The sequence below is a fragment of the Sphingomonas hylomeconis genome, from assembly GCF_025370105.1.
GTDB classification, from domain to species: domain Bacteria; phylum Pseudomonadota; class Alphaproteobacteria; order Sphingomonadales; family Sphingomonadaceae; genus Sphingomonas; species Sphingomonas hylomeconis.
Genome location: NZ_JANQBK010000001.1, coordinates 395,468 through 451,563 on the forward strand (window position 1 = coordinate 395,468; position 56,096 = coordinate 451,563).

Consider the following 56,096-nt stretch of genomic DNA (forward strand, 5'->3'; position numbering starts at 1 on the left):
GCTCGTGCTGGAGCCGGCGCGCACCGGCGGCGCGGCCGTCACCGCACGCAAGGGGGTGGGGTGGTTCGACGTTGCGATCGAGGGCATTCCGGCGCATGCCGGCACGCATCACGCCGACGGGCACAGCGCGATCCGCGAAGCATGCCGGCAGATCCCGCTGCTCGAGCAGTTGACGGACTATGCGCGCGGTACGACCGTGAGCGTGGGAGAGATTAGCGGCGGATCGGCCAAGAACGTCATTCCCGGCGAGTGCAGGTTCTCGGTCGATATCCGCGTCACGAGCGCGGCCGAGGCCATGCGTGTCGAGGAGTCGCTGGCCGCGCTTCAGGTCGTCGATCAGCGCACGACGATGCGGCGCTCGGGCGGCTTCAATCGCCCGCCATACGAGAAGACTGCCGGCACCAAGGCCCTGTTCGCTGAAGCCGTCATGCTGGCGCAGCCGCTCGGTATCGACCTGCACGACGTGCCAATGGTCGGCGGCGGCTCCGACGGCAATTTTACCGCAGCGCTCGGCATCCCGACGCTGGACGGGCTGGGCGTCGAGGGCGGGGGCGCGCATACCTGGCAAGAACACTGCCTGATTTCCTCGGTATTGCCCCGCGCAGCGCTGGTCGCGGCGCTGTGTGACTGCTGACAGCGGCATACCGGGCGCCTCGGTCGACACGACATCCATAGACATGGTCGCGTGACCAATCGCGGCTTCGGTCGCATCGCGCGGGGGGCGATGGCCCCGCCGAGCCGCGCCGGTGAATACATATTTCGATACAATAGCGACACCATTTCCGGACGTGCGGCCGCTATTCTAGGCATGGCCAGGACGGGCCGCTTACCCTCGGATCGGCGCTCGTTCGGCGGGTGCCCATGGCTGCAGCGGCGGTCCGCCGTGACGTGAATTCTGTCGGCTTTTGCAAGGAAAGAACCATGACCTATTTTGCTGATCTCGTGGAAGGGTATCATCGCTTTCGCACCTCCAACCTGCGCCGCGAGCACAGCCGGTGGCTCGAACTGCGCGAGGGGCAGAGCCCCAAGGTGATGGTGATCGCCTGCTCCGACAGCCGCGTCGAACCATCGCAGATCTTCGATACGCTTCCGGGTGAAATCTTCGTGGTGCGCAACGTCGCCGCCCTGGTCCCGCCGTTCGAGACGCGCGCTGGTTTTCACGGCGTCTCGGCCGCGCTGGAGTTTGCCGTGACCAAGCTCAAGGTCGAGGAGATCGTCGTCATGGGGCACGGCGCGTGTGGCGGGTGCAATGCGGCGCTGAGCGGCGCGTTCCGCGATGCGGCGCCGGGCGAGGGCGGTTTCATCGCCAGTTGGGTGAGCATTCTGGATGAAGCGCGCGACACGGTGAAGGCACGCTGCGGCGATGGCGACGACGCGGCCCGCGAGATGGAATATGAGGCCGTGCGCACCTCGCTCACCAACCTGCAAAGCTTTCCCTTCGTGCAGAAGGCGGTCGCAGAGGGCAATCTGACGCTGCACGGGGCGTATTTCGCGCTCGAAGACGGTCAGCTGCGCGTGATGGAAGACGATGGCGACTTCCGCTTCCAGCAGCCGCGCCCGGTCGATACCGACGCCGCGCTCACCGTCGCTCGCTGACCCCGGGGCAGCGCCGTCGGCACCGGACAGCCCAGGGGCGACGGTCACGTGCTGGCCTGGCGGCTTCGGCGATCGCCCGCTAGCAACAGGCACCGGATTCCGGGGTCGACGGGAGGTTTGTGGAGCGGGCGATCACGCCATTGCCGTCAAAGGCTTACGGTAATGGCGTGATCGGCGCGGAACGATCACTGACGGCGATGCCGTGGGGCCCTTGGCGACTAGCGTGCCGGTGTCCTTTCCATAGTGACCTCGCGGTTTAGCGCTGCTCGGGTGGGATAAGCCGCAATCGAGCGGACTGATTTCGCATGTCGGTGATGTCGTACTTCAGGAACCGGCGGTTGGCCGACGGCGGTCGCTTGACGACCGACAGCCCGGGCCGCCACTCGGTCGCGGGGCGGATCGGTCGCGGTGTGAACCCGCCGCCGCAATTCGGGCAGACGTTGTGCAATTCGATCTCGACGCAGCTTGCGCAGAAGGTGCACTCATAGGTGCAGATGCGGGCGTTGGTGGCCTCGGGTCGCAGGTCGCAGTCGCAAAATTCACAATTCGGGCGAAGCTCGAGCGCCATGATCATTCTCCAGTATATGCGCGGCAATCGGCCCGGAAAGCGGGACGATGGCCTGGCTGAACGGTGGTCCGGCAACGCAAGTCTTCTGCCTGATGCGAGACCCCATCGCTATTGGCGGAAATGACCCTTATCGAAAGGATCATGCCAATCTGCTCACCGCCCGCCAACTTGCTCGTCGCTGCGCTTGTCTATGACGGGCTCTGTATGTTCGAATTCGGGATCGTCGCCGAGGTGTTCGCGCTTCCACGCCCGGAGCTCGGCAGCGAGCGGTATCGCTTTGTGACCTGCGCCGAGCGGGCCGGGCGGCACCGGACGAATGCCGGCATCATCGTCACGCCGGAAGCCGGGATCGAGGCGCTCGAACGGGCGGGAACGATCGTCATTCCCGGCTGGCGAACGGACGGCGCTGCCCCCTCGCCCGCGTTGCGCGCCGCGTTGCGCGCAGCGCATGCGCGCGGCGCGCGGCTAGCGGCAATCTGTTCCGGGGCGTTCCTGCTGGCGTCGATCGGGCTGCTCGACGGCCGCCGCGCGACGACGCACTGGTGCCACGCCGAACGCTTAGCGTCGGCCTATCCGGCGGTCACGGTGGATGCCGCCAACCTCTATGCCGAGGACGGCACCATCTTCACTTCCGCGGGGTCTGCGGCGGGGATCGACCTGTTGCTGCATATGGTCCGCGCCGATTTCGGTCCCGACGCGGCCAACAGCGTGGCACGACGGATGGTGGTTGCTGCGCACCGCGGCGGCGGTCAGGCGCAGTTTATTGAGCGTGCAGTACCGGCCCGTGCGGCAAACCCGCTTTCTGACGTGCTTGATCGCGTGCGCGCTGTGCCTGCGCGGCCGTGGACAGTCGCCGAAATGGCTGCGGCCGCGGGGATGAGCCAGCGCACGTTCGTGCGTCGGTTTCAGGAAGCCACGGGCGCCAGTCCAGGCGCCTGGCTCGCTGGGGAACGCCTGACGCTCGCCCGCGATCTGCTGGAGACAACGACCCTGTCGATGGATCACATCGCAGCGGCGACCGGGATTGGCAGCGCGACCAATCTGCGGCTGTACTTCACCCGTCATGTTGGCGTCGCACCGAGCGTCTATCGCAAGCAGTTCGGGCGAAAGCTGCAACCGGCCCAAGCCGCGTAGCGCGCCCAGAAGAGGACGGCGCTTATTGTCGGAGGCGCTCTGCAAGGAAGTTCATGGAGCGGGTGAAGGGAATCGAACCCTCGTCGTAAGCTTGGGAAGCTTCTGCTCTACCATTGAGCTACACCCGCGTGGCAGCCGCATTGCCGCGAGACCCATGCCGGTGTCAACGGCGATTCAGCCGAACAACGCCGCGCCGGGGTGACGAAGCGCGGCGGCTTGGTTATGGCCTGCCGCCATGACCGAGCTCCCCAAGACCTTCGACCCCGCCGAAATCGAATCGCGCTGGTATGCGCATTGGGAAGAAAGCGGCAGCTTCCGCCCCGATCGCCCGGGCGCCGAGCCGTGGACGATCGTCAACCCGCCGCCCAACGTCACCGGTAACCTGCATATCGGCCACGCGCTGGACAATACGCTGCAGGACATCCTGGCGCGCCACGCGCGGCTGAAGGGCAAGGACGCCTTGTGGGTGGTCGGCACCGATCATGCCGGCATCGCCACGCAGATGGTGGTCGAGCGGCAGATGGGCGCGGCGGGCCAGAAGCGCACCGATCTCACGCGCGAGCAGTTCGTCGAGAAGGTCTGGGCGTGGAAGGAAGAGAGCGGCGGCACGATCACGCAGCAGCTCCGCCGCCTCGGCTGCTCGATGGACTGGCAGAACGAACGCTTCACGATGGACCCGGGCTTTTCCAAGGCCGTCCTCAAAGTGTTCGTCGATCTGCACAAGGAAGGCCTGCTGTACCGCGACAAGCGCCTGGTGAACTGGGATCCGGGCCTCGGCACCGCGATCAGCGATCTTGAGGTCGAGACGCGCGAGATCAAGGGCAGCTTCTGGAAGCTGCGCTATCCGCTCGAGGACGGGTCAGGCTTCATCGAGGTCGCGACGACGCGGCCCGAGACGATGCTCGCCGACATGGCGGTGGCCGTGCACCCGACCGACGAACGCTATACCGCGCTGATCGGCAAGAAGGTGCGCCTGCCGATCACCGGCCGGCTGATTCCGATCGTGGCGGACGAACATGCCGATCCGGAACTGGGCTCGGGCGCCGTCAAGATCACGCCGGGGCATGATTTCAACGATTTCGAAGTGGGCAAGCGCGCCGGGTTCAAGGCCGGCGAGATGCTCAACATGCTCGATGCCAAGGCGGCGGTGACGCAGGTCTCGGACGGGCTGATCCCGGCCGAGTTGCTTGGCCTGTCCACCGCCGAAGCACGCAAGGCTGTCGTCGCGCGGCTCAGGGACGAGGGCTTCCTCGTGCCCCATATCGACAAGGACGGCGCCGAGCACGACGCCGAGCCGCGCACGATCCAGACGCCCTATGGCGACCGCTCCGGCGTGGTGATCGAGCCGTGGCTGACCGACCAATGGTATGTCGATGCCAAGACGCTGGCGCAGCCGGCGATCGAGGCGGTGCGCTCGGGCGCGATCAAAATTGTGCCGAAGACGTGGGAGAAGACGTTCTTCAACTGGATGGAGAATATCCAGCCATGGTGCGTGAGCCGGCAGCTGTGGTGGGGGCATCGCATCCCGGCGTGGTTTGGCGACGATGGCCAGATTTACGTCGCGTTGAGCGAGGCCGAGGCGCAGGCACAGGCCGGCGCGGGCGTGACGCTCGAGCAGGATAGCGACGTGCTGGACACGTGGTTCTCGTCGGCGCTGTGGCCGTTCGCGACCTTGGGTTGGCCAGATCAGTCCCCCTCCCGCTTGCGGGAGGGGCTAGGGGAGGGCCTGTCCGAAAACGCGCCGTCCGACGATGTGACAGGCCCTCCCCCAACCCCTCCCGCAAGCGGGAGGGGAGCTTTGGGCGGCCGCTACCCCAACGACGTGCTCATCTCCGGCTTCGACATCCTGTTCTTCTGGGACGCGCGGATGATGATGCAGGGGATGCACTTCATGAAGGACGTGCCGTTCCGCACGCTCTACCTGCATGGCCTGGTGCGCGCCGCGGATGGCGCGAAGATGTCCAAGTCGAAGGGCAATACGGTCGATCCGCTGGGTCTCATCGACCAGTACGGCGCGGATGCGCTGCGCTTCTTCATGGCGGCGATGGAAAGCCAGGGCCGCGACATCAAGATGGATGAGAAGCGCGTCGAGGGGTACCGCAACTTCGCGACCAAGCTGTGGAACGCCGCGCGTTTCTGCCAGGCGAACGGGATCGGTGCGAGCAGCACGCTGGAGGCGCCCAAGGCCGAGCTGGCGGTCAATCGCTGGATCATCGCCGAGACGATCCAGGCGGTGCAGGCGGTCGATCTGGCGCTGGCCGATTACCGCTTCGATGGCGCGGCCAACGCGATCTACCAGTTCGGCTGGAGCCGTTTCTGCGACTGGTATATCGAGCTGATCAAGCCGGTGCTCGGCCAGATGGACGCGCCGGCGCGCGGACCCGAGGCGGACGAGACGCGCGCGGTGGCGGGCTGGGTGCTCGATCAGCTGCTCGTGCTGCTGCACCCGTTCATGCCGTTCATCACCGAGGAATTGTGGTCCAAGATGGGCCCGCGCGACAGCGATCTGATCGTCGCCAAATGGCCGATGGCGGATGCGCGGGCGATCGATCCGGCGGCGGCGCAGGAAGTGGACTGGCTGATCTCGCTGGTCAGCGATATCCGCGCGGCGCGCGTCGAGCTCAACGTGTCGCCGGGGGCGAAGCTGCCGATGCATGTGCGCGGCGCCGGCGAACTGACGCAGGGCCGGCTCGCGCGCAACGCGGCAGTGCTGTCGCGACTGGCCCGCGTCGATCTCGCCGAGGGTGATTTCGCCGGGCAGGGCGGGATCCAGGTCGTGGCCGACGAAGCGACGTTCGTCATTCCATTGGACGGCGTGATCGATCTCGATGCCGAAAAGGCGCGCCTGACCAAGGCGATCGCCGCGGTGGCGAAGGAGCGCGATGCGCTGTCCGGCCGGCTCGGCAATCCGAGCTTCGTCGAGCGCGCCAAGCCGGAAGCGGTGGAGAAGGCCAAGGCGGATCATGCCGACAAGGCGGCGGAAGCCGAGCGGCTCGGCGCAGCGCTGGCGCGGCTTGGGTAAGCAATTCTCCTCCCGCGTGGGGAGGGGCTAGGGGAGGGCGTGTGGCCGACAGCGTAGGAGTGACAAGCCCTCCCCCAACCCCTCCCGCCCGCGGGAGGGGAGTTCGCCAGCGCGACCTCACCACCGGCCCGATCGGCGCGACGTTGCTCGCCTTCGCGCTGCCCACGCTCGCGTCGAACGTGCTCCAGTCACTCAACGGCTCGATCAATTCGATCTGGGTCGGGCGCTTCCTCGGCGAAGGCGCGCTGGCGGCGACGTCGAACGCCAACATCATCATGTTCCTGATGTTCAGTGCCGTGTTCGGCTTCGGCATGGCGGCGACCATCTTGGTCGGCCAGTCGGTCGGGCGCGGGGATATCGAGGCGGCGCGGCGCGCGTTTGGCTCGGCGATCGGGTTGGTAGTCGGCGGGGCAGTGGCGATCGCCGCGCTCGGCTGGCTGTTCGCGCCCGAGATCCTGCATCTGCTCGCCACGCCGGCCGAGGCGCAACCGCTGGCACTGGCCTATCTGCGCGTGATTTTCCTCGGCCTGCCACTGTCGATGCTCGGCGTGCTGGTCCAGATGGGGCTGCGCGGCACCGGCGATTCGGTCACGCCCTTATGGTTCATGGTGCTCAGCGTGATCATCGATTCGAGCCTGAACCCCTTGCTGATCGACGGAATGGGCCCGTTCCCCAAGATGGGCATCGCCGGCTCTGCCACCGCGACATTGATCGCCGCCCTGGTCTCGACCTTCGGGCTGATCGCCTATGTCTATGCCCGCGACCTGCCGATCCGGCTGCGCGGCGCAGAGCTGCGCTACCTGCTGCCCGAGCGCGCGCTGGTGCGCACGATCGTCGCCAAAGGCCTGCCGATGGGCGCACAGATGCTGGTCATGTCGACCGCGGGGCTGACCATGGTCGGGCTGGTCAACCGGCTGGGTGTCGATACCGCCGCGGCCTATGCCGTGTCGCAACAGCTGTGGACCTATATCCAGATGCCGGCGATGGCGATCGGCGTTGCCGTCTCGAGCATGGCGGCGCAGAATATCGGTGCGGGCCGCTGGGACCGGGTCGATGCGATCACGCGATCGGGCATCCTCTACAACACGATCATCACGCTGGTCGTGATCGCCGCGATCCTCCTGTTCGACCGGCCGGTGATGGCGCTGTTCGTCGGCGCGGACAGCGCGGCGATCCCGATCGCGCGGCATATCCAGCTCATCGCCAGCTGGACCTTCGTGATGTTCGGCGCGACGATGGTATTGTTCTCCACCGTGCGCGCCAATGGATCGACGCTGGCGCCGCTGATCATCCTGGCGATCGCGCTGTATCCGGTGCGGATCGGTTTTGCGCTGGCGGCGCGGCCCTTTATCGGCGCGGACGCCCTGTGGTGGGCGTTTCCGATCGGCTCTGCGGTGTCGCTGGTCTGTGCAATTTGGTTCTACCGGCGCGGCACGTGGCGCAAGGGCGCGCTGATCGTGCCAATGACCGCCGATGGCGAGGAACATGCGCACGCTGTGAGCGAGCCCGCCGGGCGCTTGCAGCCGACGGGGTGATCTTCTCGCGCTCAGGCCACTGCGCTTCCCCGGCGGACGCCGGGGCCCAGTTGCGCAGATTGAGGTTACGAAGCGCAGCGCCCGATTATCTCCGTTTCCCGACTGGGCCCCGGCTTTCGCCGGGGAACTGCGGGGTAGGGATTATGCCCGGGGCGCCATCACCTGGATGATCCCCGCCGCGACTTTCGCCGTCACCGGCGTCTTGGCCAGCACCTCGCCATCGATCGAGATCGGCATCCGCGGCTCGGTGGCGATGCGCAGCGATTTGCCGTGGAAGTCGCGCGTATCCTCGTGCCGTGCCTCGAGCCGGAAGAAGCTCGCCGCCCAGTTCTTGACCAGCCGGCTGCGCGCGCGGCCGACCACCGCCTGTACGACGATCTCACCCGAATCGACCGCCGCCGCATCGACCAGCTCGGTACCGCCGTGATACGGCCCGTTGGAGATCCGCACCTCCACCACACGCAGCCGCTCGGCCGTGTCACCCTCGCCGATGATCAGCGTGAAGGGCTTGAAGCTGGCGAACTGCCATGCCGCCCAGCCGAGATAGCCGATCTTGCCGAGCACCTTTTTCAGCCCATGCGGGATCGTCTTGGCAATCTGCGGGGAAATGCCCAGCGCCGCGCAATTGGCGAAATAATCGCCGTCGATCATGCCGAGATCGATCCGCCTGGGGGCGCCCGTGCGCAGCACGTCGACCGCGCCGGCGATATCCAGCGGGATGCCCAAGGTGCGCGCAAAGCTGTTGGCGGTGCCGAGCGGCAGCACGCCCAGAATCACGTCCTGCCCGACGAGCAGGTCGACCAGTCCGCTGATCGTGCCGTCGCCGCCGCCCAGGATGACGAGATCCGGCTTTTTCGACAGCGCGTCGCGCACCGCCTGCTCGAGCTTGTCGGGATGCGGCACGGCGTGCGCATCGACCGGGAAGGGCAGGCAATCCATCGCCTGGCACGCGGTTTTGAACTGCGCCTGGCCCGTGCGCGACTTGGTGTTGATGATCATCGCGGCGGAGCGGATTTGTGTCATGCGGCGCTCAACGCGCATCAGGCGGTTTCGGGGCCGTAACGCTTGCAGCATTTCGCTGGCAGGCTCAAAAGCCATGCATGACCGCATCCTATCCCGCGCTTCGCCTGCGTCGCACTCGTAGCTCGCCGTGGAGCCGCCGGCTGCACGCCGAAACCGTGCTCACCGCCGCCGACCTGATCTGGCCGTTGTTCATTTCGGAAGGCACGGGGATCGAGGATCCGATCGCCAGCCTGCCCGGCGTGTCGCGCTGGTCGGTCGACAATATCGTCGCGCGGGGGAAAGAGGCGCGCGATCTGGGCATCACCTGCATCGCTTTGTTCCCCAATACGCCGCCGCATCTGCGCACCGCAGCGGGGGAGGAAGCGCTTAATCCGGACAATCTGATGTGCCGCGCGATCCGCGCACTGAAGCAGGCGGTGCCGGAAGTCGGCGTGCTGACCGACGTCGCGCTCGATCCCTATACCGCGCACGGCCATGACGGTCTGCTGGATGAGAGCGGCTATGTGCTTAACGACAGTACCGCCGAGATGCTGGTGCAGCAGGCGCTCAACCAGGCGGCGGCCGGCGCCGACATCATCGCGCCGTCGGATATGATGGACGGCCGGATCGGGCTGATCCGCGATGCGCTCGAAGGTGCCGGCCATGTCAACGTGCAGATCATGTCCTACGCCGCCAAATATGCCAGCGGCTTCTATGGGCCGTTCCGCGACGCGGTTGGCTCGCGCGGGCTGCTGAAAGGCGACAAGAAGACCTATCAGATGGATTCGGCCAATGCCGAGGAAGCGCTGCGCGAGGTCGCGCTCGACCTGGCGGAAGGCGCGGACAGCGTGATGGTCAAGCCGGGCCTGCCCTATCTCGACATCATCCTGCGCGTGAAGAGCGAGTTCCAGGTGCCGGTCTTCGCGTATCAGGTGTCGGGCGAATATGCGATGATCGAGGCGGCGGTGGCGGCCGGCGCGGCGGAGCGTGACGCGGTGGTGCTGGAGACGCTGATGGCGTTCAAGCGCGCCGGCTGTGCAGGCGTGCTGACCTATCACGCGGCGCATGCCGCGCGGCTGCTCGCGGGCTAGGCATGATCGAGACCGAGCGGTTGATCCTGCGCGTCCCCACGCCGGCCGACCGCGACGCGCTGCACGCAATGTGGGCGGATCCGCGGGTGATGGCCGACCTCGGGCCGATAAAGTCTGTCGCAGACAGCGTTGCGACGATCACCCGGCACGACGGCTATCGCCACGAAGGGATTGGCTTCTGGGTAGTCGCGCAGCGGCGCGACGGCGCGGTCGCCGGCTTTTGCGGGTTGAAGCGCGGGGCGGACAACACGCCGATCAGCGGCGAACTGGAGGCCGGCTGGATGCTCGCCGTGCCGTTCTGGGGCCGGGGCTATGCCTATGAGGCGATGCAGGCCAGCCTCGCCTGGGGCTGGGCCAACAAGAAGGCACAGCGGATCGTCGCGATCACGGCCGCGCGCAACGGCAAGAGCCAGGGGTTGATGGCGCGGCTCGGCATGACGCGGGTCGCCGATGGCGATTTCGAGCACCCGCTCTTCGCGCCGGGCGATCCGCTGCGCGCCACGGTCACCTTCGAAATACCCCGCCCGTGATCGAGTCGGCGCGCCTGACGCTGCGCGGCTGGCAGGCGACGGACGCCGCCTTGCATAACGCGATGTGCGGCGATCCGGTCGTCAGCCGCTATCTCGGGCCGGCGCCGACGCTCGCCGAGTCGCGCGATGTGGTGATGCGGCAGCAAGCGCTGCTCGATCGGCTCGGCCATTGCTTCTGGGTGATCGAGCGGCGGGCCGACGGGGCGTTCCTCGGCTGGTGCGGGATCAAGCCGGGGCCGGAGAGCACGCCGATCGCCGGCGCGCCCGAGCTCGGCTGGAGCCTGACGCGGACCGCCTGGGGGCAGGGTTATGCATCGGAGGCGGCACGCGCGGCACTAGACTGGGCTTGGGCGGCCACTGACTGGCCCAGTCTCTACGCCATCACCGTGCCGGCCAACACGGCAAGCCAAAGCGTGATGGTGCGGCTGGGCATGGCCCGGGTGGCGGGCGGCGATTTCGATCATCCGGCACTGGCCGACGGCGATCCGCTTCGCCGTCACCTGACCTATCGGATCGATCGCCGCTGAGACATCAAGCTTCGGGCAGCGCGGCCTGCAACGTGGTGATCTTCGCGGTTTCGGCGTCCAGCTCGGCCTGCGCTGCGTCGCGCGCGCTCTGCAACGCGGGATAGTCGGCCTGGCCGTCCGCCGCGCGCGCGACGAGCAGTTCGTCGAGATCGGTGACCAGCCCGGAAATGCCTGCGCGATAGGAATCGAGCTCGGCCAGCGCGGTCTGCGCATCGAGCCAGCGTTCGCTGCCCACCGCCGCGCCCCTGGCGGCACGCGCCAGCGATTCGGCGCGCGTGGCGGCGTCGGCGAAAGCGCTCTTGCTCGTGTCGAGCGCCTTGGCCTTTTCGGCGATCGTCGCATCGAGCGCAGGATCGGGCGTCGCCACGGGCGTCGCCACGACGGGCTCGGCATCGCTGCGGGTCTCGATCGCCCGCGGCAGCAGCGAGGGAAATTGCGTCGACGTCGTCTGCGCGCAGGCGGCGAGCAGCAGGGGGCAGAGCAGGATCGGGCCGATTCCGGCGCGCAAACGGATGGGAAAGCGGGTTTTGGTCATCAACAATCGCTCTATGCGCCAAAAAAGCGACAAGCAACGCTTGCGCCCACCGGAATCCCCGCCTAGGAGACTGCCTCCACGCACCCATAGCTCAGCTGGATAGAGCATCAGACTACGAATCTGAGGGTCGGGCGTTCGAATCGCTCTGGGTGCACCATCATTCTCCGTCGTACGGCGGGCAGGGGCCGGATCAGCAATGATCCGGCCTTTTTTGCGTCCGAGCCGTCTCGCGCGGCTACAGCCAGCGCACCCGTTTGAAGCGTATGTACAGGCTGGTGCACAATATGAAGATCACGGTGATCACCGCCGGATAGCCGTAGCGCAGCCGCAATTCGGGCATGTGATCGAAATTCATCCCGTAGATGCCGGCGATCGCCGTCGGCACCGCCAGGATCGCCGCCCAAGCCGCCAGTTGCCGGGTAATCGCACCCTGGCGCTGCTGCTCAAGCAGCGCGCTGACTTCGAACACCGAGGTCAAGGCGTCGCGCAGGCCGCCGACCATATTGTCGACCCGGCGGACATGATCCAGCACGTCGCGGAAATAGGGCCGCGCTTCTTTGTCGATGCACGGCATGTCGAGATTGGCGAGCTTGTTGGCGACTTCGCCCATTGGGCCGATGATGCGCTGGAAGCGGATCACCTCGCGGCGCTGCGCGAACAGGCGCGCGGTCTCTTCCTTTTCGAGCGATTCGTTCATCGCCTGTTGCTCGGTCTGCAGCACTTCCTCCTCGATCGCCTCGACGATCGGCTGATAGCCGTCGACGATGAAATCGATGATCGCGTGCAGCACGTAATCCACGCCGAGCTTGAGCAAGGCGGGCGACGCTTCCAGGTGCACGCGCAAATCGCTATGCGCGCGCGCTGATCCGTGGCGTACGGTGATGATGTGGCTGCGGCCGACGAAGATCGCCGTTTCGCCGTAAGCAATCTTGTCGTCGTCGCGGTGCGCGGTGCGCGCGATGACGAACAACTGGTCGCCATAGACGTCCACCTTGGGCAGCTGATGCGCCTTGAGCGCATCCTCCACCGCCAGCGGATGCAGGCCGAAGCGGTCCTGCAGCGTCATCAATTCCTCATCCGATGGTTCGAGCAGCCCGATCCAAACGAATTCGGACGGATCGTCTCCGCACGGCGTCGGCTCGTCGATCGAGATGTCGCCGATCCGCTTGCCATCGCGGTAATGATAGGCGGCGACGACGCTCAAGACGGGACCTCATCTGCGGTTTGCGCCTGACTAGGCTGCCGGTGAGGCCGCGTAAACAGCGCGGCTGGGGACTGCATCAGTGCCGTCCCCGGCTGCCAGGCGTGCGCGTTAGACCGGGACGCCGTACAGATCGTGCTCGTCGGCATCCTCGATCGTCACGCGCGTGATATCACCCACGGCGAGATGCCCCGCGTCGCGCAGGAAGACCTCCCCGTCGATCTCCGGCGCGTCGGCCTTGGAGCGGCCGGTGGCCCCGCCATCCTCGTCGACTGCGTCGATGATCACGTCGAGGGTGCGGCCGACCTTGGCCTGCAGCTTGTCGGCCGAGATCCGCGCTGTCAGTTCCATCAGGCGAGCATAACGCTCTTCCTTGATCTCTTCGGGCACATGGTTGGGCAGGTCGTTGGCGACCGCGCCCTCGACCGGCTCGAAGCGGAACGCGCCGACGCGGTCGAGCTGCGCTTCCTCGAGCCAGTCCATCAGATAGGCGAAATCGTCCTCGGTCTCGCCGGGGAAGCCGATCACAAAGGTCGAGCGGATCGCGATGTCGGGCGCGATCGTGCGCCAGTGCTTGATGCGTTCGAGCACCTTGGTCTCGTTCGCCGGGCGCTTCATCAGCTTGAGCACGTTGCGGCTGGCATGCTGGAACGGGATGTCGAGATAGGGAAGGATGAGCCCCTCGGCCATTAGCGGGATGACCTGATCGACATGCGGATAGGGGTAGACGTAATGGAGGCGCACCCAGGCGCCGAGCTTGCCGAGCTCGCGCGACAAATCGGTCATGTGCGCGCGGACTTCCTCGCCGTGCCACATCCGCGGCTGGTGGCGGATGTCGACGCCGTAGGCCGAGGTGTCCTGGCTGATCACCAGCAATTCCCTCGTGCCCGCCTCGATCAGCTTTTCGGCCTCGCGCAGGATCGCGTCGGGGCGACGGCTCACGAGGTCGCCGCGCAGGCTCGGGATGATGCAGAAGCTGCACCGGTGGTTGCAGCCTTCGCTGATCTTCAGATAGCTGTAGTGGCGCGGGGTGAGCTTGAGGCCGCTGTCGGGGACGAGGTTGAGGAACGCGCTCGGCGGCATCGGCGCCGCGTCGTGGACCGCGCCGACGACCTCTTCATATTGATGCGCGCCGGTGACGGCGAGGATGCCGGGGAATTTCGCGCGGATCATCTCCGCTTCCTTGCCCATGCAGCCAGTGACGATGACGCGGCCATTCTCAGCGATCGCTTCACCGATCGCCTCGAGGCTCTCTTCCTTGGCGGAATCGAGGAAGCCGCAGGTATTGACCAGCACGACGTCGGCGCCGGCATAATCGGGCGACATGGCGTACCCATCACTGCGTAGCTTGGTGAGGATGCGTTCGCTGTCGACCAGATTCTTGGGACAGCCGAGCGAGACCATGCCGATCTTCGGCGGGGAGGGGAGTATTGTTGCCATGGGAGGGGCGGCATGTAGCGATTTTGTGCGGGATTTCCTAGGGTGCTGCGGATGAGCGATTTTCACCTCGTGCCCCATCCCGACAAACCCAGCGTTGCAGTGACGGCGATCACCGTTTCGGTCACGCGATCGGGAGATACGCTGACGTTTACCTATGCGGTCGACGGCGATCTCAATCGGGTGTCGTGGCCAGCGCCGGCAGCTGCGGCACGAACCGACGATCTGTGGATGCACACCTGTTTCGAGGCGTTCGTCCAGCCCGTCGGCCATGCCGGATATGTCGAACTGAATTTATCGCCGTCGGGGCGTTGGGCGAGCTACGCGTTCGATGGTCATCGCCAAGGCATGCGCGACGCGGCCGCAATCCCGCGGGTCGCGTGGAGCAGGCCGACGATGAAGGCGACCGTCGACCTGTCGGAGATCGGTGGGATGGCATGGCGCTTGGGCCTTACCGCGGTGATCGAGGCGAGCGACGGATCGAAGTCGTTCTGGGCGCTGGAGCATGCTCCCGGCGCGCCGGCACCGGATTTCCATAATGCGGATTGCTTTATCGCCACCCTCCCGGCACCAACCGCCCCATGAAATTCGGTATCGATCGCCTGCTCTCCGAGCCGGAACTCCGCCAGCCGCTGGACGGCCAGCGCGTCGCATTGCTCGCGCACCCCGCCTCCGTCACCGCGGACCTGACCCACAGTCTCGACGCGCTGATCGCCGCCGGCGTCAATATCACCGCGATGTTCGGGCCGCAGCATGGCGTGCGCGGCGATCTGCAGGACAATATGATGGAGTCGCCGGACTTCACCGATCCGCAGTACAATATTCCCGTGTTCAGCCTCTACGGCGAGGTACGGCGGCCTACGGGGCAGTCGATGGGCACGTTCGATACGATCCTGATCGACCTGCAGGATGTCGGCTGCCGGATCTACACGTTCGTCACGACTCTACTTTACGTGCTGGAAGCCGCGGCCGAACACGGCAAGACGGTGTGGGTGCTCGACCGGCCCAACCCGGCGGGGCGGCCGATCGAGGGGCTGACGCTGCTGCCCGGCTGGGAGAGTTTCGTCGGCGCCGGGCCGATGCCGATGCGGCACGGAATGACGCTGGGCGAACTCGGCCACTGGTTCGTCGATCACTACAAGATCGATGTGGAGTATCGCGTGATTGGCATGGAGGGCTGGGCGCCCGACGCCGCACCCGGCTTCGGCTGGCCCGAAAGCCGGGTGTGGATCAATCCGAGCCCGAATGCCGCCAACGTCAACATGGCGCGGGCCTATGCCGGTACTGTGATGCTGGAAGGCACCAACCTGTCGGAAGGGCGCGGTACGACACGGCCGCTCGAGCTGTTCGGCGCCCCCGATATCGATGCCAAGGCAGCGATCGCCGAGATGCGCCGTATCGCGCCCGACTGGCTTTCAGGCTGCACGTTGCGCGACCTGTGGTTCCAGCCGACCTTCCACAAGCATGTCGGGGAATTGTGCAGCGGCGTCTTCATCCACGCCGAAGGCGCCGGCTATGACCACGCCGCATTCCGGCCGTGGCGCGTACAGGCGGCCGGCTTCAAGGCGATCCGCACGCTGTACCCCGACTACGACCTGTGGCGCGACTTTCCGTACGAATATGAATTCGGCAAGCTGGCGATCGACGTGATCAATGGCGGGCCAGGGCTACGCGACTGGGTCGACGATCGTGGCGCCGTCGCAGGCCAACTCGAGTCGTTGACCCGAGGAGACGAGATCGCGTGGCAGGAAACTCGGCGTAAGTACTTGCTGTATTGAGTTAATTTCCGTTCGTACTTCGGTTTGCCGATCGACTCGTCGTGCGCCCGAAACGACTCGTGGAGTCTGGCTACGAAGGCGATGGTGCGGTGCCCGAAGGTCGGCCATGCAGGCGTTGCGTGAGTCGCACCAGCTGGGGGGTTGCCGATCACGCCGGAGTCGTCGAGACATGGAATCGGATCGTCAGTTCTATATGCGCCGGGTGACCTGCGAGCGGCTCGCCGCGGCCCGCGCCGTCACCGCCGAGGCGCGCGATCGGCGGATGCTGCTCGTCAAAACCTATCTCGAAAAGCTGCAGGCGATTTCGGCCTGAGGGCGGCTGCACCGGTCTGCGCTGCTCTGGATGTATCTCGACGGCCGCAGGCGGGGGTGACCGCGACGAATCGTTCGCAGCGTTAACCCATGGCGCCGCTGGCTGCTGTATTGGTCAAGTGTGACCGATGATCCGACTCCCGATCGCGCGGTAACGCGCGCCAAGCGCGACAGCGTGTTCCGCACGGCCCAGGTTGCGGTGCCGGGCATGCCGGGCGCGTTGACCTGCCGGGTCCGCAACATTTCGGAAACCGGCACCTGTGTCGACCATAAGGGCGAACTCGAACAGGGGATGCTGGTGCAGATCGCGATCGGCAAGGATGAGCCGGTCGCCGGTCGCGTGATGTGGGCAGCGTCGACCTTGGCGGGTATCGCCTTTGCCGGACCAAAGGGCGTGCCCGATGCGCCCCCCGCCGATCCGCTCACGCCGACCGCCGGCTGGCTGGCAGAACGGCCGGATGCCTATCGGCGCTAGCCGCGGATCAGCGCTTGCGCGTCAGTTCGCGCATGCCCTCGTCGAGCCCGGCCAGCGTGAGTGGATACATGCGGTCGGTCATCAATTCGCGAATGATCTTCACCGACTGAGAATAGCCCCATTGCTCCTTCGGCACCGGGTTGAGCCACACCGCGGCGGGATAGGTATTGGTCAGCCGGTGCAGCCAGACCGCACCGGATTCCTCGTTGAAATGCTCGACCGAGCCGCCGGGATGGGTGATCTCGTACGGGCTCATCGAGGCATCGCCGACGAACACCAGCTTATAATCGTGTCCGAATTTGTGCAGCACGTCCCACATCGGCGTTCGTTCGGTGAAGCGGCGGTGATTGTCCTTCCACACGCCCTCATAGGGGCAATTGTGGAAGTAGAAGAATTCGAGATTCTTGAATTCGCTGGTCGCCGCCGAGAACAGCTCCTCGCAGAGCTTTACCCACGGATCCATCGATCCGCCGACATCGAGGAACAGCAGCAGTTTGACGGCATTGCGGCGCTCCGCGCGCATCACCACGTCGAGCCAGCCCTGCCGCGCGGTGCCGTCGATCGTCGCGTCGATATCCAGTTCGTCGGCAGCACCTTCGCGCGCGAACTTGCGCAGGCGGCGCAGCGCCACCTTGATGTTGCGCGTGCCGAGCTCCCGGGTGCTGTCGAGATTCTTGAAGTCGCGCTGATCCCAAACCTTCAGCGCGCGCTTGTGCGTGCTCTCGCCGCCGATGCGGACGCCTTCGGGATTATAGCCGCTATTGCCGTACGGGCTGGTGCCGCCGGTACCGACCCATTTGTTGCCGCCTTGGTGACGTTCCTTCTGTTCGTCGATGCGCTTCTTCAGCGTCTCCATGATCTCGTCCCACGAGCCGAGCGCCTTGATCTTCTCCATTTCTTCGGGGGACAGGTATTTGGCGGCGACCGCCTTCAGCCATTCCTCGGGAATGTCGGCATTCTCGGTGCCGAACGATGTGGCGATACCGCGGAACACTTTGGCGAAGACCTGATCGAACTTGTCGAGCAGCCCCTCGTCCTTCACGTACACCGCGCGCGACAGGTAATAGAAATCCTCCGGCGTGCGATCGATCACCTCGGCATCGAGCGCCTCGAGCAGCAGCAAATGCTCCTTGAGGCTGGCAGGAATGCCGGCGGTGCGAAGCTCATCGAGAAAGTTCAGGAACATGGTATGTATCTTGGCCGCACCAGGCGGTCCTGTCGAGCCTCAGTAAGCGTCGATCAGCGCGCCGACATAATCCGGATTGCGCCCCGTGAGCTCGGGGGCGGGGGTGGCCTTGGCGATGGACCGTGCGGCCTCGGCATCGGGGCTGCCATAGATGAAGCCGTAGACCGGGTAGATGCTGCCGCCCAGCCCGTCGCGGTCACGATACCAGACCTTGACCGATGTCCAGTCGTTGCGCGCCGAAACGTCGGTAAGCGTGACATCCTGCTCGGCATGGCCACGTTCGCCATTCTGGCGCGACCAATTGGCGTGCGTGACCATCACCACGCGCTGTGTCACGACCCGGCTGACCACCGCGACATGACCCAGGCGAAGCTTGCTCGATTTCTCGAATACGATCACGGCGCCAACGCGCGGCGCGGCACCGCGTTTGTAGCGTCCACCGGCCTGCGCCCACCAGGTCCAGGCATTGCCGTAGATCTGGATGCCGGATGCGGCGCGCGCAAACGGCACGCATTCGCCGACATAGTCCAGCAACGAACTTGCAGTCGCCGGAACGGTGGTCACAAACGAGACCAACGCAATGATAACAGAGCCGAAAATACGCATCATGGATACCGTGGTAATGGTACCCCCCGAAAACTTGCGTAACCGGGAATGCTTTACCGCGCGTAAACCCTAGACCGCCTTGCTGCGCGAAATGATGATCGCGTCTGTCAGCCCTTGTTCTGCTGGCGCTTGGCCATGAAAGCGAGACGTTCGAACAGCATCACGTCCTGCTCGTTCTTGAGCAGCGCGCCGTGCAGCGGCGGGATCGCCTTGGTCGGATCGCGATTCTGCAGCACCTCGAGCGGCATGTCCTCGTGCAGCAGCAATTTCAGCCAGTCGAGCAATTCGCTGGTGCTGGGCTTTTTCTTCAGGCCAGGCACGTCGCGAACGTCGTAGAAGATATCCATCGCCTTGCTGACGAGGATCTTCTGGATGCCGGGGAAGTGCACGTCGACGATCGCCTGCATCGTCTGGCGATCGGGAAACTTGATATAGTGAAAGAAGCAGCGCCGCAGGAACGCATCGGGCAGTTCCTTCTCGTTGTTGCTGGTGATCACGACGATTGGCCGTTCCACCGCGCGCACCGTCTCCTTGGTTTCGTAGACGTGGAATTCCATCCGATCGAGCTCCTGCAGCAGATCGTTGGGGAATTCGATATCGGCCTTGTCGATCTCGTCGATCAGCAGCACGGGCGGCTTGGGCCGGGTGAACGCTTCCCAGAGTTTGCCCTTGCGGATATAATTGGAAATGTCGTGTACGCGCTCGTCGCCGAGCTGCCCGTCGCGCAGCCGCGCCACCGCGTCATATTCGTACAGCCCCTGCTGCGCCTTGGTGGTGGATTTGACGTTCCACTCGATCAGCTCGGCATCGACCGCCTTGGCGATTTCATAAGCGAGCACGGTCTTGCCGGTGCCGGGTTCGCCCTTGACGAGCAGCGGGCGGCGCAGCGTGACGGCGGCGTTGACGGCGACTTTCAAATCGTCGGTTGCGACGTAGCTCTGCGTGCCTTCGAAGCGTTTCATTCTCGCCCTCACCGAATTTGAATATCGGGTTTGGCGATAGAGGGATTCGACGCTCCGGTGCAAGCGCTACAGTTCGTCGCGCGCGCTGGCCCGTGCCTCCAGGAGATTCCACAGCCCGCGGTGCTGCGCGAGCAATTGCTGCGCGCCAAACGCCATCGCGCGCTCGATCCCCGGGCTCTGGCCGAGCGACAGCACGACGGTCTCGATCTCGGCATTCATCGGCAATTCGAAGCGCGGCGGCGTGACACCGAAGCGCGCCGCCGCGGCATCGAGCGGTATGCGGATCGCCGCCCAGTCGATCACCAGCGCGATCGCCGCGCCGGTCGCACAGCCGGCGCGTTCCGATTGCGCGAGCATGTCGAGCGCATGGCGCTGACCGAGCACGGCCGCTTCGGATTCAGCCTGACCGGGCGTCGAGGGCTGGTGCCCCGCGGCTGCGGTTAGCGTGGCGAGATAGGCGCGCTCGGCGGCGAAACCAGCGGCGGCCTCGATCAGCCAATCCTGTGCCAGCGGCTGCGCATTGATCGTTGCGGCGTGATCGATCACGCCCGGCTGCCGGCCGTGCAGCCAGCACAGGGCATGGACTGCGTCCGACAGGTCCCGCGGCGGGGCGTCGCGCGCGGCGAGCCGCGCTGGCAAGGGATGGCGCGCGCTGCCATCGGCGTCGGCCAGTGCGGCGATCAGGCCCCAATTACCGTCGCGGTTTGCCGTCTTTGTCGAAATTTGCGCCATGATCCCCCGGTGCGTCGGCCGGATGCTTGTGGCCGACGAAGCGTTGATTGGACCCCAGGGTTATACCGAAGCGCGTAAAGACCTGGTTTATTACCGATTAAGCCTAACTCAACTCGTCCGATTTGCGGCAGGATGCGTCCTCGATGCGCAACGCGACGCCGCGATGATGCGGCTCGATCGTTACCTGCAGTGACCGGTCGGCGCTGCGCGGCGACGGCAGGTCGAGCGCCTGCGCGACGCCATTGGCCTGCACCTGCGCGAGCGCGCGCCGTAGCGCGCCCCGCGCCGGCGCGGCAACGAGCGCGTCGACCGCGGCGCCGAGCGCGACGCTGCCGCCGAAAAAAGCGCGCGCCGTCTTGCTCGCGGCGATGACGCGCAGATCGGCGTCCGCCACGATCACCATGTCGCGGATCAGATCGAGCAGCGCGCCGGCGTCCGGCATCGGCATGGCCCGGTCGGGCAGGTGCGGCGCGAGCAGCGCTTCCATCACCTCGATCGAGGTGAGGACGAGGCGCGGGCGGCCGCGGAACAAGACGTAGACCGGCGTTCGCGCCGCCCGCTCCTGCCACAGGCCGAAATGGCGGACGAGGTCGGAGGCGGAGACGATGTCCGCACGGGGCAGGGCCGGGCGCGGCGCGGCGCGCGGGGCATGTCGGGGGGGAGCGCTCATCATCCCCGCGTTACGGGCGGGCCGCGCCGGTGCAAGGTAGCTGCTCCGGAGCGGTGGCAATTCCGCCGATCGCGCACCGATCCGGGGGGATCGTCACCGGGATCGGCGGTTTCCCGGGTGCCGGCCGGGCCGGCACCCGGACGCTCAATTGCGCAGCGGCTTGCCGGTAGTGAGCATCGCGACGATGCGCGCCTGGGTGCGCTCGTCCTTCACGCTGTCCATGAACGCGGCGCGCTCGAGATCGAGCACGTCCTGCTCGCTGACGGTATCGACCAGATCGGCGTCGCCCCCGGTCAGCACCACCGCGAGCCGGCCGGCGACGACCATGTCATAGTCGGTCGCCATCCCCTTCTTGTGGAAGTCGGACACCGCCATCGCCAGGCCGGTCTGCCCGCTTGCGCCGGCCAGCCGGAACGTCGGCGGCTCGGGCGCGACATAGCCGTCGACCAGCGCCAGCGCCTTGGCCTTGGCATCGGCCAGCAGCCGGTCGCGGTTCATGGTGATGCCGTCGCCCTTGCGCAGGATCATCATCTCGCGTGCTTCCGCCGCCGACTTGGCGACCTGCGCGGTCGAGATCATCTGGAACACCTGGCTCAGCGCCGGCATCGGGCCCTTGGGCAACGCACCCGCTTTGGTCCCGCGGTCGAGCATCTCGCCATTGCCGCCCCAGCCGGGGACGAGGCCCACGCCGCATTCGACGAGGCCGGCATAGGTCTCGGCATGCGCCTGGATCGCATCCGAATGCAGCAGGATTTCGCAGCCGCCGCCGAGCGCCAGGCCGGCCGGCGCGCTGACCACGGGGAAGGGCGCGTATTTCAGCGCCTTGTATGCCGCCTGGCCCTTGGCGACGGTCGCTTCGACCATGTCCCACAGCTTGGCACCGACCGCGAATATCGCCGCGCCTAGATTGGCGCCGGCCGAGAAGTTGGCTGCTTCGTTATACACCACCAGTGCCTTGAAGCGCGCACGCACCACCGGAATCGCCTGCTCGATCAGCGAGATCACCTGATCGTCGAGCGCATTCATCTTGGTATGGAATTCCAGTGCGGCGACGCCGTCGCCGACATCCCAAAGCGATGCCGACGCGTTGGTCAGGATCGGCTGCGCGCGAAGTTTGATGTCCTCGAGCAGTTCGACACCCTCGCCGCGCGGGACGTCGGCATACTCGCCGGCGGTGGTCAGATACTGTCGCTTGCCGTCCTCGACCCGGTAGAAGGGACGATCGCCCGCGGTTTTCAGGATCGCAGGCACGTCGCGGCCTTCGGTGGCCAGGCGCTGCGCTAGCAGGCCCGGGCCCATGCGATCGATGAGTTCGAAGGGACCGTATTTCCAGTTGTAGCCGAGCTTCATCGCATCATCGATGCCGATGATGTCGTCCGTCGCCTCGCCGACGAGCATGGCGGCGTAGGAGAGCACGCTGCCGAGGATCGTCCAGGCATAGCTGCCGATCTTGCCGGGCTCGGCAATCAGCGCGGCGAGATCCTTATCCGCTTTGCCAGGCAGGTCGGCGGGCTTCTGCTCGGGGCGATACTCGCCGGTCGCCAGGTCGAGCGACAATTTGGTCCGCGTCGCCTTGTCGAAGCGGTAGAAGCCGCCCTTGCCCTTGCGGCCGGTAAAGCCCTCCGCGATCATTTTGTCGACGAGCGGCATGTCGCGGACGGTGTCGAAATAGGGATCACCGGCGGGCAGCGTCGAGGATAGGCTTTTCGACAACAGCGGCATCAGATCGACGCCAACGAGATCCACGAGGCCGAAGATGCCGGTCTTGGGCACGCCCATCGGACGGCCGCCGATCTGGTCGGCCTCCTCGACGGTCAGCCCCTGGTCCATCGCCGCGTTGATCGCGACCGCAAGCCAGTAGGTGCCGATGCGGTTGGCGATGAAGCCCGGCGTGTCCTTCGCACGGACGATGCGCTTGCCCATGAAGCGATCGACGAAATCCTCGACCTTGCTGGCAACAGCGACATCGGTGTACTCGCCGCGCACGATCTCGACCAGCCGCATGTAGCGCGGCGGATTGAAGAAGTGCGTGATCAGGAAGTCGGCCTTGAACTGGTCCGACCGGCCGTCGACGAGATGGCCGAGCGGGATCGTCGAGGTGTTCGACGACACCGCGGTGCCCGGCCGCTTGAGCGCTTCCAGCTTGGCGTAGAGCGCCTGCTTGATGTCCAAACGCTCCACGATCGCCTCGACGATCCAGTCGCACTCGGCGACCCGGCCGAGATGATCGTCGATATTGCCCGTCTCGACCAGCTTGGCCGCACGCTTCGACATGAAGGGCGCGGGGTCGGTCTTGAGCATCTTGGCGACCGCGCCCTTGGCGACCGCATCGCGATCGTCGCCTTCACGGGGCACGATATCGAGCAGCAGCACGGGAATGCCGGCATTGGCGACCTGTGCCGCAATACCCGCGCCCATCACGCCTGCGCCGATGACGCAGACCTTCTTCACCTGATCGACCATCATGCGCGCTCCAGCACCGTGGCGATGCCCTGACCGCCGCCGATGCACTGGGTGGCGAGCGCATAGCGGCCGCCCTCGCGCGCCAGCAAGGCCGCCGCCTTGCCAACGATCCGCGCGCCGGTCGCGCCAAGCGGATGGCCGATCGCAATCGCGCCGCCGTCGAGGTTGATCGTCTCTTCCTTCAGGCCGAGGTCGCGGATGCAGGCGATCGCCTGGCTGGCAAACGCCTCGTTGATCTCGACCACGTCGAGGTCGGCGACGGTGATGCCCGCACGCTCCAGCGCCTTTTGCGAGGCATAGATCGGGCCGAGGCCCATGGTGGAGGGATCGTTACCCGACACCGCGACCGACTTGATCCGTGCGAGGATCGTCAGGCCGTGCTTGGTGGCGAACGCTTCCGAGGTGACGAGGACGGCGGAGGCGCCATCGGTCAGCGGCGAGGAGGTGCCGGCAGTGACCGACCCGTCCGTGCTGAACGCGGGCTTGAGGCCGGCGAGTGCTTCGACCGTGGTGCCGGCGCGGATCGTGCCGTCCTGGCTGACCGGGCCGGCTTTGGTCTGGATCGTCACGATCTCGTCGGAGAGCCGGCCATCGGCGCGCGCGGCGGCGGCCTTGTCCTGGCTTTTCACCGCAAAGGCATCCTGCTCGGCCCGCGTGATCTGATAGTCGCGCGCAACGTTCTCGGCGGTCTCGCCCATGCCCATATAGGCGCCGGCATTCTTCTTGAAGAGGTCGGGATTGGGCAAGGGGTTATAGCCGCCCATCGGCACGCGGCTCATCGATTCGAGCCCCGCGCAGATGAACGCGTCGCCGGCGCCGATATTGATCTGGCCGACCGCGATGTGGATCGCGCTCATCGACGAACCGCAGAACCGGTTGACCGTCATCCCGCCGACCGACAGCGGCAGATCGGCCAGCAGCCCGATCATGCGCGCAACGTTCAGGCCCTGCTCGCCCTCCGGGAAGGCACAGCCGAGGATGATGTCCTCGATTTCGGACGGATCGACGCCGGTCTTGTCGAGCAACCCGCGGATCGTCTGCGCGGCGAGATCGTCCGGGCGGACGCGGGCGAGGTCGCCCTTGCCGGCGAGGTGGAACGGCGAGCGGGCATAGCCGGCGATAACGACGTCAGTCACGGGAATCTCCATCTGGACGCCCGCTTGGCGGGCACGAGTCTCGAACGACCCTTAGGTGTGGTGGTTCACGTTTACGTCAAGGGCAAGCGCCGTGCAATATGTCCGGCGTGCGTTACCGCGATGCGGAAACATAGCGGACAAGTTGGCAGCGCATATCGCCGCGGCGAACGATCGTCCGGAGACCGCTTATGCCATTGCCCTCATCGCAGCTCGACTGCGCCATTGGCCGGCATCTGCCGCGTTATCAGCATCGCGACGTTGCCGGCCAGGCGATCCAGCGCTCGGCCTGCCGCGGCTGTGGTGCGGCGATTACCAAATCGGCGATCAGCCGCCGCTGGATCTTTTCGGGCATGCTCGGCTGAGCGCGCCGCTGCGTCAGCCGGGCAGGGTGACGCGCGCCAGCAGCCCGCCCCCGGGGCGGTTTTCGAGCATCGCTTCGCCGCCATGCGCGCGCGCCACGGCGCGGACGCTGGCCAGGCCGAGCCCGCTCCCCCCGGTATCGCGATTACGCGACCGGTCTGCGCGGAAGAACGGCTCGAACGCCTGGTCGAGATCGGCCAGCACGAGGCCCGGGCCGCGATCCGCCACTTCGATGATCGCCACGTCGCCCTCCCGTCGCAGCGTCACTTCGGCGGCGCCGGCATATTTTACCGCATTCTCGATGAGATTGGCGAGCAGCGCCTTCAGCGCCGGGCCATCGCCGTCGATCGTCAGTGCCGGGCCCGGGGCCAGCGCGACCTGCTCGCCGCGATCCTCGCATTGATCGGTGATGCTTTCGGCGAGCGAACGCAGATCGAGCCGCTGCCGGCGGGCATCGCGCGTCATGTCGCGGACGAACGCCATCGCCGCGCCGATCCGCTGGCTCATCTCCTGAATATCCTCTTCGCTCGCGATGCGCACGGCATCGCTGGCCTTTTCGAGCCGCAGCGACAGACGCATCAGCGGGGTTCGGAGATCGTGCGCCACCGCCGCGATCAGCATCGTGCGATCCTCGACATAGCGATTGAGCCGCTCTTGCATCAGGTTGAACGCCGTCGCCGCCTCGGCGATCTCCGGTGGGCCGGACAGTGGCAGGGGAGGCGCACGCGGATCGCGGCCCAGCCGCTCGGCGGCGGCGGCGAACAGCCCGATCGGCTTGGCAACGCGCCGCGCCAACGCCCAGGCGATCGGCGCGGCCACTGCTATCGCAACGAGCAGCCACAGGATCAGCCGCGCGCGCCACGGCCCGGTCACGCTGCCGGCGGGGCGGATCACGCGCCACAATCCCGGCGCGACGCGGACCGAGACGGCAAACGACCCGAACAGGCCGTTGTCCATCGCGAAGGACGGTGGCGGCGGGCCAGGCAGCCCCATCGGTACCGGCGCGCGGAATGCGCCCACCATCATTGGCGGGCCGTTGCGATGCCCTTCGACACGCACCGCGGCGGCGGGCAATCGCAGATCGGCGGCAATCAACCGCGCCAGTCGGCGATCGCGCTCGTCACCACCGGCATGCGGCGGGTCGCGCGACAAGGACGAGGTGAGCAGCCCGGTCGTATCGTTACCGGCGCGCACCACCTGCGCGATGCGATTGGTCGAATAGATTGCCGGGGTCGGCGGCGGCATCAGCAGCACGGCGGCGAAGTTGAGCAATTGCACCAGCAGCACGGTGAGCAGGATGAGCACGAAGATGCGCAGGAACAGCGGCCACGGGCGCTGGCGATCGCCGGTCACGCGCGCACGACGCGGGGCACGAAGAAATAGCCCTCGTTGCGGATCGTGCGGATGATCTCGTCGCCGCGCGACCGCAGCTTGCGGCGCAGCCGGCTGACCTGCACGTCGATTGCGCGATCGAACGCCTCGGTATCTGGGCCGCGCGCCGCTTCGAGCAGCGCGTCGCGCGCCAGCACGCGGCGCGGCCGCTCGACGAACGCGCGCAGCACCGCAAACTCGCCGTCGGTCAGGTCGACCAGCGTGCCATCGCCATCGACCAATTCGTGCGCGGTGAAATCGACTCGCCAGCCAAGAAAGCTGAAACTGCGCGCGTCGATCTGCTCGACCATGCTGCGCGCACGCAGCGCGGCGCGCACCGTGGCAAGGATTTCCCGCGGGCTGCACGGCTTGGCAAGATAATGGCTCGCACCGATCTCGAGCCCGAGGATGCGGTCCGGCTCGTCGCCAAGCGCGCTCAGCATGACGATCGGCGGCCCTCCCTGACGGCTCAGGCGGCGGCACGCCGATACCCCGTCCTCGCCCGGCATCATCACGTCGAGCAGCACCAGCGCCACCTTGTGGTGGGCGAGCACGACATCCATTTCCTGCGCGCTCGCCGCGGTCTTCACGTCATAACCATGCACGCTCAGGCTTTGCGCAAGCAGGTTGCGGATCGTGTGATCGTCGTCGACCACGAGCAATATCGTGCGGTCTTGATCGGGGAGCGGGCTGTTCATCGGGCGCGGGCTACCAAGAGGATGTGTGTGCAATGTTTCAGCGTATCCGGCACGCCGCACCGGCATCGTCGCCTGCTCGGCACGTTGCGGCCTATTGAGCCGGCGCGATCGGCGGGGGTGCCAGCGGGATGACCAGCCCGGCGACGACGAAATAGGCCGTGTCCACCCGGGCCGCGATCGCCTGGTTCAGCCGTCCGGCGGCATCGCGAAAGCTGCGGCCGAGCGGATGATCGGGTACGATCCCCATGCCCACTTCGTTGCTGACGATCGCCAGCGGCAACGGCGTGGTGTCGATCGCTGAGAGCAGCGCCTGCGTCGCCGCGTCGATATCGTGCCCGCCGAGCATCAGGTTGGACAACCACAGCGTCAGGCAGTCGACCAGGATCGCGCCGCCGGTCACCGTCGCGATCGCCTCGGGCAGCGCGAGCGGGCATTCCGTCGTGCGCCAGCGCGGGCCGCGATCGGCGCGGTGGTGGGCGATGCGCTCGGTCATCTCGTCGTCGAATGCCTGCGCGGTGGCGATATAGGTCAGCGCGCCGGGGCAGGCTTCCACCGTCGCCTGCGCCAGCCGGCTCTTGCCCGAGCGCGCACCGCCCAGGAACAACGTCTTGGAAACCAACATCTTGCCCTCGGTCAACCGCCGCTCTATGGGCGCGATTGCGACAGGTTTCCAGTGATGGAATGAAAAGGGAACCCGGAAGCGAGCGTCATGTTCGTCATCCGGGGCTGTCCCCGCAACTGTGACCGGCGAGTCTTGCCCCTTTGCGTGCCACTGGATCTTCGGATCCGGGAAGGCCGGGCAAGGCGATGAACCGGGAGCCAGGAGACCTGCCTGTCGCGGTTGTCCTTCGTGCGGACGGGGTGTTCCGGGCGATCGAGGTTTTTCCTCGCGTGACGACGTCGTTGGGGTCGTGCGCGATGGAAAGCTGTTTTCCTTGGCCAATCGTCACGTGCGTCCCCGCTCATTGCCAAGGGGAAACCACGTGAAGACCTATACCACTTTCTTGCTGCTGCCGTGCCTCGTCGCGGCGCTGCCCGCATCCGCGCAGACCGCGCAGTCGACTGACGGCCTCACGCAAGTTGCCGATGCGGGCGCCGACGTGATCGTCACCGCCAACCGCGACGCGCGGCCCGCCGCGACCGTCGGCCAGGCGGTGACCGTGCTCGATACCGCCACGATCACCGAACGTCAGGCTTCCGTCGTCTCCGATCTGCTGCGCCAGACGCCGGGCGTCACGGTTACCCGCAATGGCGGCGTCGGCACGGCGACCTCGGTGAACATCCGTGGCGCGGAAAGCGATCAGACCGTCGCGCTGATCGACGGCATCAAGTTGAACGACCCGTCCTCGCCCGGTGGCGGCTTCAACTTCGGCGGCCTGCTGATCGGCAATATCGCGCGCATCGAAGTGCTGCGCGGGGCGCAGTCGGTGCTGTGGGGCAGCCAGGCAATCGGCGGCGTGGTCAATCTGATCACGCGCCAGCCGACCGAGCAGATCGCGGTCAACGCGCGCGCCGAGGGCGGCTCGTTCGGCACGGGCCAGGGCTTCGCCAACGTCTCGGGCAAGGTTGGGCCGGTCTCGGCCAGCGTCGGCGGCGGTTACTACACGACCGACGGCATCTCGACCTATGCGCTCGGGCGGGAAAAGGATGGCTTCCGCAACTATGGCGCCAATGGCAGCCTGGGGATCGCGTTGGCCGAGAACATCTCGGTCGACCTGCGCGGCTTCTATACCAACGGGCGCACCGATATCGATGGCTTCCCGCCGCCCAATTTCACGTTCGGCGATACGCGCGAATATGGCGAGAGCGAGCAGTGGATCGGCTATGCCGGGCTCAACGCAGCTTTGTTCGACGGCAAGTTTCGCAACCGCATCGGCTTCGCCCACACCGATTCCGATCGCCGCAACATCGATCCTGATGGCACGCCGACCGAGACGTTCCGCGGCATCGGTCGCAACGACCGGCTGGAATATCAGGGTGTGGTGGATCTGAGCGACGCGATCTTCGCCACGTTCGGGGCAGAGCGCGAAGTCTCGCGTTTTTCCACCTCGAGCTATGGCGGGCCGGTGACCAAGGGGCGTGCGCGGCTGTCCAGCGTCTACGGGCAGGTGGCGGTGACGCCGATCGCCGGCTTCACCGCGACCGGCGGCGTGCGTCACGACGATCACAGCAAGTTCGGTGGCGAGACGACCTTTTCGGGCAGCGGCGTCTATTCGCCCAACGGCGGCGCAACGGCGTTTCGCGCCAGCTATTCCGAGGGATTCAAGGCGCCGACCTTGTATCAGCAGCAGAGCGAATACGGGAACGAGCGGCTCACGCCGGAGCGGTCACGCGGCTGGGATGCGGGCGTGACGCAACGGGCGTTGGGCGGCGCGATCGAAGCGAGCGCGACATGGTTTCATCGCAATTCGCGCGATCTGATCACGTTCGTCTCGTGCCCGGCAGTGGCAACGACAGGGATCTGCGTCGGCCGGCCGAACGGCACATACGACAATATCGCCCGCACCCGTGCGCAGGGGCTGGAACTCTCGCTGCTGCTCAAGCCCGTCGAGGCGCTGACGTTCAGCGCCAGCTATACCTATCTCGATGCCACCAACCGCTCCGCCGGCACCGCCAATTTCGGGCGTGATCTGGCGCGGCGGCCGGGCGACAACGTGGCGGTGAACCTGGACTATAAATGGCCGTTCGGGCTCAAGACCGGTGCCACCGTCACCGCGATCGGCGATAGCTTCGACAATGCCTCGAACGCGCGGCGGCTCGATGGCTACGTGCTGACCGATCTGCGCGCGGCCTTCCCGATCGGCGACCATTTCGAGGTCTATGGTCGCGTCGAGAACGTGTTCGATGCGCGCTACCAGACGATCTATACTTATGGTCAGCCGGGCCGTGCGGCGTTCGGCGGCGTGCGGTTGACCTATTGATGGACGACGCCCTCGCCATTTTCAGCGCACATGGCGGTCGCCTGGCCGCCGCGCGCGCCGTCTATGGCGAGGGCGACTGGATCGACCTGTCGACCGGCATCGCGCCTTGGGCGTGGCCGGTCGGCGATCTGCCGATGGGCTGGGACAGGTTGCCCGAACCGGGCGAGATCGCCGCGCTGGAAGTCGCGGCCGCGCAGGCATTCGGCGTTGCCGAAGCGCGCCACGTCGTGGCGGTGCCGGGCACCGATCTCGCCATGCGGCTCTTGGCGCCGCTGCTCGACGCAGCGCGACCGGCGGTGATCGTGCCGGGCTATAGCGGCCACCGCGCTGCTTGGCCGAATGCCGAGCCCATCTTTGCTCCCATCGCTGGAAGGGAGGGGAGCCCTTATGACCTGCTCGTCCTGGCCAGCCCGGCCAATCCCGATGGTCGCGTGACCGACCCGGCAATGCTGCGCGGCCTGTCGGACCAGACGACCGTCATCGTCGACGAAGCCTATGCGGATCCCATGCCCGGCCTTGCGCCTCACGGATCCGACCGCCTCGTCATCCTGCGTTCGTTCGGCAAGTTTTACGGTCTGCCCGGTGTCCGGCTGGGCTTCGTGATCGCCGCGGACGCCCTCGTGCCGCGCCTGCGCGCCACGCTCGGTGACTGGCCGATTTCCAGCGCCGCCGTCGCGATCGGCAGTGCGGCCTATCGCGATGCCGTGTGGCGGCGCGCGCAGCAGGCGCGGATCGATGAAACGGGCGTCCTGCTCGATGCCGTGCTGGCCGATGCCGGCCTGGCGGTCGTCGGCCGGGCGCCGTTGTTCCGCCTGATCGACTGCGACCCCGCCAGCGCGCTTTTCGCGCACCTTGCGCACCATGCTATCCTGACCCGGCCGTTCGCCGACCAGCCGACGCGCCTGCGCCTCGGCCTGCCGCGCGGCGCCGGCGCGCTGGCCCGGCTTGCCGCTGCCCTCGAGGAGTTCGTCCGATGACTGAAGACTATGACCGTCACAACGCCCGGATGAGACGCATGGCCGAGGCGCGCGCCAAGATGCAGGCGCGCCGCACGCTCGAGCGCGGGCTGCTGATCGTCCATACCGGCAACGGCAAGGGCAAGTCCTCGTCCGCCTTCGGCATGGCGATCCGCAGCATCGGCTGGGGCATGAAGGTTGCCATCCTGCAATATGTGAAGGGCAAGTGGGAGACGGGCGAGCGCAACTTCTTCGAGGCCTATCCCGATCTCGCCACGTTCGAGGTGATGGGGCAGGGCTTCACCTGGGACACGCAGGATCGCGCGCAGGATATCGCCGCGGCGCGCGCGGCGTGGGAACGGTCGAAGGAGATGATCCTCGATCCGGCGATCGATTTCGTGATCCTCGACGAGCTCAATATCGTGCTGCGCGATGACACATTGCCGATCGCCGAGATCGTCGCGTTCCTGAACGAGCGTCCGCTGACCAAGCATATCTGCATTACCGGGCGCGGCGCCAAGCCGGAACTGCTCGAGATCGCCGATCTGGTGACCGATTTCACTGAGGTGAAACATCCGTACAAGGCCGGCTTCAAGGCGCAGAAGGGCGTGGAGTTTTGACCCCCCCCGACCGTCACCCCGCACTTGGTCCGGGGTCCAACGTGCCGCAAATGCAACGGCTGCGATTCATGCGGCGCGTTGGACCCCGGACCAAGTCCGGGGTGACGAGGGTGGTTGTGGCGGCGCTCACGCCCCTCCTTATCTCCGCCGCCCCGCCCCGCCCGCCGCGCATCGTGTCGATCAACCCGTGCATCGACGCCGTGTTGATGCAGGTCGCCGATCCGGCGCAGATTGCGGGGATCAGCCATTATTCGCAGGATGCCCGCGCTACCTCGATCCCGCTCGCGCAAGCACGCCGCTTCCACGCGACATCGGGGACGGCGGAAGAGGTCGTCGCGCTCGCGCCCGATGTGGTTATCACAGGACCACATGTCGAACCGGCGACGATCGCCGCGCTCAAGCGCATGCATATCGCGCTGGTGCAATATCCGGTGCCGGAATCGGTCGCCGAGAGCGCCGCACAGGTGCGCGCGATCGCCGCGCTGGCGGGTCATGCCGACCGCGGCGGCATGCTGGCGGGGCGGATCGCGGCGGCGGCGCAGCCGTCGCGCGCGACGCCGCTGCCGGCGCTGATCTGGCAATCGGGCGGGCTGGTGCCGGGGGCCGGCACGCTGTCGGACGATCTGCTGCGCCGCGCCGGCTTCCGCAACATGAGCGCAACCTATGGGCTCAAGCAATGGGATGTACTGCCGCTCGAATATCTCATCGCCAATCCACCGCGGGTGCTCCTCTCGGTCGGCGCCGCGGAGGTCGGCGAGGATCGCCTGACCTCGCACCCCGCCGTCCGGCGGCTCGGGCAGCGCATCACGATCGCGCCTTATCCGGTGCGGCTGATGAATTGCGGTGGCCCGACGATCATCGCCGCGATGACGCGGTTGAAGCAGGTACGACGGGCATTCGGATCATGACGCGATTGAATTTGGGGTTGCTCGTCGCGCTGCTGCTGGCGGCGTGCCTGTCGGTCGCGGCGGGCAAAGTGTGGGTGCCGCTCGACGCGTGGAGCGCGGCCGATCCGCGCTCGATCATCATCGTCGAATTGCGCCTGCCGCGGATGATACTGGGCATGCTCGTCGGGGCCGCGCTCGGCCTGTCCGGCGCCGTGATGCAGGGCTATCTGCGCAATCCGCTGGCTGATCCCGGGCTGTTCGGCGTGTCCGCCGGCGCGGCGTTCGGCGCGGTGCTCGCCCTCTATTTCGGCTATGCCGCGCAGATCTGGCTGCTGCCCGCATTCGCGCTGGCCGGCGCGGCGGGCACGATGGGCCTGCTTGCCGTGATCGCCGGGCGCTCTGGCAGCCTGATCCTGTTCACGCTGGCGGGCATGATCCTGACCAGCATCGCCGGCTCGCTCACCTCGCTGGCGATCAGCCTCGCCCCGACGCCATTCGTCTCGTCGCAGATCGTCACCTGGCTGCTCGGCGCATTGACCGATCGTAGCTGGGACGACGTCAAAGTCGCGCTGCCGCTGATTCTCTTGGGCGGGGCGATCCTCGCCACCACCGGACGCTCGCTCGACGCGCTGACCTTGGGCGAGCAGGCGGCGCGCTCGATGGGCGTCGACCCACGCCGGCTGCAGCTCGCGGTGATCGCCGGCATCGCGCTGACGGTCGGCGCGTCGGTCGCCTCCGCTGGAGTGATCGGCTTTGTCGGCCTGATCGTGCCGCACATGGTGCGCCCGCTGGCCGGCAACCGGCCGTCGGCGATCCTGCTGCCATCGGCACTCGGCGGCGCGCTGCTACTGACCCTCGCCGACAGCCTGGTGCGGCTCGCGCCGACGGTCAGCGAGCTCAGACTCGGCATCGCCATGTCGATGCTCGGCGGGCCGTTCTTCCTCTATCTGTTGCTGCGCATGCGAAGGAAACTGGCATGAGCATCCTCGCTGTCGACCATCTCGGCCTGACGCTTGGCGGCAATGTCGTGCTTGACGACGTACGCTATGCGTTCCGCCCCGGCCGTGTGACGACGTTGCTGGGCGCCAACGGGGCGGGCAAGAGCAGCCTGCTCGCCTGCCTTGCCGCGCTGCGCGTGCCGACCCGCGGCGTGGCAACGCTGGACGGCGGCGATGTCCAGACACTCGATCGCCGCGCGCGCGCGCGCGCGATCGGGCTGCTGCCGCAGGCAGCGGACGTGCATTGGGACATCGACGTGGCGACGCTGGTCGGGCTCGGCCGGCTACCGCATACCGGGCGCTGGAGCATGACCGCGGCCGACCGCGCGGCGGTCGATCAGGCGCTTGCCGCGACCGACATGACTGTGCTGGCCGGACGCAGCGTCGAGCGCCTGTCGGGCGGCGAGCGCGGCCGTGCCCTGCTCGCGCGCGTGCTCGCCGGCCAGCCCGACTGGCTGCTGGCCGATGAACCGCTGGCCAATCTGGATCCGGCGCACCAGCTCGACGTGCTCGCGCGGCTGCGCGACGTGGCGGCGGGCGGCAGCGGCGTGATCCTGGTGCTGCATGACCTGCACCTCGCGTCGCGCGTCGCGGACGATGCGGTGTTGCTGAAGGACGGACGCGTGGTCGCCGCCGGCCCCGCCAGCACCGTGCTGACGGCGCCGCTGATCGCTGAGGCGTATGGTGTGGAGGTCGAAATCGGCGTCACCCCGGCCGGCCACCGCTTCATCCTGCCGATCGGGCGGTGACTTATGCCGCGGTCCTGCTGGCCATGCTGATTGCCGAGGCAGCGTTCGGCTATCCGCGCCGCTGGCGGCATCCGGTGATGGCCGTGGGGCGCCTGATCGACGCGGCCGAACGGCGCTGGAACGGCGGCAACGCCGTGCGCCAGCGATTCGCCGGCATGGCGTTGCTCGGGGTGTTGGTCGCGCTGTCCGCGTTGATCGGGGGCGTGATCGAGCGCGTGGCAGGCGATGGCTGGGGCATATTGGCTGTCATTGCGATCGGCACCACCGGGCTCGCGCAGCGCAGCCTGCACGATCATGTTGCGGCGGTGCTGCGTCCGCTCATGGCGGGGGATCTGCCGACCGCGCGCGGGGCGGTCGCGATGATCGTCGGGCGCGATACGGCAGCGCTCGATGAGGCCGGGGTCACTACCGCCGCGATCGAAAGCCTGGCAGAGAGCTTTTGCGACGGCGTGGTCGCGCCGGCCTTCTGGTTCCTGCTCGCCGGCCTGCCCGGATTGTTCGCCTGCAAGGCGATCAACACCGCGGATTCGATGGTCGGCCACCGCACGCCGCGGCTGCGCTGGTTCGGCTGGGCATCCGCACGCGCCGACGACGTCGTGAACTGGTTGCCCGCGCGAGTGTCGGGCGGGCTGATCAGCCTGGCCGGGCGCCGGGGCTGGCGCACCATGCTGCGTGATGCGGGGGCTCATGCCTCGCCCAATGGCGGCTGGCCCGAAGCGGCGATGGCCGGCGCGCTGGACCGGCAGCTGGGCGGCATGGTGCGGTACGACGGCGAACCGGCGTATCGCGCCGTGCTCGGCCGCGGCGCGCCACCCGATGCCGCCGATCTCGCCCGCGCGCTCGGCGTGTATCGCGGGGCCTGCCTGCTATTGTGGGTGCTGGTAGGGATGCTCGCATGGCTGCTGTGATGTTGCAGGGAACGGGATCGGACGTCGGCAAATCGGTGCTGGTCGCCGGCTTGTGCCGGGTGTTCGCCAATCGCGGTCTGCGCGTGCGCCCGTTCAAGCCGCAGAACATGTCGAACAATGCCGCAGTGACCGCCGATGGCGGCGAGATCGGGCGCGCGCAGGCGCTGCAGGCGATCGCCTGCCGCACGGCGCCGCATGTCGACATGAACCCGGTGCTGCTCAAGCCGCAGAGCGACCGCACCGCGCAACTCGTGGTCGGCGGGCGGGCCCGGGGCACGATGGCGGCGGGCGATTTCTGGCGGCGCAAGCCGGATTTGCTGGGCGAGGTGCTCGGCGCCTATCATCGCCTGTCGGCTGAGGCGGATATCGTCGTGGTCGAGGGGGCGGGCTCTCCCGCCGAGATCAACCTGCGCCGCAGCGACATCGCCAATATGGGTTTTGCGCGTGCGGCAGACGTGCCGGTGGTGCTGGTCGGCGATATCGATCGCGGCGGGGTGATCGCTGCGCTGGTCGGCACCCAGGCAGTGATCGATCCAGCCGATGCGGCGATGATCCGCGGCTTCATCATCAACAAGTTTCGCGGCGATCCGGCCCTGTTCGATGACGGGCTGCTGGCGATCGCCGAGCGCACCGGCTGGTGCAGCATCGGCGTGGTGCCGTGGCTGGCCGATGCGGCGCGGCTGCCGGCGGAAGATGCGGTTGCACTGGGCCGCGACGCCGGGGGCGGCGCGGGGCCGCTGATCGCGGTGCCGATGCTCAGCCGGATCGCCAATTTCGACGATTTCGACGCGCTGGCGCACGAGCCCGGCGTCCGGCTGACCATGATCCCGCCGGGGCAACCGCTGCCCGGTGATGCCGCGCTCGTCATCCTGCCCGGCACCAAGGCGACGATCGCCGATCTCGCGTTCCTGCGCGCGCAGGGCTGGGACGGGGATCTCGCCGCGCATGTTCGCCGCGGCGGGCGCATGCTCGGCATTTGCGGCGGGTATCAGATGCTCGGGCGGACGATCGCCGACCCGGCGGGGATCGAGGGGGTGGCCGGCACGGTCGCCGGGCTCGACCTGCTGCCGATCGACACGGTGATCGCCGGCGACAAGACGACGCGCCCGATCGAGGGGCGGTTTGTCGCCGGCGAGGCGGGCTTCGGCGGCTACGAAATCCATGCCGGCGTCACGACGGTCGATCCCGGGGCGCCGCCGCTGTTGCGCTTCGCCGACGGTACGTTCGACGGCGCCAGCGCGCGCGACGGGCGGATCGCCGGCTGCTATGTCCACGGCCTGTTCGACCGCGCCGAGGCGCGCGCGCACCTGATCGCGACCCTGGGCGCCGCCTCGGACGGAACCGAGCGTCGCGAAGAGATCGATCACGCGCTCGATGCCATCGCTGCGACGCTCGAAGACGTGCTGGATATCGACGCCATTCTCACGATTGCCGGACAAACGACATGATCGACGAACAGACCGTCTGGGCGCATCTCGATGCCCTAGCCAAGCCGCGCCGGAGCCTTGGCCGGCTCGAGGAGATCGCGGTTCGGCTGGCGCTGACGCAAGCACGGCTCGATCCGCGCACCACCCCGCGCCGCATCGTGCTGTTCGCCGGCGATCATGGTTGCGTTGCCGATGGCGTCTCGGCCTGGCCATCGGCGGTGACCGGCATGATGGTCGGAACGATCCTGGCCGGGCGCGCGACGAGCAACGCGCTGGCCGCGGCGAACGATTGCCCGCTGCGGCTGATCGACGTCGGCGTGGCCGGCCCGCGCGCCGCCAATCCGCCTCCGTTCTTTCGCGACGCGCGGGTCGCGGACGGCACCGTCAGCCTGGCGCACGGGCCGGCGATGAGCCCGGCGCAGTTCGACGCGGCGTGGCAGATCGGCGCCGACGAGGCCGATCGCGCGGTGGATGACGGCGCGGCGCTGCTGATCGCGGGCGAGATGGGCATCGGCAATACCACGCCGGCCGCCTGCCTCACCGCGTTGCTCACCGGGATCGATGCCGTGGCCGCGGTCGGGCGCGGCGCAGGCGCCGACGACGCCGCGGTCGCGGTGAAGACCGCCATCGTCGCCGCTGCCGTCCAGCGTGCCACGCCGCTCCTGGCGACCGACGCCGTGGCGGCGATTGCCGCGGTCTGCGGGTATGAAATCGCCGCCATGGCTGGGTTCTTCGCGCAGGGCGCGGCGCGCGGCGCGACGCTGTTGCTCGACGGCTATGTCGCGACGGCCGCCGCGTTGGTCGCCGAGCGGCAGGCGCCGGGCAGCGCGCGGGCGATGATTGCCGGGCACCGTTCGGCCGAGCCGGGGCATACCGCCGCTTTGGCCACGCTCGGGCTCGATCCGCTGCTCGACTGGGGGATGCGGCTCGGGGAAGGCAGCGGCGCGCTGGTCGCGCTGCCGTTGCTCGACGCGGCCGCGGCGCTGCTCGGCGATGTCGCACGGCTCGACGCGATCGGCGCGAGCAGGGCGGACTGAGCATGGGTCGCGCACCCTGGTGGGCACCGCCGCTGCTCGCGGTGCAGTTCCTGACGCGCCTGCCGGTTCCGCCGCTTGCCGGCTTGACCCCGGCACAAGCCGGTGACGGGCTGGCGCGCGCGCTGGCCTGGCTGCCGCTGGTGGGATCGCTGATCGGGCTGAGCACTGCCGGCGTGTTCGTTGCCGCCGGCCTGGTCTGGCCGCCACTGATCGCTGCGTTGCTCGCACTGGCGGTGGAGGCGCTGCTGACCGGCGCGTTCCATGAGGATGCGGTGGCCGATTTCTGCGATGCGTTCGGCGGCACCGCGCAGGGCGAAGAGGCGCGCCGGATCATGCGCGACAGCCGCATCGGCAGCTACGGCGCGCTGGGCCTCGGGCTTCTGGTCGCGCTCCGGCTGGCGGCAGTGATGGCGCTGCCCCCGGCCATGGCGGTTGCCGCGATCGTCGGCGCGGCAACGGCCGGCCGGCTGTGCGCCGTGCTGCTTGCCGCTGCCGTGCCGCCGGTGGCGAGCGGCGCGGGCATGGCCGTGCGCATGGCCGGCGCGCCGCGTGCCAGGCTTGCCTCAGCGTTGTTGCTGGCGCTGCCCGGCACCATCCCGATCGTCGTGCTGCAGCCCTGGCCGGCGCTCGCCGCGGGGATGGCCGGCCTGCTGTTCCTCGCCTGGCTCAGCGCGTTCCTGCGCCGGCGCATCGGCGGCAGCACCGGCGACTGCCTGGGCTTCGCGGCCTATATCGGGCAGCTCCTGTTGCTGCTCGCGGTGGCCGCCGGATGAGCGTCCTGCTCGTCCGCCACCCGCCGGTGGCGCGGGCCTGGGCAGGGCGCTGCTATGGCCGATCCGACATGGGCTGGAGCCGGGCCGGGGCGGCGCTGGCGACAGCGCTTGTCGACCGGCTTGCCGCGCAATCCTTCGCCACGATCGTCCATTCCGGCGCGATCCGGACGCGGATGCTGGCGGAGCGGCTGGCGCGGCGCACCGGCGCCGCGCTTCATGAAGACGCCGGCTGGCTGGAACGCGATTTCGGCACCTGGGAGGGCCGGCGTTGGGATGCGATCTGGCGCGAGACCGGCGCGCTGATGGATCGCATGATGACGGACCCGACCGGGTTCCGGCCAGGCGGCGGCGAGACCGGCGCGGAATTGTCGACCCGCGCCCGCGCCGCGTGGCAGCGCCTGCCGGAGAACGCGCTGGTGATCGCGCATGGCGGTCCGATCGCCGCGCTCCGCGCCTGGCGCGCCGGTGCGCCGCTGGAGCGCATGATCGATCATGTGCCCGGCTGTGGCGAGGTTATCGCGCTGGCGCGTTGACCGGGGACTCGCGCTTGCGCGCGACCGACGATAGGGGGCTTCCCGTTCTTGTCTGCGATCGGTAGGCGCGTCGCGGGGGCCCATAACGACCGGGGAATGTTTTCATGGCCACAGGCCTCGTAGCTCTACTCGACGATGTCGCGGCGATCGCGCGGCTCGCTGCCGCCTCGGCCGACGATGTCGCCGCCGCCTCGATGAAGGCGTCGTCCAAGGCGATCGGCGTGGTCGTCGACGATGCCGCGGTGACGCCGAAATATGTCGCCGGACTAACGCCGGCGCGCGAATTGCCGATCATCTGGAAGATCGCCAAGGGCTCGCTGCGCAACAAGCTGCTGATCCTGTTGCCCGCCGCGCTGCTGCTCAGTGCCTTCCTGCCATGGATCATCACGCCGATCCTGATGCTGGGCGGCCTGTATCTGTCCTATGAAGGCGCGGAGAAGATCCTCGCCGCGCTGCTCGGGCACGGCCATGCCGACGATGCGGCGCCCGAAGCCGGGCAGACCGCCGAAGATATCGAGAACGAGAAGGTCGGCGGGGCGATTCGCACCGACCTGATCCTGTCGGCCGAGATCATGGCGATCGCGCTGGCCGAAGTGTCGGACGAAACGATCGTGACGCAGGCGGCGGCGCTGATCGGCGTATCGCTGCTGATCACCGCGGGCGTCTATGGCGTGGTCGGGCTGCTGGTGAAGATGGACGATATCGGGCTGCATCTGGCCAAGCGGCAGGGCGCGACACGCGCGTTGGGCCGTGGGCTGGTCGGGGCAATGCCGATCGTGCTGGCGGCGATCGCCAAGATCGGCACCGTGGCGATGCTGTGGGTCGGCGGCGGCATCCTGATCCACGGGCTGGAGGAATTCCATCTCGAGGCGATCCCGCACGCCGCGCATGTGGTGCGCGATGCGATCGGGGGATTGATGCCGTTTGCGCCGGGGCTCGGCGCCTGGTTCGGCTTCGCCGTCGCCTCGGCCATCGTGGGATTGCTGAGCGGCGGGCTGTTGGCGCTGATCGTGCCGCGGGTGACCGCGCTGTTCGGCGCCAAGGCGCACTGACGGGCGAGCAACATTCGGGGCCCGTTTGTTGCTGATCGCGCCGCGGCCGCCGGTTGTGCTGCCCCGCGATGGCGTCGCTGTAACGTTTGATTGCTGCACCGCAATGAACGGAACAGCGCAGGTCGGCACTGGTCTAGGATGAGCCGGTTAGCCCGCCAATTACGGCCGCGGCACCGTCTCGAGGTCTCATTTGTCGTTTCCCCTATTCAAGACCCTGCGCGCGGATTTCCCCGCATCGATCGTTGTCTTTCTCGTCGCCCTGCCGTTGTGCCTCGGCGTCGCGCTGGCCTCGGGTGCGCCGTTATTCTCGGGCGTGATCGCCGGCATCGTCGGCGGCGTGGTGATCGGCAGCCTGTCAAAATCGCCCTTGTCGGTCAGCGGCCCGGCCGCCGGCCTGACGGTGATCGTGTTCGCCGCGATCGAGCGCCTGCCGTCGTTCGAGGCGTTCCTGCTCGCGGTCATGCTGGCCGGTATCATCCAGGTGGCATTGGCCGCGACGCGATCGGGCATCGCCGCGGAATTCGTCCCCTCCTCGGTGATCACCGGCATGCTGGCGGCGATCGGTCTGATCCTGATCCTCAAGCAGGTGCCGCACGCGATCGGCTATGACGGCGATTTCGAAGGCAGTTTCGAGTTTCTCCAGGCCGACGGCAGCAACACCTTTTCGGCGATCATCACCGCGGTGCAGCAGCATCTGTCGCCCGGCGCGATCCTGATCGCCGCCGCCAGCCTCGCCTTCCTGTTCTGGTGGGATCAGGCGCGCCCCAAGGAGGGCCCGCTGCGCTTCGTGCCGGGGCCACTGGTTGTCGTGCTCATCGGCGTCGGCGGCAACGCGCTGCTCGGTCTCGTCAAGCCGAACTGGCAATTGGGCGTGTCGCATCTCGTGCAGGTGCCGATCGCGCGGAGCTTTGGCGAATTCACCTCCTTCTTCGCCACGCCCGATTTCTCGCAGATCGGCAACGGCGCGGTGTGGACCATCGCGCTGACGCTGGCGATCGTCGCCAGCCTCGAATCTCTGCTCAGCGTGAAGGCAGTCGACGAACTCGATCCGCAGCGCCGCACCACGCCCAAGAACTGGGAAATGATGGCGCAGGGCGGCGGCAACATCGTCTCCGGGCTGATCGGTGGTCTGCCGGTCACCTCGGTGATCGTGCGTTCCTCCGCGAACGTCGATGCCGGCGCGCAGAGCAAGACCTCGACGATCCTGCACGGTCTGTGGCTGCTGCTCAGCGTGGCGCTGATCCCGTTCCTGCTCAACATGATCCCGCTCTCCGCGCTCGCCGCGGTGCTGATCGCGACCGGCTACAAGCTGACCAAGCCGAAGCTGTTCACCGAACGCTACAAGCAGGGCTGGACGCAGTTCGTGCCGTTCGTCGTCACGATCGGGGCGATCCTGTTCACCGATCTGTTGATCGGCATCATCATCGGACTCGCGGTCGGCTTCGTGTTCGTCGTGGCGCGCAACTTCCGTTCGGCGATCACCTTCGTCTGCGATGACGAGAACTGCCTGATCCGGGCGCGGCGCAACCTGTATTTCATCCACAAATACGAGCTGCAGAAGGAACTGAACAAGGTTCCCGACAACGCCAATCTGCTGATCGACCTGTCGTCGACCAGCTATGTCGATCTCGACAATGTCGACGTCATCAATGCCTTCATCAAGGGCGCCTCGTATCGCGGCATCAACGTGACGGTGCGCGGCGACGTGGCCGAGCGCAGCGCGCCGCTGATCAACGCCCCCATTACCGGAATCCGTTTCGCATGAAGAATTACAAGCAGCTCCTCCTCGCCAACCGCGCCTGGGCACTCGAGCTGACGGAGGAGAAATCCGACTTCTTCGAGCGCCAGACGCTGGGCCAGAAGCCCGAATTCCTGTGGATCGGCTGTTCCGACAGCCGCGTCAGCCCGGAGCAGATGACGATGACGCCGCCCGGCGGCATGTTCATCCACCGCAACATCGCCAACCTCGTCAATCATGACGATCTCAACCTGATGTCGGTGCTGCAATATGCCGTCACCGTGCTGGGCGTGAAGCACGTCATCGTCTGCGGCCATTATGGTTGCGGCGGGGTCAAGGCGGCGCTCGACGGTGGCACGACCGGGTCGGTCGATGCGTGGCTGCAGACGGCGCGCGACGTGGCCAGCGATCACTGGGAGGAACTGGGCAACCAGCCCACCCCGGAAGCCAAGGCCAACCGCTTCGTCGAATTCAACGTGCGCGATCAGCTGGTCAATCTCGCCCGCACCGAAGCGATACAGACGGCCTTCGCGGGCACGCAAGAGCTGTGGCTGCACGGCTGGGTGTACGACATTCGCGACGGGCGCATCAAACCGCTGATGGAGATCGACCGCGATACGGTGCTGGAGGCAGTGCCGCACCCCAAGCGCGTGCTGCTGACCGAGGACGAGCGCCAGGCCGCCCCGGCCGTGGCGGACTAGTCCTCGATATAATGCGGCACGAAGCTTGCCGCACCCCAAGCGCGTGCTGCTGACCGAGGACGAACGCCAGGCCGCCCCGGCCGTGGCGGACTAGTCCTCGATATAATGCGGCACGAAGCTTGCCGCACCCCAAGCGCGTGCTGCTGACCGAGGACGAACGCCAGGCCGCCCCGGCCGTGGCGGACTAGTCCTCGATATAATGCGGCACGAAGCTTGCCGCACCCCAAGCGCGTGCTGCTGACCGAGGACGAACGCCAGGCCGCCCCGGCCGTGGCGGACTAGTCCTCGATATAATGCGGCACGAAGCGGGCGAGGTTGCGGGTGACCAAAGCCTCGTCCTCGCGGATGCCGATCCCGGCAGGCTCGTCCCCGACGATCCACGCGCCGATCACGGCATGGTGGCCGTCGAACATCGGGGCAGGGTGGAACGCCTGGCGGATGAAGCCCTCGTCGCCATAGCCTTCGTCGAGCACGGTCTCGGTCACGCCGCCCTGTGTCACCGCGACATTGGCGCCCTCGCGCGAGAAGAGCGGCTTGCGCACATAGCTGGTACCGAGCGACGCGGCGGCGGGATCGTCGTCGAAAAAGGCCGGGAGCAGATTGGGATGGCCTTCGTGACGCTGCCAGAGCAGCGGCAGCAGGCCCTTGTTCGATAGCACCGACTTCCACGCCGGCTCGATCCAGCGCACGCCGGCCTTGCTGAGATTGGCGGCATAGGGCTCGCGGAACATGAACTCCCAGGGATAGAGCTTGAACGCCGCCTGCAGCTCGAAATCCTCCGCGTCGACGAAGCAACCCGCGGCGTTGAGCCCGATATCCTTGATCTCGACATATTTGGGCTCGATACCGGCCTGGCTGGCAAGATCCTCGAAGAAGCGCACTGTCTGGCGGTCCTCCATCGTGCTGCCATCGCCGGCGAAATGGACGAAGCCGCCTGTCGGAAAGATCGCCTTGAAGCGATCGCGGAGCTTGTCGAACAGGCTGTTGAACTGGTCGGCCCCGGCGGGCAACGCGCCGCTGGCGATCAATTCATCCAGCCACAGCCACTGGAACGTCGCGCATTCGAACACCGAGGTCGGCGTGTCGGCATTATATTCGTAGAGCTTGGCCGGGCCCTGCCCGTCATAGGCGAGATCGAAGCGGCCGTAGAGCGACGGCTGCTTCGTCCGCCAGCTTGCCGCGACGAAATCATGCTGTTCGGCCGGGATCGCCAGCCTGGTCAGCAGTGATGCGTCGCGCACCACCTCCTCGACCAGATCGAGGCACATGGCGTGCAGCTCGGCCGCGGCGGGCTCGATATCGTCGTCAATCTCCTTCAGCGTGAAGGCATAGGCCGCGCTCTCGTCCCAATAGGCCGCCCCCTCGGTGTCGTGATAGACGAAGCCGATCGCATCGGCCTTGGCGCGCCAATCGACGCGCGGGGTGAGGGGGAGGCGGCGCATCAGGCGTCGCGTGACGTGTCGTCGCGCTGCTCGATCTGCAGCGTCGGCTTGGGCGGGCTGAGGCGGGCGAGCACGTCGTCGGCCGAGCTATGGCCCGGCGTGATCCCGGCGAGGCGCAATTTCTCGTCGAGATCGGCGCCGGTGCGGCGATCCTCGAGCTCGCCGGCGGCGCGGATCTTCTCGCCGCGGATCGCCTGGCGCTCGCGGATCCGGGCGAGGCTTTCCGCCGCCGAGCCGAGCGACGAACCGGCGCCGGCCGCCGCCACGGTGGACTGCGCCTTCTGCACCGACTCATTCACCTTGACGACCTCGACCTCGCGGCGCAGCTGCTCGATCTTGCGATCGGTGGCGGCGACGGCCTTGTGGATCTGATCCTCGGCGGCGCGCATGTCCTCGATCTGCGGCGCCTTCATCGCGATATCCTGTTCGAGATCGGCGACGCGCTGCGCGACTTGGCGGGCGAGGTCCATGTCGCCCTTGTCCATCGCCATGCGCGCGGACGATTCGTATTTCGCGGCCTGCGCGCGATAGCTCTCGACCTCGGTCTCGAGAATGCGGCGGCGCGCCACGAGCCCGGCGAGATCGTCACGCGCTTTACCTTGCGCCTTGTCGGCATCGCGGATTTCCTGATCGAGGATGCGCAGCGCGTTGCGATCGACCACCGCAGTTGCGGCCTCGTTAGCGCCGGCGCGGCCGAGCGTGAAGAGTTTGCTCCAGATAGCCATTTGAATTTACTCCAGCGAAAAGGGGGTCAGGCGGGCGAGAAGGCGGAGCGCAGATCGGTCGCGGCCTCGATCGCGTTCTCGGCAAGCGCCCGCAATTCGGTCTCGATCGTGTGCAGCGGCGAATTGGTCGCCAATTCGCCGAACAATTCGTAGAAATCGCGGTCGTCGACGGTGGCGATGCCGAAATTGGACAATGGCACGAGCTTCTGCGCCTTGAGCAGGAATTCGTTGAACGCGGCGCGGTCGGGCTGTTCGTCGCACGGCCAGAGCAGCACGGAGGCGGCGATCTGTTCTTCGCTCACGTTGACATAGGCTTCGAGATCGCCGTGCTGATGCATCGTGACGAGCAATACCGGATCGGCGCCCTCGACGATGCGCAGGCTGAACTCTCCGGTGCGCACCGGATCGCTATCGTCGAGCGCGGTCTTCAGCGTGCGGACGGTCCAGACGGTGTCGGTCATCGGTGGGCTCTCCTGAATGCTGTCGCCTACATAGGCGTTCCGCCATGCGGCGCTAGCGGTGCTCGCCCGATTGTTCTAAACGGACGGCCAACCAGCCACCGAGGTATTTGATGTTCGATCGCCTGTTCGGGCGCAAGCCAGTCGCGACGGAGCCCGGCCTGTCGGCAATCCGCAACGTGACGATCGGCCGCACCGTGGTGCTCGATCCGCTGGCGTGGCGCCGCTTCGGCGGCGCGCTGCTCTTCCCGTTCGATTCGGATACGCTGCAGATCGTCGCCCAGGGCCTGGTCGCGCTCGACGATGGCGGGTTCATCCACCGTTTCTACACCGACGACGACGTGATGTTCCAGGCGGTGACCAACGACCGCGCAGGCCAGGATGTGACCGACGTCACCCTGTTCGCGCCGTGGGACAGCAAATATCCGAGCGGCCCGTTCGAGCGGCCGAAATGGCGCGATCGGCTGTCGGCACGGACCTTCACCGACGAGGGCCTGCCCGAATACAGCCGCGCCTGGTTCGGGCCCGAGGCGGAGAAGCAGCAGCCGGTGACGTTCTGGGAGGATCTGCACGACGATCGCGACGGCATCGTCGATCGCCGCATCTTCCAGACCTGCATGCTGTTCGGCCGGGATATCGAGGGCGACGGCGCGGAATTGCTGCTCGCGATCGATCAGGAAAACGAAGCGGGCGAAGTTTCGTTCGAGATCATGCTAGGGATGGCGCTGGAACTCGGCGAGTTCAGGGCTTGAATGATTTACGCGTGAGGGGAAGACGATGACCGACAGCTACAGTTTTTGGGAAAGCGCGGTGGCGTTCGTCGTTGCGTTCGTCGCGGCCGGCCTGTTCACCATCGCGTTCAAGATCATCTATCAGGCGGCGACGCCCTATAACGAGCGGACGCTGATCCGCGAGGGCAATGTCGCTGCGGCGATCACGCTGGGCGCGGCGTTGCTGGGCTATATCCTGCCGCTCGCCTCGGCGCTCGAGCATACGGTGAGCCTGGTTGAATTCGCGGTCTGGGCGTTGCTCGCCGGCGTGATCCAGATCGTCGCCTTCACGATCGTGCGGATGATCGTGATGCGCGATTTCAGCGACCGGATCGTGCGCGGCGAGCTTGCCGCGGCGATCTACATGGCCAGCATCTCGCTCGGCGTCGGCCTGCTCAACGCCGCCTGCATGAGCGCCTGAGAGGATCATCCGATGAAGCGTTCGCAGTCCATCGTCCTGACCAGCCTGATGGCCGGCACCGGCCTGTCGCTCACCGCGTGCGACGGCCCGGTCGACAAGCCGGTCGACGCGCTGAGCTATACCAGCGTCGCCGAATGCCGCACCGCGGGCAAGATCCCCGCCGACCAGTGCGAGGCGGCCTATGCCCAGGCGCAGAAGGCCAATGCGCAGAACGCGCCGCGCTTCGATACGCAGCAGGCGTGCGAGGCGCAATTCGGCGCGGCGCAATGCGCGCGCGGCAATGGCGGCAGCGGCAGTTTCTTCACGCCGTTGCTCACCGGCTTCGTGATCGGGCAGATGCTCAACGGCGGCGGCGGCTATCGCGGCGCGCCGATGTACCGCGATCGCGACGGCAATTATTTCGGCGGCGCGGGCAGCCGGATCAACCGTGATTACGTCACCGGGCGCACCCAGGTGGGCACGAGCGCGTTCAACCCTACCGCGCGCGCGCCGGCGCGGGTGCAGTCGCGCAGCGCAGTCATTTCGCGTTCCGGTTTCGGCGGCGGCTTCGGCAGCCGCGGCTTTGGCGGCTGATCGCCGTCTCAATCTAGGTATTCGTGTTGCTCAAAGTGTTTTTCGACGGCGGTTGCCGGCCCAATCCCGGCATGATGGAAGTCGCCGTCGTGGCGCGGGGCAAATCCTATCTGCGGCCCGATCTCGGCCATGGATCGAGTTTCGATGCCGAATGGCTGGCGCTGATCGAGGCGGCGACGATCGCCGGCGAGATGGGCGAGCCTTGCGTCCTGCTCGGCGATGCCGCGACGGTGATCAACCAGGCAAGCGGCAAGGGCGCGTGCCGCGGCGCGGCGCTGGAATATCTCGAGCGGTTCCGCGCCTTGCTCCCCGCCGGCTCGCATGTGCGCTACATCAAGCGCACGCAGAACCTGGCCGGCATCGCGCTGGAAGGATTGCGGCGCCGCTGATGGCGGTGCTCTACAGCTTCCGGCGCTGCCCTTATGCGATGCGCGCACGGATGGCGGTGCTGGTGAGCGGGATTGCGGTCGAGCTGCGCGAAGTGGCGTTGCGCGATAAGCCGGCAGAGATGCTGGCAGCGTCGCCGAAGGGGACGGTTCCGGTGCTGGTGCTTTCCGACGGGCGGGTGATCGACGAGAGCTTCGAGATCATGCGCTGGGCGCTGGCGCAGCATGATCCGGAGGACTGGCTTGGGGGCTGCAATGCGGCGCTGATCGCGGCGAATGACGGGCCGTTCAAGCATCATCTCGATCGCTACAAATATCCCGAACGGCATGGCAGCGAGCCGCTGGCGCATCGCGCGGCGGGGCTGGGGTTACTGGTCGATCTGGAACAGCGTCTGGCGGCACAGGACAACCTGTGCCGCGAGACCCGCTCGCTGACGGATATCGCGATCTTCCCCTTCGTGCGGCAATTTGCCGCGGTGGATCGGGAATGGTTCGCGGCGCAACCGGTGCCGCGGGTGCGGGCGTGGCTTGCGCGGCATACTGGCTCGGCGCTGTTCGAGGCGGCGATGGTGCGGGTACCGCCCTGGGTGGCGGGTGATGCGCCGCAGATCTTTGCGATAAGCGGGTACCTGCCCAATAGCAGTTCCCCCGCGAAAGCGGGGGCCCAGGGTCCAAAGCGTTGCGCGGTGTAACTCTGGGCTCCTGCGTGCGCAGGAGCACGGTGGCGACCGGCGCCGGTCGGTTCACCGCAAATGCCATCCTTGCCCGCTGGACACCCCCGCGCCGCGCTCGCTATCGACGCGCCCATGAGCATTACCGCAACGATCATGAATACCGCCACCGGCCAGCCGATCCAGAAGATGGTGTTCGGCCGCATGCCCAAGCCCTGGGTATCCTTCAACCTGGCGACCGGCGAACTGGTCACCGCTGACCGCGTCGATGTCGGCAAGCCCGCGCCGGGGAAATTCGCAGTGCCCGTATCGGTATGGGTCACGCCCAAGGGCTGAGCCTCACTGCCGCGCGCGCAAGGTCAGGCCGATGGTCCGCGGGTCGCTCGGCGTGGCGAGGATCAGGCCGGAATTGCCGGCCTGGATCGTCACGTTCTGGATGTAATCCGTGTCGAACAGGTTGCGCGCGAACAGCGCGATCTCGAAGCCCCGCGCACTGCGATAGCCGATGCTGCCGTTGACCAGCGTATAGCCGCCGATCGTGGTGAAGCGCGACCCCGTGGGGTCGCCGAGCTGCCGGGCGCGGTACGTGGCATCGGCATGCGCGAACAGGCCTCCGCCTAGCGCCGCGACCGGCAGCGTATAGTCGCCGCCCAGCGTGCTCGACCATTTCGGCAGGCCGGGCAGGCCGATTCCGGTCAGATCGCAGGCCGCCGCGCTGTTGCCGATCCGCTCGATCGGGCAGGGGCCGGCGGGGTAATCGGCATAGCGGCCATCGGCATAGGCGACCGACGCGCGCAGCGAGAGCGTGCGCGACACCGCGGCGATCAGATCGCCCTCGGCGCCTTTGACCGTGACGCGCGGAATGTTGGCAAGATAGGTGCGCAGCGCGGCAGCGGCGCGGGTGTCGCTGACATTGGTCTGGAAGTCCGTCACCCTGGTGTGGAAGGCGGCGAGATTGACCGTCAGGCGATTGCCGAACAAGCGCGTCTTGATGCCGGCTTCATACGCCGTATTCCTTTCCGGCCGGACCACCGCGGTGCCAGTCGCGGGGAGATTGCGATCGTTCAGCGGCAGGCCGGACATGTTGATACCGCCCGATTTCTCGCCGCGCGCGTAACTGCCATAGACGAGCAGGCCGGCGCTCGCCTGCCACGCGATATTGGCACGGCCGGTGAGCGCGCCGTCATCGACCCGGGCGGCGTAGCGCTGCCCGCGCAGGATCGACAGCTTGGCGGCATTGAGCGCGGGGTCGGTGGTCGGCAGGCCGCCGAACACGAAGGTATCGTAACGGCCGGTCTTGTGTTCATACGTGTAGCGCAGGCCGCCGGTGACGGTGAGGCGATCGAGCGGGCGCCAGTTGACCTCGCCAAACGCGGCATAGCTGTTCGACTGGAAATCGGTGTGGCCGTCGGTGCCGTAGCCGTCGAGCAGGTTGGCGGGGACTGGGGTGGCGCCGGCACCGGTGGTGGTGCCGATCAGATAGCGTGCCGCGGCCGGGCCGTAGATCGAGATCGGTCGGCCGGTCACGCGCTGCCGGAAGAAATACAGGCCGCCGACATAGCTGAGCGCGGTATCGCTGTTCGAGGCGAGGCGCAGTTCCTGGCTATATTGATCCTGGCGCGAGGGGATATGCTGCTCGATCTGCACGGGCAGGCCGGTATAGTCGCGGTCATTGGCCGCATCCCAGTTCCAGAACCGCCACGCACTGATCGAGGTGAGCGTGGCTCCGCCGAGCTTCCAGTCGGCGATCGCCGCGATCCCGCCTTCATTGGTATCGACGCCGAGCGCGGCATCGATATCGGTCAACCGGTCGTACGGATTGGTGCTGGGCGGGGCATAGCCGAATTGTGCGGCGAGCCCGGCCGGGCCGCCGAATTGGCGCGACGGCGTCCGCGCCACGTCACGCTCGGCGACGCGGTAATAGACCTGCGTGCAGCAGTTGCTCTCGAAATTGGTGAAATCGGCGCTGAGATTGATCTGGAAGGCGTCGCTGGGCTTGAACAGGATCTGCCCGCGCAGCGCCTGATTGCCGATCGCGTTGTGCCGCCGGCCGGTACGGATGTTTTCGATCACGCCGTCGCGGCGCGTGACGAGGCCGGAGACGCGGAACGCGACGCTGTCGTCGATCAGCGGGCCAGACGCGGCGGCCTTGGCCTGGACGAAATTGAAGCTGCCGACCGAAAGCTCCTCGGTCGCGTCGCGCGTGAAGGTGGGGCTGCGGGTGGTGATGTTGATCGCGCCGGCCGTGCTGTTCTTGCCGAACAGCGTGCCCTGCGGCCCGCGCAATATTTCGATCTGTGCGATATCGCTGAAATCGAACGCCGCGGTGGCGGGGCGGGCGTGATAGACCTGATCGACATAGAAGCCGACGCCGGGCTCCAGCCCATCATTCGCCTGGCTCACCGCGACGACGCTGCTGCCCAGGCCACGGATCGTGAATGCGGTGTTGCGCGGATTGGCCGAGCTATAGTTGAGCGTGGGCACGAGCAGCGACAGGAGCTGCGTGTCGACGGTGTAGGAACGATCGAGCAGCGCGCCGCTCACCACGGAGAGCGCGCCGGGAATGCGCTGGGCATCCTCCGCGCGACGCCGTGCGGTGACGGTGACATCGGGGACGCCGACCGGCGCCGGTTCGGCGTCAGCGGGGGCTGCGGCAGCGGGGCTTGCACCCGCGCCATCGGGCGACAGTTGCTGGGCGTTCGCCGCCCATGGACAGGCCGAAAGGATCAGGCTGAGCGCGAAGGATCCCCGGAAATGCTGCATGCGTCTTACCCTTTGGTCGCCTGACGACGGCGACTCGATGTATTCGGGCGTATATAGTGCGGATCGACGGAAGGAAGGCGGGTTCGCGCCGTCGTTTCTGCTTTATGGAAGGCCGGCGCGCGACCGGGCCTTGCTTCAGCCCGCAGGCTTGGCCGGCAACGGCGTTTCGCGCACCAGTTCGCTCAACTGGCGATAGGCGTCGCTATCGGTGATCGCTGCCGATTGCGCTTCGAGGTCGCGATACGCCGCCAGCACGGCCTTGCCCGGCTCAGTCAGCACCGCGCCGCGCTCGCGGCTGCCCCCGGCATGCGTCTCGACCACGCGCGCGCGAAAACAGCGGTTCATTTCGTCGACCAGCAGCCAGGTGCGGCGATAGCTCATGCCGAGCGCCCGGCCGGCGGCGGAGATCGATCCCTCGCGCTCGATCGCGGCGAGGATATCCGCCTTGCCCGGCCCCATCGCATAGGTCTCGCCACAGATCAGCTGCAGCTTGAGTTTGAGTACGCCGACCCGCATGTCATCTGTTGCCCCGATGTGTCGCCGGCGGCATAGCAGCGCGGGTGACGCGGCACTACCTCATGCCGCCAGCGCCTCCAGCAGCGCCTGGACGCGGTCGACGCGCTGCGCTTCCTCGGTCTGCTCAGCGAGCAGGAAGCGCCCGTTTTTCTCGGTCAGGCCGGCGGCGGCGGTGTCCGCCTTGAAGTCACGCCGCGGGGTGAGTGCGATCGCCGCGGCGCCGGCGTCGATCCGCTGCACCTTGGCATCGCGCGCTGCGAGGCGCAGCCGCGCGCGCGCGAGCAGCGCTTCGGCCGGAGCCGGCGCGGGGCCGAACCGGTCGAGCAGCTCTTCTTCGAACGCTGCCAGTTCCGTTTCGTCGGCAAGACGCGCGAGCCTGACATAGAGCGACAGGCGGATATCGGCTTCCGGAATCCAGCTCTCCGGCAGCGCGCCGGCGGTGCCGAGATGCAGTTCCGGCGTCCAGCGTTCGACATCCTCGCCGCGCGCCTGACGCAGCGCGGATCCCAGCAAGTGCTGGTAGAGATCGATGCCGATCAGCTTGGTATGACCGGCCTGCGTTTCGCCGAGCAGGTCGCCGGCGCCGCGCATGTCGAGATCCTGTGCGCTGATGTCGAACCCGGCACCCAGCCGATCGAACGTCGCGAGCGTGCGCAGCCGCTTCAGCGTGCGTTCGCCGATGCTGTCTGTGGCCTCGGTCAGCAGCACCACCTGGCCCCGGCGATTGCCGCGGCCGACGCGACCGCGCAGCTGATGCAGTTGCGCGAGGCCGAAGCGATCGGCGCGCCACACGATCATCGTATTGGCGCGGGGCACGTCGAGCCCCGCCTCGATGATGTTGGTGGCGAGCAGGATGTCGCCGCGCCCCTCGGCAAAGGCGACCATCACCTCGTCGATTTCGGCGGCGGGCATCTTGCCGTGCGCCTCGACCAACGAGAGATCGGGCGCCAGGCGCCGCAGTTTATCGCCGATCTGCGCCATATCCTCGATCCGCGGCACGACGACGAAGCTTTGCCCGCCACGGCCCTTCTCGCGCTGCAAGGCGGTGCGGATGCGCATATCGTCATACGTATCGAGGCTGGTGCGGATCGGCTGGCGGCGCGCCGGCGGGGTGGCGATGATCGAGATCTGCTGCAACCCGACCAGCGCCATCTGCAGCGTACGCGGGATCGGCGTGGCGCTGAGCGTCAGCAGATGTACTTCACCCGCGCCGCGCAGCCGGGTCTTGTCGGCGGCGCCGAAGCGCTGTTCCTCGTCGATCACGACCAGGCCGAGCTTGGCATAGGATACGCCCTTGGCCATCACCGCGCCGGTGCCGATGACGATCTGGATCGAGCCGTCGGCGAGCCCGGCCTTGGTCGCCTTCTTCTCCGCCGCGCTGGACAGGCGCGACAGGCCGGCGACGGTGATGCCCGATTTCTTGAAGCGGCGGCGGAAGCTTTCGAGATGCTGGCGCACCAGCACGGTGGTCGGCGCGGCGATCACCACCTGATGGCCGGCCAGCGCCGCGAAGGCCGCGGCGCGCAGCGCGACCTCGGTCTTGCCATAGCCGACATCGCCGACCACCAGCCGGTCCATCGGCCGCCCGCTGGCGAGATCGTCGCGCACCGCGCCGATCGCGCGCGCCTGATCGGCGGTCTCGTTGAACGGAAAGCCGTTGGCGAATTTCTCGTAGGCAGCGGGATCGGGATCGAGCACCGGCGCTTCCAGCGTTGCGCGCGCCGCGGCTAGCGCGGCCAGCCCGCGCGCGCTTTCGGCGATCGCCGCGTCGATATCGCCACGGCGCTTGTGCCATGACGAGCCGTCGAGCTTGTCGAGCGTCACCGCATCGGGATCGGCGCCGTAGCGCCACAGCCGATCGGCATCGTCGATCGCCACCAGCCGCCGCGCGCCGCCAGCATATTCGAGCGCGACCATTTCGCCGGCATCATTGTCCGCGATCGGCGCCGGCTCGAGGCCGGCAACCAGCGCCACGCCGTGATCCTCGTGCACCACTACGTCGCCGATGCGGATCTCGGCACCGGCGCTGACCCAGGGGGTGCCGACACTGGCCGGCGTGTCGCCGAGCAGTGCCCGGCTACCGAGCAGATCGGCGGCCGCGATCACCACGCGGTCGTCGTCGACGAAGCCGGCATCGACCGGCATGCAGAGCGTCGCGGCGCTGCCGGGGGCAAGCGCGATCGCCTCGTCCCAGCTGCAGAGATCGGCCAGCTCGCGCGCGAGCCGCTTGGCGATCTTGGCGCGCAGGAAGCGGATATCGCGCTGGCTGCCGGCGAGCAGCAGCGCGCGGCCCTCCTCGAGCAACGGCTTGGCGAAGCGGGTAAAGGCGGCGAGCGGACTGCGCGCCTCGGCGAAATGCGGCACGGGGACGATCTCGTCGGCGAAGTCGATCGTGCGCCAGCCCTTCAGCGCGGCCTTCCAGGCCTTGTCGTCGATCGCATCGATCGCCGCGCCGCCGCCGCCCACCGCATCGTCGGCGAGCTGGACGAAGCGACGGCGGCGTTTGTCGGCCTCGCCGGACAGCGCGATCAGCGTGGGCTGGAGATGCGCGAGGATCGGCGTCGCCTCGGCCAGTGGCGGTTCGGCGGCGCGCCCGATCTCGAGCGAGTCGAGCTCGGCGACGGTGCGCTGCGTCACCGGATCATAGGACCGGATGGCAACGATGCGGCCGTCGGCAATGTCGATCCGCGCCGGCAAGCCGGCGTCGGCGGGATAGATGTCGATCACTTCGCCGCGCACGGCCATTTCGCCCGGCTCATCGACGCGATCGTCCGCGACATAGCCCAGATCGGCCAGCGTGTCGGCGAAACCGTCGGTATCGACCGTATCGTCGATCGCCAGTCGGGGCAGCGCGGCATCGAGCGCCTTGGGATGCGGATAGCGGCGCGCCGCTGCTTCGCCGCTGAGGATGCAGGCGAGATGCGGGCGATCGGCCTGCTGTTCCGCGACGCGCAGCGCGCGCAGCGCGGCGACGCGGCGCCCGGTATTGGCGGGTGAGGCGGGCGTGACGTCGCCGGGCAATGTGTCGCTGGACGGGATGAAGAAAACGCACCCCGGCGGGAGGATGGCGGCCAGGGCGCAGGACAGGGCATCCGCCTGCTGCTCGTCATCGGCGAGGAAGACGATGTCATCCGTGTCGAGCGTCTTGGCGATGCAGGTCGCGATATACGCGAGATTCATGCTGCGTCCGTTCTGAAAGAGGAAGCCTGAACGGAAGGGGCTTGCGCCGGCCAGTCGCCGGCGGCGAGCGGCGGCAAGTGCTGGAAGGCCGGGGCGGCGAGGTCCAGCACGATGCGGTTCTGGCGCAGCGCGAGCGCATCGTACGGCACGGCGCGCAGTTCTTCCGCGACGCCGCCGACCCCGCCGCTGGCGACGACGATATAGCTGAGCGTGCCGGTGCGGCACTCGATCAGCGCTTCGACCGCCTTGCCGATCGTGTCGCCGTGCGCGTCCTCGACGGTCATGCCGGCGATGCCCCCGGCGGTGAACAAATTGGCCGCCGGCGAGCGGCGGCTGGCGCGTTCGGCGGACTTGCCGCCATCCTCATAGGCACGCTGCCGGCCGAGCCAGCGCCAGATGCCGACGCCGTTGACAAGCGTGAGAAAGATGTTGGTCGCAAGAAGATTGGTCTGATCCGACGAAAAGCCGACGATCGACCAGCAGATCGAGCCGATCGTGAACACGATGAAGCCCCAGCCGGTGACGCGCGCGCCGAGGTTTGCGGCGGTCATCATCGCGGCGATCATCGTCGCGATCGGCGCGACCCATCCGGCAATATCGTTCAGCGCTCCGCTCCCTTGCAGCATCCATCGCCACGCAATGGTCTCAGGAGTGCGCTAACGCGCAGCGACACCAACCGGCTGTCGTGCCCGCGGAAAAATTTGACTGACCTGTGTTAAAGGATGCTCGCCAGCGCGATCAAACGACCTATTGTGGCTGCTTATCGAAGGATTTAGCCCATGAACAACGTCGCTCTGCTCACCGCCCTCGTGCCGCTCGCGCTGTCTGCGCCAGCCGTCGCGCAGACCGCGCCCGTCGCGCCCATCGCCGAAGGTCTCGGCGGCCCGGTCATCCCCGGCATCTGCCTGGTGTCGCGCCAGGCAATCTTCTCCAACGCCAAGATCGGGCTCGCTGCCGATGCACGGATCCGCCAGATCACGAGCGAGGCGCAGCGCGAAGTCGACGCCGAACGCGCGCCGATCGATGCTGACGTCAAGGCGTTCCAGGCTGAGGCCGCCAAGCTGACCCCGGAACAGCGCGTAACGCGTGAACGCGCGCTCAATGCGCGGCTGCAGCCGGTTCAGGCCAAGGCGCAGCGTCGCAGCCAGGAGATCGAGGCGACGCGCGCCAAGGCGCTGCAGCGCGTCGCCTCTGAGGCGCAGCCGGTGCTGGCGCAGGTCTATGCCGCGCGCAAATGCGGGCTGCTGCTCGATCGCACTTCGGTGCTTGGCGGCAATCTCGCCAACGACCTGACCGCGGATGTGGTGCGTGGGCTGGATGCCAAGATCACCACGATCACGTTCAACCGCGAAACGATCGCCGCACCGGCGGCGCAACCGAAGCGGTAGGCGTTTAGGACGCAATGTCCCCCCGGCGGACGCCGGGGGGAAGCGATCGCTATTCTCCGATCATGCCAGTGCCATCAGGCTGGCATTGCCGCCGGCGGCCGTGGTGTTGATCGACACCGATACCTCTTCCAGCAGCCAATCGAGCATATAGCCCTGCGGGCCGCCGGCCAATAGCGGCACGATCGCGCCGGGCCGCGCTGCCAGCGTTCGGGCCGCGGCGGCGATCTCGGCGGCGCTGCCCTCGATCAGCGCCGCGGCGAGATCGGGCGCGTCGTCCAGGCCGGCGCGCGACCATTCGATCCGCGCCGCCACGTCGACGGGCAGGCCGGCCGGCGCCGTCTTCAGCGGGCCGCCGATCACCACCGCACGGTTGCCGGTCGCCAGCACCGCGCCGATCTGTTGCCACAGGCTGTTCTCGGTTTGCGCGAGCACCGCCACGCGACCCCGCGGGCGAAAGCCGTACAGGTTGCGCTCGCCGACCGGGCCGGGGAGCTCGATCTCCTGCCCGAGCCGCGAGCGCAGGCCGAGATCGGTTAGCGCCGCCGCGGCGGCGGCGTCGCCGCGCCCGATCAGCCA

At 67.3% G+C, this 56,096-nt stretch carries 57 protein-coding genes, 2 tRNA genes and 1 riboswitch (2 of these 60 running past the window's edge); of the genes, 35 read left to right on the top strand and 24 right to left on the bottom strand.

The features are described from left to right. Together NV401_RS01960 and NV401_RS01965 are read left to right on the top strand one after the other, a co-directional pair. Positions 1-634, top strand: partial view of a M20 family metallopeptidase gene (locus NV401_RS01960; RefSeq protein ID WP_261292688.1) — the 3' portion only. It extends 503 nt beyond the left edge of the window; the window shows 634 of its 1,137 coding nt (coding positions 504-1,137); its start codon lies off the left edge, out of view; its stop codon occupies positions 632-634. Positions 635-921: 287 nt separating this feature from the next. After that, a complete protein-coding gene (locus NV401_RS01965; RefSeq protein WP_261292689.1) occupies positions 922-1,596 on the top strand; it encodes a carbonic anhydrase in 675 nt (224 codons plus the stop codon). A 256-nt stretch (positions 1,597-1,852) separates the two neighbouring features. Here NV401_RS01965 and NV401_RS01970 read toward each other — a convergent pair whose 3' ends face one another. Then, on the bottom strand, positions 1,853-2,170 hold the full coding sequence (locus tag NV401_RS01970) for a DUF1272 domain-containing protein (RefSeq protein WP_261292690.1): 318 nt from the start codon (positions 2,168-2,170) through the stop codon (positions 1,853-1,855). Between the two features lie 114 nt (positions 2,171-2,284). Here NV401_RS01970 and NV401_RS01975 point away from each other — a divergent pair, with 114 nt between their 5' ends. After that, on the top strand, positions 2,285-3,298 hold the full coding sequence (locus NV401_RS01975) for a helix-turn-helix domain-containing protein (RefSeq protein ID WP_261292691.1): 1,014 nt from the start codon (positions 2,285-2,287) through the stop codon (positions 3,296-3,298). 54 nt (positions 3,299-3,352) lie between these two features. Here NV401_RS01975 and NV401_RS01980 read toward each other — a convergent pair. Further along, positions 3,353-3,426, bottom strand: a tRNA-Gly gene (locus NV401_RS01980). Positions 3,427-3,533: 107 nt separating this feature from the next. Here NV401_RS01980 and NV401_RS01985 point away from each other — a divergent pair. Beyond that, the gene (locus NV401_RS01985; RefSeq protein WP_261292692.1) at positions 3,534-6,320 is read left to right on the top strand and encodes a valine--tRNA ligase; all 2,787 of its coding nucleotides are present in this window, start codon (positions 3,534-3,536) and stop codon (positions 6,318-6,320) included. A gap of 59 nt (positions 6,321-6,379) precedes the next feature. Next, positions 6,380-7,855: an MATE family efflux transporter gene (locus NV401_RS01990; protein WP_261292693.1), complete on the top strand. Its 1,476-nt coding sequence runs from the start codon at positions 6,380-6,382 to the stop codon at positions 7,853-7,855. A 141-nt stretch (positions 7,856-7,996) separates the two neighbouring features. On the opposite strand, the gene NV401_RS01995 is transcribed toward NV401_RS01990, so the two are convergent. Continuing rightward, positions 7,997-8,878: a diacylglycerol/lipid kinase family protein gene (locus NV401_RS01995; RefSeq protein WP_261292694.1), complete on the bottom strand. Its 882-nt coding sequence runs from the start codon at positions 8,876-8,878 to the stop codon at positions 7,997-7,999. Between the two features lie 77 nt (positions 8,879-8,955). Between NV401_RS01995 and hemB the strand changes: the two genes are divergently transcribed. From hemB to NV401_RS02010, 3 genes are read left to right on the top strand one after another with little or no spacing between them, the layout of a single operon-like run. Further along, a complete protein-coding gene (gene hemB / locus NV401_RS02000) occupies positions 8,956-9,948 on the top strand; it encodes a porphobilinogen synthase (protein WP_261292695.1) in 993 nt (330 codons plus the stop codon). A 2-nt stretch (positions 9,949-9,950) separates the two neighbouring features. Beyond that, positions 9,951-10,478 (top strand): GNAT family N-acetyltransferase, encoded by a 528-nt coding sequence (locus tag NV401_RS02005; RefSeq protein ID WP_261292696.1) that lies wholly within the window; start codon positions 9,951-9,953, stop codon positions 10,476-10,478. Beyond that, a complete protein-coding gene (locus NV401_RS02010) occupies positions 10,475-11,005 on the top strand; it encodes a GNAT family N-acetyltransferase (protein WP_261292697.1) in 531 nt (176 codons plus the stop codon). Before NV401_RS02005 ends, NV401_RS02010 begins: the two co-directional genes overlap by 4 nt. Positions 11,006-11,009: 4 nt before the next feature. Here NV401_RS02010 and NV401_RS02015 read toward each other — a convergent pair whose 3' ends face one another. Then, complete coding sequence (locus tag NV401_RS02015) at positions 11,010-11,540, bottom strand: hypothetical protein (RefSeq protein WP_261292698.1); 531 nt, start codon at positions 11,538-11,540, stop codon at positions 11,010-11,012. 80 nt (positions 11,541-11,620) lie between these two features. On the opposite strand from NV401_RS02015, the gene NV401_RS02020 reads away from it, so the two are divergent. Continuing rightward, a tRNA-Arg gene (locus NV401_RS02020) sits at positions 11,621-11,697 on the top strand. Positions 11,698-11,775: 78 nt separating this feature from the next. Here the strand turns inward: NV401_RS02020 and corA are convergent. Beyond that, positions 11,776-12,744 carry a magnesium/cobalt transporter CorA gene (corA, locus tag NV401_RS02025; RefSeq protein WP_261292699.1) on the bottom strand — a complete coding sequence of 323 codons (969 nt, stop codon included), beginning with the start codon at positions 12,742-12,744 and terminating at the stop codon, positions 11,776-11,778. A 108-nt stretch (positions 12,745-12,852) separates the two neighbouring features. Continuing rightward, positions 12,853-14,181 carry a 30S ribosomal protein S12 methylthiotransferase RimO gene (rimO, locus tag NV401_RS02030; RefSeq protein WP_261292700.1) on the bottom strand — a complete coding sequence of 443 codons (1,329 nt, stop codon included), beginning with the start codon at positions 14,179-14,181 and terminating at the stop codon, positions 12,853-12,855. A 51-nt stretch (positions 14,182-14,232) separates the two neighbouring features. Between rimO and NV401_RS02035 the strand changes: the two genes are divergently transcribed. The 4 genes from NV401_RS02035 to NV401_RS02050 all read left to right on the top strand — a co-directional run bounded on the left by NV401_RS02035 (position 14,233) and on the right by NV401_RS02050 (position 16,743). Then, complete coding sequence (locus tag NV401_RS02035) at positions 14,233-14,763, top strand: DOMON-like domain-containing protein (RefSeq protein ID WP_449325413.1); 531 nt, start codon at positions 14,233-14,235, stop codon at positions 14,761-14,763. After that, positions 14,760-15,956: an exo-beta-N-acetylmuramidase NamZ family protein gene (locus NV401_RS02040; RefSeq protein ID WP_261292702.1), complete on the top strand. Its 1,197-nt coding sequence runs from the start codon at positions 14,760-14,762 to the stop codon at positions 15,954-15,956. The genes NV401_RS02035 and NV401_RS02040 overlap by 4 nt, the downstream gene beginning before the upstream one ends. Before the next feature lie 169 nt (positions 15,957-16,125). Then, entirely contained in the window at positions 16,126-16,269 is a 144-nt protein-coding gene (locus NV401_RS02045) for a hypothetical protein (RefSeq protein WP_261292703.1), read from the top strand. 120 nt (positions 16,270-16,389) lie between these two features. After that, positions 16,390-16,743, top strand: a complete 354-nt coding sequence (locus NV401_RS02050) for a PilZ domain-containing protein (RefSeq protein ID WP_261292704.1) — start codon at positions 16,390-16,392, stop codon at positions 16,741-16,743. Between the two features lie 7 nt (positions 16,744-16,750). Here NV401_RS02050 and NV401_RS02055 read toward each other — a convergent pair whose 3' ends face one another. From NV401_RS02055 to NV401_RS02085, 7 genes are all read right to left on the bottom strand, one after another. Then, a complete protein-coding gene (locus NV401_RS02055; protein ID WP_261292705.1) occupies positions 16,751-17,929 on the bottom strand; it encodes a vWA domain-containing protein in 1,179 nt (392 codons plus the stop codon). Positions 17,930-17,968: 39 nt separating this feature from the next. Next, a complete protein-coding gene (locus tag NV401_RS02060) occupies positions 17,969-18,535 on the bottom strand; it encodes a CHAP domain-containing protein (protein ID WP_261293059.1) in 567 nt (188 codons plus the stop codon). Between the two features lie 107 nt (positions 18,536-18,642). Further along, positions 18,643-19,497, bottom strand: coding sequence for an AAA family ATPase (locus NV401_RS02065; RefSeq protein ID WP_261292706.1), 855 nt, complete (start codon positions 19,495-19,497; stop codon positions 18,643-18,645). A gap of 66 nt (positions 19,498-19,563) precedes the next feature. Next, entirely contained in the window at positions 19,564-20,229 is a 666-nt protein-coding gene (locus NV401_RS02070; RefSeq protein ID WP_261292707.1) for a DUF6975 family protein, read from the bottom strand. 103 nt (positions 20,230-20,332) lie between these two features. Next, on the bottom strand, positions 20,333-20,899 hold the full coding sequence (locus NV401_RS02075) for a PAS domain-containing protein (protein ID WP_261292708.1): 567 nt from the start codon (positions 20,897-20,899) through the stop codon (positions 20,333-20,335). A 144-nt stretch (positions 20,900-21,043) separates the two neighbouring features. Continuing rightward, positions 21,044-23,362 (bottom strand): 3-hydroxyacyl-CoA dehydrogenase/enoyl-CoA hydratase family protein, encoded by a 2,319-nt coding sequence (locus NV401_RS02080; protein ID WP_261293060.1) that lies wholly within the window; start codon positions 23,360-23,362, stop codon positions 21,044-21,046. Next, on the bottom strand, positions 23,362-24,498 hold the full coding sequence (locus NV401_RS02085) for a thiolase family protein (RefSeq protein WP_261292709.1): 1,137 nt from the start codon (positions 24,496-24,498) through the stop codon (positions 23,362-23,364). Before NV401_RS02085 ends, NV401_RS02080 begins: the two co-directional genes overlap by 1 nt. Positions 24,499-24,686: 188 nt before the next feature. Here NV401_RS02085 and NV401_RS02090 point away from each other — a divergent pair, with 188 nt between their 5' ends. Continuing rightward, positions 24,687-24,860, top strand: coding sequence for a hypothetical protein (locus tag NV401_RS02090; protein WP_261292710.1), 174 nt, complete (start codon positions 24,687-24,689; stop codon positions 24,858-24,860). Between the two features lie 13 nt (positions 24,861-24,873). Here NV401_RS02090 and NV401_RS02095 read toward each other — a convergent pair whose 3' ends face one another. The 3 genes from NV401_RS02095 to cobU form a co-directional block, all read right to left on the bottom strand. Further along, complete coding sequence (locus NV401_RS02095; RefSeq protein ID WP_261292711.1) at positions 24,874-26,211, bottom strand: HAMP domain-containing sensor histidine kinase; 1,338 nt, start codon at positions 26,209-26,211, stop codon at positions 24,874-24,876. Beyond that, entirely contained in the window at positions 26,208-26,927 is a 720-nt protein-coding gene (locus tag NV401_RS02100) for a response regulator (RefSeq protein ID WP_261292712.1), read from the bottom strand. The genes NV401_RS02095 and NV401_RS02100 overlap by 4 nt, the downstream gene beginning before the upstream one ends. Positions 26,928-27,018: 91 nt before the next feature. After that, positions 27,019-27,546 carry a bifunctional adenosylcobinamide kinase/adenosylcobinamide-phosphate guanylyltransferase gene (cobU, locus tag NV401_RS02105; RefSeq protein WP_261293061.1) on the bottom strand — a complete coding sequence of 176 codons (528 nt, stop codon included), beginning with the start codon at positions 27,544-27,546 and terminating at the stop codon, positions 27,019-27,021. 28 nt (positions 27,547-27,574) lie between these two features. Next, positions 27,575-27,777: riboswitch (cobalamin riboswitch) on the top strand. 133 nt (positions 27,778-27,910) lie between these two features. Between cobU and NV401_RS02110 the strand changes: the two genes are divergently transcribed. From NV401_RS02110 to NV401_RS02175, 14 genes are all read left to right on the top strand, one after another. After that, positions 27,911-29,848 (top strand): TonB-dependent receptor plug domain-containing protein, encoded by a 1,938-nt coding sequence (locus tag NV401_RS02110; protein WP_261292713.1) that lies wholly within the window; start codon positions 27,911-27,913, stop codon positions 29,846-29,848. Continuing rightward, complete coding sequence (locus NV401_RS02115; RefSeq protein ID WP_261292714.1) at positions 29,848-30,825, top strand: aminotransferase class I/II-fold pyridoxal phosphate-dependent enzyme; 978 nt, start codon at positions 29,848-29,850, stop codon at positions 30,823-30,825. Before NV401_RS02110 ends, NV401_RS02115 begins: the two co-directional genes overlap by 1 nt. Further along, entirely contained in the window at positions 30,822-31,424 is a 603-nt protein-coding gene (gene cobO, locus NV401_RS02120; protein ID WP_261292715.1) for a cob(I)yrinic acid a,c-diamide adenosyltransferase, read from the top strand. The genes NV401_RS02115 and cobO overlap by 4 nt, the downstream gene beginning before the upstream one ends. A 116-nt stretch (positions 31,425-31,540) precedes the next feature. After that, a complete protein-coding gene (locus tag NV401_RS02125; RefSeq protein WP_261292716.1) occupies positions 31,541-32,332 on the top strand; it encodes an ABC transporter substrate-binding protein in 792 nt (263 codons plus the stop codon). Then, a complete protein-coding gene (locus NV401_RS02130) occupies positions 32,329-33,291 on the top strand; it encodes a FecCD family ABC transporter permease (protein WP_261292717.1) in 963 nt (320 codons plus the stop codon). The genes NV401_RS02125 and NV401_RS02130 overlap by 4 nt, the downstream gene beginning before the upstream one ends. Then, a complete protein-coding gene (locus NV401_RS02135; protein ID WP_261292718.1) occupies positions 33,288-34,058 on the top strand; it encodes an ABC transporter ATP-binding protein in 771 nt (256 codons plus the stop codon). Before NV401_RS02130 ends, NV401_RS02135 begins: the two co-directional genes overlap by 4 nt. Then, positions 34,055-34,966 (top strand): adenosylcobinamide-phosphate synthase CbiB, encoded by a 912-nt coding sequence (gene cbiB, locus NV401_RS02140; protein WP_261292719.1) that lies wholly within the window; start codon positions 34,055-34,057, stop codon positions 34,964-34,966. Before NV401_RS02135 ends, cbiB begins: the two co-directional genes overlap by 4 nt. Further along, on the top strand, positions 34,954-36,414 hold the full coding sequence (locus NV401_RS02145; RefSeq protein WP_261292720.1) for a cobyric acid synthase: 1,461 nt from the start codon (positions 34,954-34,956) through the stop codon (positions 36,412-36,414). Before cbiB ends, NV401_RS02145 begins: the two co-directional genes overlap by 13 nt. Beyond that, positions 36,411-37,430 carry a nicotinate-nucleotide--dimethylbenzimidazole phosphoribosyltransferase gene (gene cobT / locus NV401_RS02150; protein WP_261292721.1) on the top strand — a complete coding sequence of 340 codons (1,020 nt, stop codon included), beginning with the start codon at positions 36,411-36,413 and terminating at the stop codon, positions 37,428-37,430. The genes NV401_RS02145 and cobT overlap by 4 nt, the downstream gene beginning before the upstream one ends. A gap of 2 nt (positions 37,431-37,432) precedes the next feature. Next, positions 37,433-38,203, top strand: a complete 771-nt coding sequence (gene cobS, locus NV401_RS02155; protein WP_261292722.1) for an adenosylcobinamide-GDP ribazoletransferase — start codon at positions 37,433-37,435, stop codon at positions 38,201-38,203. Further along, entirely contained in the window at positions 38,200-38,736 is a 537-nt protein-coding gene (locus tag NV401_RS02160) for a histidine phosphatase family protein (RefSeq protein WP_261292723.1), read from the top strand. The genes cobS and NV401_RS02160 overlap by 4 nt, the downstream gene beginning before the upstream one ends. Before the next feature lie 104 nt (positions 38,737-38,840). Beyond that, positions 38,841-39,788, top strand: a complete 948-nt coding sequence (locus NV401_RS02165; protein ID WP_261292724.1) for a DUF808 domain-containing protein — start codon at positions 38,841-38,843, stop codon at positions 39,786-39,788. A gap of 190 nt (positions 39,789-39,978) precedes the next feature. Beyond that, positions 39,979-41,553: a SulP family inorganic anion transporter gene (locus NV401_RS02170; protein WP_261292725.1), complete on the top strand. Its 1,575-nt coding sequence runs from the start codon at positions 39,979-39,981 to the stop codon at positions 41,551-41,553. Further along, complete coding sequence (locus NV401_RS02175; RefSeq protein ID WP_261292726.1) at positions 41,550-42,227, top strand: carbonic anhydrase; 678 nt, start codon at positions 41,550-41,552, stop codon at positions 42,225-42,227. The genes NV401_RS02170 and NV401_RS02175 overlap by 4 nt, the downstream gene beginning before the upstream one ends. A 278-nt stretch (positions 42,228-42,505) precedes the next feature. Here NV401_RS02175 and NV401_RS02180 read toward each other — a convergent pair whose 3' ends face one another. The 3 genes from NV401_RS02180 to NV401_RS02190 are packed head-to-tail and all read right to left on the bottom strand — an operon-like array spanning position 42,506 to position 44,855. Beyond that, a complete protein-coding gene (locus NV401_RS02180) occupies positions 42,506-43,669 on the bottom strand; it encodes a glutathionylspermidine synthase family protein (RefSeq protein WP_261292727.1) in 1,164 nt (387 codons plus the stop codon). After that, positions 43,669-44,394: a PspA/IM30 family protein gene (locus NV401_RS02185; protein WP_261292728.1), complete on the bottom strand. Its 726-nt coding sequence runs from the start codon at positions 44,392-44,394 to the stop codon at positions 43,669-43,671. The genes NV401_RS02180 and NV401_RS02185 overlap by 1 nt, the downstream gene beginning before the upstream one ends. Before the next feature lie 26 nt (positions 44,395-44,420). Further along, positions 44,421-44,855 carry a YjfI family protein gene (locus tag NV401_RS02190; protein WP_261292729.1) on the bottom strand — a complete coding sequence of 145 codons (435 nt, stop codon included), beginning with the start codon at positions 44,853-44,855 and terminating at the stop codon, positions 44,421-44,423. Between the two features lie 110 nt (positions 44,856-44,965). Here NV401_RS02190 and NV401_RS02195 point away from each other — a divergent pair, with 110 nt between their 5' ends. The 6 genes from NV401_RS02195 to NV401_RS02220 all read left to right on the top strand — a co-directional run bounded on the left by NV401_RS02195 (position 44,966) and on the right by NV401_RS02220 (position 48,009). Further along, positions 44,966-45,604 carry a YjfK family protein gene (locus NV401_RS02195; RefSeq protein ID WP_261292730.1) on the top strand — a complete coding sequence of 213 codons (639 nt, stop codon included), beginning with the start codon at positions 44,966-44,968 and terminating at the stop codon, positions 45,602-45,604. A gap of 25 nt (positions 45,605-45,629) precedes the next feature. After that, positions 45,630-46,043, top strand: coding sequence for a DUF350 domain-containing protein (locus NV401_RS02200; RefSeq protein ID WP_261292731.1), 414 nt, complete (start codon positions 45,630-45,632; stop codon positions 46,041-46,043). Between the two features lie 12 nt (positions 46,044-46,055). After that, a complete protein-coding gene (locus NV401_RS02205) occupies positions 46,056-46,616 on the top strand; it encodes a DUF1190 domain-containing protein (RefSeq protein ID WP_261292732.1) in 561 nt (186 codons plus the stop codon). Between the two features lie 23 nt (positions 46,617-46,639). Beyond that, positions 46,640-47,005, top strand: a complete 366-nt coding sequence (locus NV401_RS02210) for a ribonuclease H family protein (RefSeq protein ID WP_315369051.1) — start codon at positions 46,640-46,642, stop codon at positions 47,003-47,005. After that, positions 47,005-47,694, top strand: coding sequence for a glutathione S-transferase (locus tag NV401_RS02215; protein WP_261292733.1), 690 nt, complete (start codon positions 47,005-47,007; stop codon positions 47,692-47,694). The genes NV401_RS02210 and NV401_RS02215 overlap by 1 nt, the downstream gene beginning before the upstream one ends. A gap of 114 nt (positions 47,695-47,808) precedes the next feature. Next, the gene (locus tag NV401_RS02220; RefSeq protein WP_261292734.1) at positions 47,809-48,009 is read left to right on the top strand and encodes a hypothetical protein; all 201 of its coding nucleotides are present in this window, start codon (positions 47,809-47,811) and stop codon (positions 48,007-48,009) included. Positions 48,010-48,012: 3 nt separating this feature from the next. Here the strand turns inward: NV401_RS02220 and NV401_RS02225 are convergent, their stop codons facing one another. The 4 genes from NV401_RS02225 to NV401_RS02240 all read right to left on the bottom strand — a co-directional run bounded on the left by NV401_RS02225 (position 48,013) and on the right by NV401_RS02240 (position 54,698). Then, a complete protein-coding gene (locus tag NV401_RS02225; RefSeq protein ID WP_261292735.1) occupies positions 48,013-50,436 on the bottom strand; it encodes a TonB-dependent receptor in 2,424 nt (807 codons plus the stop codon). A gap of 135 nt (positions 50,437-50,571) precedes the next feature. Then, entirely contained in the window at positions 50,572-50,952 is a 381-nt protein-coding gene (locus NV401_RS02230; RefSeq protein WP_261292736.1) for a winged helix-turn-helix domain-containing protein, read from the bottom strand. A gap of 60 nt (positions 50,953-51,012) precedes the next feature. Further along, entirely contained in the window at positions 51,013-54,132 is a 3,120-nt protein-coding gene (locus tag NV401_RS02235) for a helicase-related protein (protein WP_261292737.1), read from the bottom strand. Further along, a complete protein-coding gene (locus NV401_RS02240; RefSeq protein ID WP_380817280.1) occupies positions 54,129-54,698 on the bottom strand; it encodes a PRC-barrel domain-containing protein in 570 nt (189 codons plus the stop codon). Before NV401_RS02240 ends, NV401_RS02235 begins: the two co-directional genes overlap by 4 nt. A gap of 213 nt (positions 54,699-54,911) precedes the next feature. On the opposite strand from NV401_RS02240, the gene NV401_RS02245 reads away from it, so the two are divergent. Next, complete coding sequence (locus NV401_RS02245; protein ID WP_261292739.1) at positions 54,912-55,520, top strand: OmpH family outer membrane protein; 609 nt, start codon at positions 54,912-54,914, stop codon at positions 55,518-55,520. A gap of 60 nt (positions 55,521-55,580) precedes the next feature. On the opposite strand, the gene putA is transcribed toward NV401_RS02245, so the two are convergent. Next, a protein-coding gene (gene putA / locus NV401_RS02250; RefSeq protein WP_261292740.1) for a trifunctional transcriptional regulator/proline dehydrogenase/L-glutamate gamma-semialdehyde dehydrogenase crosses the window boundary here: on the bottom strand, positions 55,581-56,096 show its end. 3,096 nt of this gene lie beyond the right edge of the window; the window shows 516 of its 3,612 coding nt (coding positions 3,097-3,612); its start codon lies beyond the right edge, outside the window; its stop codon occupies positions 55,581-55,583.

Bases quoted from the DNA above. Each gene is read 5' to 3' on its own strand.
- NV401_RS01995 (WP_261292694.1), bottom strand. From the start codon at position 8,878: ATGACACAAATCCGCTCCGCCGCGATGATCATCAACACCAAGTCGCGC.
- NV401_RS02115 (WP_261292714.1), top strand. From the start codon at position 29,848: ATGGACGACGCCCTCGCCATTTTCAGCGCACATGGCGGTCGCCTGGCC.
- NV401_RS02220 (WP_261292734.1), top strand. From the start codon at position 47,809: ATGAGCATTACCGCAACGATCATGAATACCGCCACCGGCCAGCCGATC.
- NV401_RS02225 (WP_261292735.1), bottom strand. From the start codon at position 50,436: ATGCAGCATTTCCGGGGATCCTTCGCGCTCAGCCTGATCCTTTCGGCC.
- NV401_RS02180 (WP_261292727.1), bottom strand. From the start codon at position 43,669: ATGCGCCGCCTCCCCCTCACCCCGCGCGTCGATTGGCGCGCCAAGGCC.
- NV401_RS02215 (WP_261292733.1), top strand. From the start codon at position 47,005: ATGGCGGTGCTCTACAGCTTCCGGCGCTGCCCTTATGCGATGCGCGCA.
- cobS (WP_261292722.1), top strand. From the start codon at position 37,433: ATGGGTCGCGCACCCTGGTGGGCACCGCCGCTGCTCGCGGTGCAGTTC.
- NV401_RS02205 (WP_261292732.1), top strand. From the start codon at position 46,056: ATGAAGCGTTCGCAGTCCATCGTCCTGACCAGCCTGATGGCCGGCACC.
- NV401_RS02045 (WP_261292703.1), top strand. From the start codon at position 16,126: ATGGAATCGGATCGTCAGTTCTATATGCGCCGGGTGACCTGCGAGCGG.
- NV401_RS02135 (WP_261292718.1), top strand. From the start codon at position 33,288: ATGAGCATCCTCGCTGTCGACCATCTCGGCCTGACGCTTGGCGGCAAT.
- NV401_RS02230 (WP_261292736.1), bottom strand. From the start codon at position 50,952: ATGCGGGTCGGCGTACTCAAACTCAAGCTGCAGCTGATCTGTGGCGAG.
- NV401_RS02040 (WP_261292702.1), top strand. From the start codon at position 14,760: ATGAAATTCGGTATCGATCGCCTGCTCTCCGAGCCGGAACTCCGCCAG.
- NV401_RS02035 (WP_449325413.1), top strand. From the start codon at position 14,233: ATGAGCGATTTTCACCTCGTGCCCCATCCCGACAAACCCAGCGTTGCA.
- NV401_RS02005 (WP_261292696.1), top strand. From the start codon at position 9,951: ATGATCGAGACCGAGCGGTTGATCCTGCGCGTCCCCACGCCGGCCGAC.
- NV401_RS01975 (WP_261292691.1), top strand. From the start codon at position 2,285: ATGACCCTTATCGAAAGGATCATGCCAATCTGCTCACCGCCCGCCAAC.
- NV401_RS02130 (WP_261292717.1), top strand. From the start codon at position 32,329: ATGACGCGATTGAATTTGGGGTTGCTCGTCGCGCTGCTGCTGGCGGCG.
- NV401_RS02015 (WP_261292698.1), bottom strand. From the start codon at position 11,540: ATGACCAAAACCCGCTTTCCCATCCGTTTGCGCGCCGGAATCGGCCCG.
- NV401_RS02145 (WP_261292720.1), top strand. From the start codon at position 34,954: ATGGCTGCTGTGATGTTGCAGGGAACGGGATCGGACGTCGGCAAATCG.
- cobO (WP_261292715.1), top strand. From the start codon at position 30,822: ATGACTGAAGACTATGACCGTCACAACGCCCGGATGAGACGCATGGCC.
- NV401_RS02190 (WP_261292729.1), bottom strand. From the start codon at position 44,855: ATGACCGACACCGTCTGGACCGTCCGCACGCTGAAGACCGCGCTCGAC.
- NV401_RS02200 (WP_261292731.1), top strand. From the start codon at position 45,630: ATGACCGACAGCTACAGTTTTTGGGAAAGCGCGGTGGCGTTCGTCGTT.
- NV401_RS02175 (WP_261292726.1), top strand. From the start codon at position 41,550: ATGAAGAATTACAAGCAGCTCCTCCTCGCCAACCGCGCCTGGGCACTC.
- NV401_RS01985 (WP_261292692.1), top strand. From the start codon at position 3,534: ATGACCGAGCTCCCCAAGACCTTCGACCCCGCCGAAATCGAATCGCGC.
- NV401_RS02080 (WP_261293060.1), bottom strand. From the start codon at position 23,362: ATGGTCGATCAGGTGAAGAAGGTCTGCGTCATCGGCGCAGGCGTGATG.
- NV401_RS02065 (WP_261292706.1), bottom strand. From the start codon at position 19,497: ATGAAACGCTTCGAAGGCACGCAGAGCTACGTCGCAACCGACGATTTG.
- NV401_RS01970 (WP_261292690.1), bottom strand. From the start codon at position 2,170: ATGATCATGGCGCTCGAGCTTCGCCCGAATTGTGAATTTTGCGACTGC.
- NV401_RS02075 (WP_261292708.1), bottom strand. From the start codon at position 20,899: ATGAGCGCTCCCCCCCGACATGCCCCGCGCGCCGCGCCGCGCCCGGCC.
- NV401_RS02100 (WP_261292712.1), bottom strand. From the start codon at position 26,927: ATGAACAGCCCGCTCCCCGATCAAGACCGCACGATATTGCTCGTGGTC.
- rimO (WP_261292700.1), bottom strand. From the start codon at position 14,181: ATGGCAACAATACTCCCCTCCCCGCCGAAGATCGGCATGGTCTCGCTC.
- NV401_RS02240 (WP_380817280.1), bottom strand. From the start codon at position 54,698: ATGATCGCCGCGATGATGACCGCCGCAAACCTCGGCGCGCGCGTCACC.
- NV401_RS01965 (WP_261292689.1), top strand. From the start codon at position 922: ATGACCTATTTTGCTGATCTCGTGGAAGGGTATCATCGCTTTCGCACC.
- NV401_RS02235 (WP_261292737.1), bottom strand. From the start codon at position 54,132: ATGAATCTCGCGTATATCGCGACCTGCATCGCCAAGACGCTCGACACG.
- NV401_RS02070 (WP_261292707.1), bottom strand. From the start codon at position 20,229: ATGGCGCAAATTTCGACAAAGACGGCAAACCGCGACGGTAATTGGGGC.
- NV401_RS02090 (WP_261292710.1), top strand. From the start codon at position 24,687: ATGCCATTGCCCTCATCGCAGCTCGACTGCGCCATTGGCCGGCATCTG.
- NV401_RS02160 (WP_261292723.1), top strand. From the start codon at position 38,200: ATGAGCGTCCTGCTCGTCCGCCACCCGCCGGTGGCGCGGGCCTGGGCA.
- hemB (WP_261292695.1), top strand. From the start codon at position 8,956: ATGACCGCATCCTATCCCGCGCTTCGCCTGCGTCGCACTCGTAGCTCG.
- NV401_RS02055 (WP_261292705.1), bottom strand. From the start codon at position 17,929: ATGTTCCTGAACTTTCTCGATGAGCTTCGCACCGCCGGCATTCCTGCC.
- cobT (WP_261292721.1), top strand. From the start codon at position 36,411: ATGATCGACGAACAGACCGTCTGGGCGCATCTCGATGCCCTAGCCAAG.
- NV401_RS02195 (WP_261292730.1), top strand. From the start codon at position 44,966: ATGTTCGATCGCCTGTTCGGGCGCAAGCCAGTCGCGACGGAGCCCGGC.
- NV401_RS02245 (WP_261292739.1), top strand. From the start codon at position 54,912: ATGAACAACGTCGCTCTGCTCACCGCCCTCGTGCCGCTCGCGCTGTCT.
- NV401_RS02185 (WP_261292728.1), bottom strand. From the start codon at position 44,394: ATGGCTATCTGGAGCAAACTCTTCACGCTCGGCCGCGCCGGCGCTAAC.
- NV401_RS02165 (WP_261292724.1), top strand. From the start codon at position 38,841: ATGGCCACAGGCCTCGTAGCTCTACTCGACGATGTCGCGGCGATCGCG.
- NV401_RS02060 (WP_261293059.1), bottom strand. From the start codon at position 18,535: ATGCGTATTTTCGGCTCTGTTATCATTGCGTTGGTCTCGTTTGTGACC.